Genomic DNA, 57,671 nt, shown 5'->3' with positions numbered 1-57,671 from the left:
GCTGCACTCGGTGTTCCAGAGCCTGTACTTCGCCTCGCTCGCGCTGATCCCGGTCGGGCTGGCCACACTCGTCAAGATCGGCAGCGTCCCGGTGTTCGTCGCCGCCGGAATCTGCCTGGCGTCACGGTCCCTGCCCGCACGCCGCCTGGTGGTGTCGGTCCTCCTCGCCGTCGCCGGGCTCGCGCTGCTCGCCGGGTTCCCCGCTACCGACGCGTCGCCCGCCCGCCTCGCCGCCGGCCTGGGCTGCGCACTCGGTGCGGGACTGGTGTTCTCCTTGATGACGCTGGTCAACCGGGTGCCCGTAACGGGACTGGACCCCTTGGTGAACGTGGGCCTGGGCCTGCTCGTCGGCGGGATCCTGCTGGCGCCCGCCGGTGCGGCGGCGGGAACGGCGGTGCCGACCGACGCCGGTTCGCTCAGCCTGCTGGCGTTCCTCGTGCTCGTCCCCACCGCGCTGGCCTATCTCGTGTTCTTCGGTGGGCTGCGCACCGCGTCGGACACGGCCGCCGCCGTGGGCGGCATCGCCGAGCCGCTGACGGCCGCGCTGCTGTCCATGGCGCTGCTCGGCGAGCAGATGACCGCCCTGGGCGTGGTCGGCTCCGTGCTGCTGGTGGCCGCGATGGGCTCCGACGCGGGCGCCCGCGCGATCGCGAGATGGCGGGACCGCCGGTGAAGGCCGGCCGGGGATACTCCGCGGGGAGTATCCCCGGCGCGGGCGGACCCTCCCCGCGGAGGACGCGCCACCACCACCGCGGCGGCGTAACGTCGGAGTGTGACGTCCCGCCCCTCCTTCCTGCCCACCCCCGGCGACGCCGCCGTGGCCGCGGTGGCCGCCGCGGTGGCCGCGGGCTCGTCGCTGTTCGCCGCATACGGGCCCGGCGCGGAGGCCGCACGCCCACTGCTGCCGTGGGGCCTGCTGGTGGTCGCGGTGGCGGTGCTCCCCCTGCTGTGGCGCGAGCGCTTCCCGGTGGCGGCCGCCGTGGTGAGCACCACCGCCTCGACGGTCTACTACCCGATGGCGTTCCCCGACGGCCTGATCCTGGCGGTCGGGGCCTACGCGCTGTTCCGGGCGTCCGTCGACGGCCACCGGTGGCAGGCGTGGCTCCTGGGCCTCACCCAGTTCCTGGTGATCGACGGATGGGAGTCCCTCGCCTACGGCCTGCCCCGGCTGGGGCCGACCCTCGGCATGCTCGCGTGGATGCTCGTGGTCCTCATCTCCGCCGAGGCCGTGCGCAGGCGCAACGAGTACCGCGAGGTCGAGCGCCAGCGGGTCGAGGAGGCCGCCCGCACGCGCGAGGAGGCGATCCGGCGGCACGCCGCCGACGAGCGCGTCCGGCTCGCGCGGGAGGTCCACGACACCGTCGCCCACAACATCTCGCTGATCAACGTGCAGGCCGGAAGCGCGCTGTACCTGATCGACTCCGAACCCGAACGGGCGGCCGAGGCGCTGGCGACCATCAAGCGGACCAGCAAGGAGACCCTGCGCGAGCTGCGTGCCGCGCTGAACGTGCTGCGCGCGGTCGACGAGCAGGCCCCCCGCTCACCCACCCCGGGCCTGGACCGCATCGGAGAGCTGGCCGAGGGGACCCGGGGAGCGGGGATCGCGGTCCGCGTCAGCGAGCAGGGCGACCGCCGCCGGCTGTCGGCCGGCGTCGAATCCGCCGCGTACCGGATCGTCCAGGAGTCGCTGACCAACGCCGTGCGGCACTCCGGCGCGGCGACCGTTACGGTCGACCTGGCGTTCACGGCCGCCGGGCTGTCCGTGGAGGTGCGCGACGACGGCACCGCGGCCTCCGAGGGCTTCGCCCCCGGCAACGGCATCGTGGGGATGCGGGAACGAGCCACGGCCCTGGGCGGCACCCTGGAGGCCGCCCCGCTCCCCGCCGGGGGCTTCGCGGTGCGGGCGGCCCTGCCCGACATCGGCGGCGACCCCCTCGCCGCCCGGCCGGAGCCCGCGGGCTCCCTGGAGAACGGACCGACTTGACGCTCCCCTCCCTGAAGGGAGGGGATTCTTACGGCTCGCGCCGTGAGACTTCCTGCTTCGTCGCCGACTGCCCGCCCGGAGTACTCCGTTGAGGTCTTACACCAGCTCCACAGGCCGACACCGCCCGTCCGGCGGCCAGCACGTTCTTCGCGGCGTTCACGTCCCGGTCGTGGGTCGTACCGCAGTCACACGTCCACTCGCGGACCCTCAGCGGCATCTCGTCCTGCAAGGTGCCACAGCAGGAGCACAGCTTGGACGAGGGGAACCATTGGTCGACGGCGATCACGTCCCGCCCGTACCAGGCTGCCTTGTACTCCAGCATGCACCGGAACTCCGACCACGCCGCGTCGCTGATGGCGCGGGCGAGACTCCGGTTCTTGACCATGGTGCACACGGTCAGGTCCTCGATCACGATCGTTTGGTTCTCACGAACGAGACGAGTGGTCAGCTTGTGCAGGTGGTCACGCCTGCGGTCGGCGATGCGTGCGTAGGTCTTGGCGACCTTCCGGCGTGCTTTCCTTCGGTTGGTGCCCTCGCCCTTGGCCTTTCTCGCCAAGACCCGCTGGGCCTTGGCAAGCCGGGCACGGTCCCTGCGCTCATGGCGGGGGTTGGCGATCTTCTCTCCGGTGGAGAGCGTCAGCAGGTGGTCCAGACCCACATCCACTCCGACCGCGTTCCCGTTCGCGGGGAGCGGCGTGACGGTCGGGTCATCGCACAGCATCGAGACGTACCAGCGTCCGGCCGCGTCCTGCGACACGGTCACCGTGGAGGGCGACGCCCCATCGGGCAGGGGCCTGGACCACACGATGTCCAGCGGCTCACGCATCTTCGCCAAGGTCGGCTTGCCGTCACGGAAACGGAACCCGCTGGTGGTGTACTCGGCGGACTTCCGCGACTTCTTCCGCGACTTGAAGCGCGGGTACCTGGCCCGCTTGCCGAAGAAGCCGGTGAACGCCGCCTGCAAGTGCCGGAGGCACTGCTGCAACGGTACCGACGATACCTCGGAGAGGTAGGCCAGTTCCTCGGTCTTCTTCCACGCCGTCAGCATCGCCGAGGTCTGGTTGTAATTCACCCGCTCCTGCCGCGTCCACGCTTCCGTGCGGGCGGCCAGCGCCAGGTTGTAGACCTTCCGCACGCAGCCGAACGTGCGCGACAGCTCGGCCGCCTGCGCATCGGTCGGATAGAAGCGGTACTTGAACGCCCGCTTCACGCACGTCGTGGTCACGCTCAAAACCAGCGTGGCCACGACTTAAAGATCGAACCTGCGGGTGAGAGCACGGTCTTTCGCCCTGGCGGCGAAACCCCGCTCCGCAGGAGCTGAGATTCCTCCCCGGGCTAAAGCCGGGGTATCCACTCAGGAGGACCTGATGATCCGCGTAGCCCTCGCCGACGACCAGGCCCTGGTCCGCGCCGGCTTCCGCGCGCTGCTCGACAGCGCGCCCGACATCACCGTGGTGGGCGAGGCGGGCGACGGCCAGGAGGCCGTGCGCCTGGCGGCGGCCGAACGGCCCGACGTCGTGCTGATGGACATCAGGATGCCCGTCCTGGACGGCCTGGCCGCCACGAAGCGGATCCTCGCCGACCCCGGTCTCGACGGGGTCCGCATCATCATCCTGACCACCTTCGACCTGGACGAGTACATCTTCGACGCGCTGAGCACCGGCGCCAGCGGGTTCCTCGTGAAGGACACCGAGCCCGAGGACCTGCTCCAAGGGGTGCGCGTGGTGGCGCGCGGCGACGCTCTGCTTTCGCCCAACGTCACCCGGCGGCTGATCGCCGACTACGCGCGCCGGCCGCGCCGGCCGGAGCAGGTGGTGCGGCTGGACGGCCTCACCGAGCGCGAGCGCGAGGTCCTCGCCCTGGTCGGCGCCGGCCTGTCCAACGCCGAGATCGCGGAGCGCCTGGTGGTCAGCCCCGCCACGGCCAAGACCCACGTCAGCCGCGCCATGGTCAAGCTGCGGGTGCGCGACCGCGCCCAGCTCGTGGTGATCGCCTACGAGAGCGGCCTGGTGACACCGGGGTGGGCCGACTGACGCCGGCCGCGGACGGCCCGGCCCCGGGGTGACCCCGGGGCACGGGTCGGGGAGACCCCCGTGGCGGCCCTTACTCCGGGGGGCGTAGGGCGGGGCGGGGGCCCGCCCCGCCGGGGGTAGCGGCGAAGCCTCCCGCTGGACGATGCCCGGGGCATACCGCGGCGGCCAGGATCGGGGCGTCCCCGCCCGCTCCGACCGACGAGGCCCCCATGTTCGACGATCCCCTGCTCTTGGCGCGGCTGCAGTTCGCGTTCACGGCGAGCATCCACTACCTGTTCGTGTCGCTCACCCTGGGGCTGGCCCCGTTCATCCTCGTCGGCCAGCTCCGCGCCGCCCTGCGACGCGACCCGGCGCGCATGCGCGCGGTCCGGTTCTGGGGCGGGCTCTACGTCGTGAACTACGGCATGGGGGTGCTCTCGGGCCTGGTGATGGAGTTGCAGCTCGCCACCAACTGGAGCGGGCTGAGCGACATGTTCGGCTACGCCTTCGGGGCGCCGCTGGCCGTGGAGACGATGGGCGCGTTCTTCGTCGAGTCGACGTTCCTGGGGCTGTGGATCTTCGGCTGGGACCGCATGGGGCGCTGGGCGCACCTGGCCTGCTTCGCCGTCGTGACGGCCACGGCCTACGCCTCCGCCTACTGGGTGCTGGTCGCCAACGGCTTCCTGAAGAACCCGGTCGGGTTCGAGATCAACGACGGGGTCGCCGAGCTGACCGACCCCGTCGCGCTGGCCGCCAACCCGAGCGCGCTGCTGGCGCTGGCCCACGTCGCCAACACCGCGCTGATCGTCGGCTCCCTGGTCGTCGCGGCCGTCAGCGCCTACCACCTGGCGCACCGCAACGATCCGGACGGCATGTTCGGCCGCGGGATCCGCAGCGCCACCTCGGTGTTCGCCGTGGCCGTCTTCCCGGCGGCGATGAGCGGCGGTTTCCAGTTCTCCCTCTTCGGGCAGGACCCGCCCACGAGCGGGCTGACCTACACCGCCGAGGAGATCGCGGCCATCGAGGGCGCCTATGAGCAGGCGGGCGGCATCGCCGGCGGCATCGGCGTCGCCGGCGAGGTCCTGATGCTGCTGAGCTGGCAGCTGATGATGGTGCTGGCCCTGGTCATGGTGGTCGTGCGGCTCTCCCGCGGGATCGACCGGTGGCGGTGGTTCCTGTGGCCGGTGGTGTTCACGCCGTTCCTGCCCTACCTGGCGAGCATCGGCGGCTGGGTCTTCCGCGAGACCGGCCGCCAGCCGTGGGCGGTCGTGCACCACCTGACCACCGCCGATGCGATGACCGACCTGACCCCGGGGATGGCCGCGGTGTCGTTCTCGATGTTCACCGCGGCCTTCACCGCCCTGGCTGCGGTCACCTTCTGGCTGCTGGTGCGCTTCGCCCGGCGCGGCCCCGACGGCGGCCCGCTCGCCCCGGCGCCCGATCCCGATGCCGCCCCCACCCCTCCCTGCCACACCTACTAGCCGGCTTCCCCCAAGGAGACGACCTCATGGAGACCCTCGCCGTACTCTTCCTCACCGGCCTGGTGGTGGGCTACTTCGTGCTCGCGGGGTGCGACATCGGGCTGGGGATGCTGATGCCCTACCTGGCCCGGACGCCCGCGGACCGGCAGCGGACCGTCTCGGCGATCGCCCCCTACTTCCTCGGCTCGGAGGTGTGGCTCGTCGGTGCCGTAGGGGTGCTCGCCGGGCTGTTCCCCGAGCTGAAGAGCGAGGTGATCGTGCAATTGTGGCCGGTGTTGACCGCTCTGCTCGCCGGTTGGCTGCTGCGCGACGCCGGGCTGTGGTTCCGCGGCCGGGTCGACGCCGCCGCCTGGCGCCACGTGTGGGACACCGCGATCACCGCCGGCAGCTGGCTGCTGGCGGTGTGCTGGGGGCTGGTGGTCGGCGGGCTGCTGGCTGGCGGTGCGCCGCGGGGCCCGTTCGCCCTGCTGTGCGCGGCGGTGGTGGTGTCGCTGTTCGCGCTGCGCGGCGCCGCGTTCGGAGCCGAGCGCCTGGTGCCGGCGCCCGGAACGGAGCCGCCGGGCCCGTGGGGGGCGCCGCCTGCGGTGGCCGTGCGCGGGGTCGCCGTGGCCCGGCGGTCCGGGCCGGCGGTGAACACGGCGGTGAACACGGCCGAGTGCGCTGATGTCGCGGGCCAGGTCACCCGCGTGCTCGCCCGGGTGGCGCTGGCGGGGACCGTCCTGGCCGCGGGCGCGGCACTGCTGCCGGGGGCGGCGGCGGTGGACCGCCCGCAGGCCGCGGTGGCCGCCGCGGTGGTCGTGGCCGCCGCCGCGGGGGCGACGGCGGGCCTCTCAGGGCCGCGGCTGTCGCGGCACACCTCGGCGGTGGCGATCGGGGTGCCGCCGCTGCTGGTCGCGACCGCGGTGGAGCTGCCGGTCGTGGCGGCCCCGGCGGGCACGCTCGCGCTGGTGGCGTTCGCGCTGGCTCCCATGGTGCCGGTGATGGTCGCGGGGCAGGTGTGGCTGTACCGGATGCTGCGCAGGCCCGCACCGGTGTCGGGCTTCTTCGCCTGAGCAACGCCGGAGCGGGTTGCGGGGCCGGCCACGGCGATTGGTGATCTTCCATCGCGGGAATCCCCACCTGAGTGCCGGGAACGCGCCCCGCGCGGTGCCCGTGCCGCGTGTCGCAATCGAGGAGGGACCATGACCCAGTCCGTGCCCGCTCCCCCCGCGCCCGGCGGCTGCAGCTGCGGCTCCGGCTGCGGATGCGGCTGCCAGAGTGGCGGTTCGTGCAGCTGCGGCGGAAGCTGCGGCTGACACCGTCGCAGATCCCCTCAGGTGACCGCCCCGGCGGTCTCCGGCTCCATCGCAAGGGCCGCCCCCGCGCCCCCGGGGCGGCCCTTGCCCGTGCTCCGGCCGCCGGCCGGACGGCGCCCGTCCGACCGGTGGCGCCGGCGGGCGGCCGAAGCATTCGGGGCCGAATTGCCGTCACCCGACTTCAACAATCAGTGACTTAACATATACTCTGAGTAGTCAGTGGTTGGAGTCGGAGCGGCCCCGTGCGGCGAGGGGGAATACCGATGTCGGTCTCGGACATGTTCGCGTCCTCGACGGGACGCCTCGACGACCACCAGCGCCTCCGCCTCTATGTCGAGGGCATCCGCGATCGCGCCGACAAGGCCGTGCCGTGGGCCCCCGACACCGTCGGCATCCCCCCGCAGGCCGGGGAGAACGCCCTGTTGCGCATCAACGACGTCGCGTTCTACGCCAACGCGCGCGACGAGGTCACCGCGTTCGCCGACTTCTGCCTCAGCCTGCTCGACCTGCACCACCCCCGCGACTGCGGCGGCGTGTCCAGCGGCGATGCCCCGTCGGCGCTGCGCTGCCACTCCTGCATGCTGCGCTGGCCGTGCCCGTCGGTACGCGAGATGGCGCGGCTGCTCACCTGAGGGGCGCGCCACTGCGTGGCTCCCCCGTACGGCACGGCCCGCGCGGCCGAACAAGCGATTGGACGCTGCGGCCATAATGGCGAGGGTGAGTACCAACAGCCACGACACCACCGCGGGCTCCGGCGGGGCGCCGGGCCCGGCCGGCGCGGGCGCCCCGCGCAAGCGCGGCCGCGCCCGGCAGGCGTCCGCCCTGGCCTCCGAGCGCCGCGGCAACCTGGTCCGGCTCGCCGCCGAGCTCTTCGCCCAGAAGGGCTTCCAGGCGACCACGGTCCGCGAGATCGCCGACGAGGCGGGCATCCTCTCCGGGAGCCTCTACCACCACTTCGACTCCAAGGAATCGATCGTCGACGAGGTGCTGTCCTCGTTCCTCGACGAACTCCTGCGCGACTACCAGGCGGCCGTCGCCGAGGGGGGCTCCCCCGACGACGTCCTGGCCCGGCTCATCCGGGCCGCCTACCGGTCGCTCAAGCCCCACCGCGCCGCGATCACCGTGGTCCAGAACGACTGGAACTACCTGCGGCAGTTCCCGCGGTTCGACTACCTCGGCACCGTCGAGGAGCAGATCCAGGGGATCTGGATCGACGTCATCACCCGGGGCCAGGCCGCCGGGGCCTTCCGCACCGACCTCGACGCCAAGCTCACCTACCGGATGATCCGCGACACCATCTGGGTGACGGTGCGCTGGTACCGCCCGGAAGGGGCGCTGACCACCGACGACCTCGCCGGGCACTTCATGCGGGTCCTGTTCGACGGGATCAGCCTGGGCGAACGCACCACCTCGCCCGCCGGGCGCTGACGGGGCCCGACGGCCGCCGCGCGCGTGGCGGCGCGCGCGCGGCACCGCGCAGGGCTAACCTGGCCACGCCCAGCACCCACGCCGTCACGGAGGGCGGTCATGGCCCAGCGCACCACCGACACCCCGGAAGACCCCCCGGCACCGGACGCCGCCGCGCCCGCCGCCGGTGACGTCCGCGCCGGTACGAGAGCCGCGGCCTCCGTTGACTTCCGCGCGACGGCCACCGGCCGGCGGCAGAGCTGGCTCGGCATGAAGAAGCACGTCAAGCGGGTGCTGGGCTGGCGGCTGCCGAACCTGGCGATGCGCGCGGCCGTGGGCGTGGCGGCACCGGGGCTGCGCGGCACCGGCCGGCTCCCGGTCCCGGCCGCGATCCGGGAGGTCACCGGGTACGTGGACGGCGCCGAATACGTCATGCTGCACCCCGCGCGGTGCGTGGTGGCCAAGGAGCTGTACTGGGGCCGGGGCCGCCGCCCGCAGGCCGCCGACGACTTCGCCCTGCGCGTGTTCGCCGCCGCGGCGCGCCGCGCGGACGTCGCGTTCGACATCGGCGCCTACACCGGGCTGTTCACCCTGGCCGGCACCGCCGTGAACCCGCGGCTGCGGGCGCACGCCTTCGAGATCGTGCCCGAGGTCTACGGCACGCTGTTCGACAACTGCGTCCGCAACCGGGTGCTGCACCGCACGACCCTGCACCACGTGGGGCTCGGCGACCCCGGCTCGTCCATCGCGCTGCCCGCGCGCTCCGGCGGCTCGGCCCTGCCGTGCTTCTACTCCACGCGGCTGGCCTTCGACGACGGCGTGCCCGTGGAGGTGGCCGCCCTGGACTCCTTCACCGGGCGGGTGCCCCCGGGGTCGGCGGTGGTGATGAAGGTCGACGTAGAGGGCACCGAGGCGGCGGTGTTCGGGCACGGGCGCGGCTTCCTCGCCGAGCACCGGCCCGACATCGTGTGCGAGGTCCTGCCCGGCGCCGACACCGGGGCACTGACCGCCCTGCTGGAACCCCTCGGCTACCGCTTCCACCTGATCGGCGACCACGCGCTCGCCCAGGCGGGCCCGCTCACCGCCCACGATCGGTTCCGCGACTGGTTCCTCACCCCGCGCTCGCGCGCCGGCGTCGAGGAGCTGGGCGTGCCGGTGGCCGGGGCGTCCCCGCTCACCCCGCCGTGAGGATCGCCGCGCTGCCGTAGGCCCCGCCGAACCCGGTGCACAGCGCCACGCCGGCCCCGGGGACCTGCACGGTGCCCTGGCCCCGCAACTGCCGCACGGCCTCGGCCACGTTGTTGAGGCCGTGCACGTACCCCTCGGACAGCAGCCCGCCGTGGGGGTTGACCGGCACGCCACCGCCGCCCGCCTCCACCGCGCCGCCGCGCAGGGCCGCGGACAGGTCCGCGGCCCGCAGCAGCCCGAAGTCGGTGAGCTGGCGCGGGACGAGGAACGAATAGGCGTCGTAGAGCAGCGCGACGTCGACGTCCGAGGGCCGCATCCCGGCGGCCCGGTAGACGAGCGGCCCGATGTGGCCGGAGAACACCGACGCGAGGTCGGGGCTGCGGTCGGGGCGGGCGTGGCCGGGCCGGCCGCCGCGCACCACCGCGCGCACCCGGGGAGCGCCCGCCGCCATGGGGCGGTCCGCCGAGGTGAGCACCAGGGCGCAGGCGCCATCGGTCTCCTGGCAGCAATCGGCCCGGCGCAGCGGATCGGCGACCATGGGGCTGTTCAGGTAGGACTCCGGGGTCAGCGGCTCGCGCCGCAGCGCGCGGGGGTTGGCGGCCGCGTGCCGCCGCGAGGCGGCGACGACGGCGCCCAGGTCGTCTTCGGTGAGCCCGGTGTCGTACAGGTAGCGGCGGGCGGCGAGGGCGAACCAGGGCACGGGCCCCACCACCCCGTAGGGCGCGGTGAACTGCTGCTCGACGCCGTCGCCGAGGCGGAGCGCGGACCGGTTCAGGCGCCGGCCCGACCGGCCGTTGAGGGCGCGGTGGACGAGCACGGTCTCGGCCTGCCCGGTGGCGATGAGCATGGCGGCGTCGCCGAGGATCGACGCGCACTGGCTGCCGCCGCCGTAGACGTCGTTGTGCCAGCCCAGACGGGTCATGCCGAGGACGCGCGCGAGGTCGGTCGCCGGCGCGGAATCGCCGAGGTGGTAGCCGAGGACGGCGTCGACGGCGTCGGGTCCGATGCCGGAGTCGGCCAGCGCCGCGGCGGCGGCGTCGGCGGCGAGGGCGAGTTCGGTGCGGCCGGAGGAGCGGGTGAGCGGGGTCATCCCGATGCCGGTGATGGCGGCGCGGTCGGCGATCCCGTCGCGGCGCATGGGGCTCCCGGGCGCGTGGGGACGCCGCCCACCGGAGGCGGGGCGCGATCCGCCTCCGGCAGGTGACGCGTTCTCCTGCCTGCCGCCCGGCGCGCCCGGGGAGACGTGGTCTCTCCGGGTGGTACCGCCGGGCTTGGGCTCTGCTCCAGACCGTAATACTGGAACGCGTTCTAAGACAAGACCTGCGACCGAATTGGATTCGGCCGTCGGTGCTCGGCGTGGATCACCCGCCTCCGCTGGGATGTCGACGGATCTCGCAGTCGGGCGGGGCGCGGTCGGGCCGCGCGGAACCGGACGAGAACACGATCCATCCGGCGGCCTCGGACCCCGGGCGCGCCCGGCTCAGATACGGACCTGGACGGCGGCGCGGTCGGCGAGCAGCGGGCGGATGACGGCGAGCACCTCCTGGTGCCGGGGGTGGTCGCGGTAGACGGCGTAGGCCGCCTCGTCGGCGACGTCGGCCACGACGGCGAAGTCGAAGTTCCCGGTGCCGAGCCCCAGGTCGGGGCCGAAGGCGTAGGCGTCCAGTTCGGGGATCGCCGCGGGCAGGGCGGCCAGCCCCTCCTGGACGGCCGCCACCTGCTCGGGGGTGATGCCGTCGATCCAGCGGAAGAGCGCGATGTGTCGGAGTGCCATACCCCGAACCTAGCGCCCGGCGGGCGGCACGTCCGCGCCGGACCGGCAGGTGGCCGGCGATTCCGCCCCGGCGACGACAGGGGGCGGCGCACCGGGCGGCGGGCGGCCTGGCGGGGGAGGTGGGAAGCTGTTACGCTACCAAGCGAGCGCTTGTTAATCGTCAGTTCCACCGCCTCTGCACTCGCCCGCGAGGAGCGGACGCCTCTGGACCTCCCCTTCCCATCGACAGGGGGATCCCCCTCGCGGGCGGGCCCTGGGTCCCGGGTCGCGGGTCCCGGGGCCGCGCGACCCGCGACCCGCGACCCGCGGAACCATGCCCCGCCCCGCGGCGGGCCGCCCGCCGCGCCGGCTCCCCCGCGGGGCGCCGCCTCCCCGGCCCGGCGGCGGGGCCACGTGAGGAGCCCGATGAAGTTCTCCACCTTCCACCTCTTCCACCGGTTCGAGGGCGAGACCGCCGCGGAGGTCTACGGACACCACGTGCGGCTGATCGAACTCGCCGAGGAGCTGGGGTTCGACGGGGTCCGCATCGCCGAGCACCACTTCCGCGACTACGGGGCGGTGCCGTCCTCGCTCGGCCTCCTCGCCCACCTAGCCGGCCGCACCGAGCGCCTGCGCCTGGGCACCGGGATCGTGGTGCTGCCCCTGCACCACCCCGTGCACGTCGCCGAGCAGGCGGCCCAGGTGGACGTGCTCTCGGGCGGCCGCCTCGACTTCGGCGTGGGGCGCGGCTACCAGGGCTATGAGTTCGACGGGTTCGGCGTCGACCTGGCCGAGGCCCGGGCCCGGTTCGACGAATCCCTCGACACCGTCCTGGCCCTGTGGAGCGGCAAGCCGGTCCACCGCGTCGGCGAGTTCGGCTCCGTCGCCCCGGGACTGGACGAGGGCGTGGAGCTGGTCCCCCGCCCGGTGCAGCTGCCGCACCCGCCCGTCCACGTGGCGGCCGTCAGCCCCGAGACCGTCGAGCGCTACGCCGCGCGCGGCCTGCCGATCCTCGCCGACCCCGCCGCGCCCTTCCGCAAGGTCGCCGCCGCGGCCGAGGCGTGGCGGGCGACCGCCGCGGCCCACGGCCACGACGCCGGCGCGGCCGAGCTGGTCGTCGCCCGCTCGGTGCACGTCGCCCCCACGGTGCGGCGCGCACGCGAGGACCTGGACCGCTTCGAGGCGGCCTTCGACCGGTCGCGGATCTTCAACGAGCGCAGCGCCCCCATCGACCGCGGCACCGGCGCCACCGCGCAGGGTTTCGAGTACTGGCAGCACCGCTACCTCAAGGGCGGCGACGTGGGCCCCGACTTCCGCTGGGAGCAGCTGGAGGTGGCCGGCGATCCGGAGCGCGTGATCGCCCAGATCCGGATGCTCCGGGAGATGGGGTTCGACCACCTGCTCTGCGATTTCGGCAGCACCCGCCGGATGGCCACCGACGAGGCCGCCGGGCTGCTGCGGCTGTTCGCCGAGGAGGTCATCCCCGCGTTCCGGTAGCGGCGGCGGGGCCGGCCCCGACCGACCGCCCGCCCGCCCGACCACGATCCGGCCATCGGAGGCCCCATGTCCGTGCACGGGCTCACCCTCGGCGACATCCTGCGCGAGCACCGGCGCAGCCGGCCCCGGGTCACCGCATCGGTCGACGGCGGTGTCCGGCTGACCTACGCCCGGCTCGACGACCGCGTCAACCGGCTGGCCGCCGTACTGGCCGCGGCGGGGGTGTCCGCCGGCGACCGGGTGCTGTACCTGGGGCGCAACTCCGTCCACCTCCAAGAGGGACTGTTGGCGGCGGCCAAGCTGGGGGCGGTCTTCGTGCCCGGCAACCGCCGGCAGAGCGCCGACGAGACCGCCTTCGTCCTCGACGACCTCGCGCCCGCCGCCGTGCTGTGGCAGCGCGGGCACGACGCCGGCGAGGACCGCGCCGCGGCCGACGCGCGCGCCGCGGCGGGCGCGCCGGGCCGCTGGCTGGACGGCGGCGGCCCCGGCTATGAACGGCTGCTCGACGCCGCCGACCCCGGCGACCCCGGACGGCCAGTGGACGGCGCGGCCCCCGCGGTCGGCCTCTACACCGCGGCGTTCGACGGCCGCCCGGCGTGCGCGCTGCTCAGCCATGACGCGCTCATCGCCCACAGCGCGGCGATCTCGCTGGTCCGGCGGATCGGGCCGGGCTTCACCTTCCTCAACAGCGGCCCGCTGTTCCACGTGGGCACGCTCATGTTCCACCTGGCGGCGTTCCAGGCGGGCGGCACCAACGTGTTCCTGCCGGCGTTCGACGCGGCGGAGGCCGCACGGCTGATCGAGGCCGAGCGCGTGCACCAGATGTTCGGCTTCGGGCCGATGCTGACCGCGGTCGCCGAGGCCAACCGCGGACCCGGCGGCGCCCCGCGCCACGACCTGTCGAGCCTGGCGTCGGTGGCCCACTCCCCGGAATGGGACGCGCAGGTGAGCGTGGGCACCGACCCCTGGAACGCGTCGGGCATGGGCGGCTACGGCCAGACCCAGGTGGGCGGCATGCTCACCTTCCTCGCCCTGGCACCGGACGGGGCGGGGGGCGCCGGACGCCCCTCCCCCTTCGTCCAGGTGCGCATCCTCGGCCCCGACGGCGCGGAGGTGGCGCCGGGCGCAACGGGCGAGATCGCCGTACGCGGGCGCACCGTGTTCAGCGGCTACCACCGCCGCCCCGGCCTCGACGCGCGGGCGTTCGCCGGCGGGTGGTACCGCACGGGCGACCTGGGCCGCCGCGAGGACGACGGCACCCTGGCGTTCATCGGGCCGCGGCTGCACATGATCAAGTCGGGGAACGAGAACATCTACCCCGCCGAGGTGGAGCGGGCGCTCAAGGAGCACCCGGGGGTCGCCGACGCCGCCGTGATCGGGGTCCCCGACCCCGTGTGGACGCAGAGCGTGCTGGCGGTCGTCTCCCGTACGCCGGGCGGGACGGCGACGGAGCGGGAGCTCATCGAGCACGTCGCCACCGTCATCGCGTCGTACAAGAAGCCCCGGAGGGTGGTGTTCACCGACACCGTCCCGCGCGCGGGCGCGGCACCGGACTACGCGGCCCTCGACGCCGCCCACGGGGGAGGCGGGTACCCGGGCGAGGAGCGCCGGGGAACGTGAAGCCGCGTGTTCGCCGGTGCGGCAGGGGCGGGCGCGTGGACGGCGCACCGGCCGGGACCCGGCGCACGCCCGGAGAAACACGTCGGCCCCAGGAGCGGGGGACAGCTCCTGGGACCGACAGCGGGGGATGCCCACCGCGGCGGATCTCGGGGGCGAAGCCCGCTGCGGTGGTGAGGTGAAGTACGGCGTCGGAACGAGTTAACGGTCGGTAGGTCACGCGTACGGTCACATCAGATAACCGAAATGTCTCGATTAGACGGCGACCCGGGGGTTTGACGCCGATCTGAGCTGCCAGAATAAACGGCACATAAGCAATCACACCAGACGCATTTCGTAATCGGACACTCACGATGCGCCTCTGCGGGCGCCCCGAAAGGGCCGGAGGCGCCCGCGGCTCACAGAACGGCGACGGGGTTGACGGGGCTGCCCGTCCCGCCCTGGACGGGCAGGGGGAGCGCGATGAAGAGGAAGTCGGGCCGTCCGCGGGCGGCGACCGCGCTGCTCAGGTCCTCCAGCCACAGCATCTCCGCGAGGTGGACGCCGTGCCGCCACAGGAGGGTCAGGTGCACGTCGTCGTCCAGGTCCTCCGTGGAGCGGCCGTCGCCGTCCAGCCCCTGGACGGCGGCGTTGTCGGCCGCGACCAGTGAGGGGTCGCGGGCGGCCAGCCAGCGCCCGGCGTCGGCCGCCAGGCCCGGCTGCGCGCCCTGGTAGCGGCCTGGGTCGCGCGGGTCCCACACGCGCGGCCATCCGGTGCGCACCACGGCGGCGTCGCCGGGACGCAGGGAGGACCCCTGGGAATCGGCGATGGCGGCGAGTTCGGCGGCACCGATGCGGTCCAGCGGGCCCAGGTGGTCGACCCCGCGGTGGGCGGCTACGTCGAAGAGCACCCCCCGGGCCACCACCCCCCGGGCTGCGGCGTGCTCGATCCCGAGCCGGCCGGCCCCGTAGCTGCGCACGCGATCGGCGGGGTGCCCGTTGTACAGGCGCTCCCCCGCCCACATGTGGCACAGCGCGTCCATGTGGGTGGTGGTGCCGTGCGGTGAGACGACGACGGCGTCGTCGGCGACTCGCAGCCCCGCGCCCACCGGCCGCGTGCCGGCCGCGTAATCGGCGCCGTCGATGGCCATGTAGTGCTGCGGCAGGGGCCGCCCGCGCACGTGCGGGACGGCGGCCGCGGCCCCGCCCGACGTCGCCCCCTTGATCGGCAGGGCGAGGCTGAGCACCCGCCCGTCACGCGCGGCGGCGAGGCCGGCGAGCACCTCCGATGGTCCGAGCAGGTTGAGCGTACCGACCTGGTCGCCCTCCCCCCACCGCCCCCAGTTGTCCGACGGTGCCGGCATGCGTCGCCTCCCAACGATCGTGGACATCGGCGGCCGAAGCCCCGGACGCACGGCCGGCGGCACGCGCTCCCAGCGGAGCCGCGCCCGCCGGCGGACCGCCACGGGCAACGGGCCCCCGCAAAGAACCCCTCCACCCGGCCACACCGAACGCCCCCGCCTGGTTACTCGCACCCCTGCGCCATCGGCCCTCGGATACCGCCGACCGCCACGGCCTCCTGCCCGCCCCCAACACCGGGGGCCGGGACACCGGGCCTCCGGCCGTGCGGCGAAGGGCGCGCGGGTGCCGCCGCGGTACGGGGGCGGCGGTGCGGCCCGGTAGGCCGCCCGCCGGACCGCCGCGCCGGCCGGCACCGGGCGGTGGTCGCGGCGCTACCCGTGGGGTCATCGCCTCTACCGCCCCGCCGCCCCCGGCGTGCCGCCGGGATCGGGCGGCCCCGTGATCGCGCGGCGCCCGGGAGTCTGAAAGCATCCGGGGAGACGGCCATGGGCCGGTCGCGGACCGGTCCGATGCGGGTAGGGGGCGAGCATGACCGCGCACTCCGAGGTCCACGGGGACTGCGCGCCCGGCTTCGAGCGCGTGCGCAGGGTCTTCGAGCACAACTTCACCCGCGGGCTGGAGACCGGGGCGGCGCTCGCCGTCTACATCGGCGACGAGCCGGTCGTGGACCTGTGGGGCGGTACCGCCGACCACACCACCGACCGCCCGTGGGAGCACGACACCCCCTGCTTCGCGTTCTCCTGCACCAAGGCGCTGACCGCGGCGTCGGCCCTGCGCGTGGCCGAGCGCGGCGGCCACGACCTCACCGCCCCGGTGGCGTCGTGGTGGCCGGAGTTCGCCGCCGCGGGCAAGGGCGCGGTCACCGGCGAGCACCTGCTCTCCCATCAGGCCGGGCTGCCCACGTTCGACCGCACGGTCGCCGCCGCCGAGGCCGCCGACCCCGCGGCCATGGCCGCGCTCCTCGCGGCGCAGCGCCCGCGGTGGGAGCCGGGGACCGGCCACGGCTACCACTCCTTCACCTTCGGCTGGCTGGCCGGGGAGATCGTGCGGCGGCTGGACGGCCGGACGGTGGGCGCGTACGTCGCCGACGAGATCGCGGGTCCGCTGGGCCTGGACCTGTGGGTCGGCGCCCCCGGAGACGTGCTCGACCGCACCGCCCGGCTGACGGCGGGCCCGGCCGGCGCACGCGCGCGCCGCACCGGCTCGGGAGCCCCGCCGACCGGCGACGACGCCGTCTCCCGGATGGCGCGCGCCGCCCAGGACCCCGACAGCCTGCTCTCCCGCACCTTCGCCAACCCCGACATGTCCGGCGTCCCGGGCCGGTTCAACAACCGGGACGTGCTGGCGGCGGGCTGGCCCGCAGCGGGCGTCGTCACCACCGCGCCGGCGCTGGCCGGCTTCTACCGCGACCTGCTCGCGGGCCGGATCATCGCCCCCGCGACCCTGCACGGCGCCCTGACCCCGCGCGTCACCGGCCCCGACCGGGTGCTGCTCCTGGACAGCTCCTTCGGCCTGGGGTTCATGCGCCCCTCCCTGGTCTTCGCGGTGCCGCGCGCGGCCTGGCGGAGCGCCTTCGGCCACACCGGGTCGGGCGGGTCCATCGGGCTGGCCGACGTCGAGCACGGCGTCTCCCTGGGCTACGTGATGAACAGGACGGGGACCGAACTGTCGGGCGGCCTCCGCTCGCTGCGGCTGCTCAAGGCGGTCTACGACTGCCTCGGCTAGCTCCCCGCCGCGGCGCGCGGTGCTCCGGGAGCGCGTTCACTGCATGGTGATCCCCCCGCTGACCGAGAGCGTCTGGCCGGTGATGTAGCCGGCGGCCGGGGTGCACAGGAATCCCACGGCGGCGGCGACGTCATCGGGGGTTCCGAGGCGGCGGGCGGGTATCCGCCGCGCGAGTTCCGCGACCAGGCCGGGGTGGGCGTCGGCGACGGCGCGCAGCATCGGGGTGTCGGTGGGGCCGGGACAGACCGCGTTGCTGGTGACGCCGGCCGCGGCGGTCTCGCGGGCGAGGGTCTTGGCCAGCCCCAGCAGGGCGGCCTTGGTCGCGGTGTAGGCGGCCTCGCCGGCGGACCCGGCGCGTGCGCCGTCGGAGGAGATGAACACCAGCCGGCCGAATCCGCTCTCCGTCATCGCGGGGAGCAGGGCCTGGGTGATGCGCATGGGGGCGCGCACGTTCACCCGCCACATGCGGTCCCAGTCGGCGGGATCGCTCGCGGCGAAGGGCGCGACGACGGCGATCCCCGCGCAGTGCACGAGGACGTCCACGCGGGGTGCGATCGCGCGCAGCCGCTCGATCCCGGCCTCCACGCCGCCGGGGTCGTCGAGGTCGACGGCCAGGAGCCGGCCGCCGGGCACCGCTTCGGCGGTTCGGGCGGAATCGGGGTCGCGGTCGGCGACGACGACCGCCGCGCCCTTGCCCGCCAGCTCCGCGCAGACGGCCCGGCCGATCCCCCCGGCCCCGCCGGTGACGAGGGCCGTGCGCCCCGCGAGCCCGCCGGATCGGTCCGGCAGGGGCCGGGGGTGGGAGCTATCGGCCATCCGCGCCGCCCCCCGGTACCGCGGCCGAGGGTACCGTCCTCCGTACGGCGGTCGCCATGGGCGCCACTCCGGGGACACCGCCGGCGCGCACGGCTGCCGGCGCACGGTCCGCGCTTCCGCTGGCGGTATGGTCCCCCGCCGTGGTCCCCCGGTCGCGGGCATGCCGTGACCGGCCCCGACCCCGGCCCCGGACCTGGTACCGGGCGGGGCCCGGGGACGGGCGGTCGTCGCGGATCGGGGCCTGCCGCCCCCGCCCCGCGCGCACGGTCGGCACGGGCGTGGCGCCGCACCGGTGGCGGCCGTGGCGGCTCGCCGACGAGCGCGGGCGGCGGGGCGCCCCGCCGCGAACCGGGCGGGTGACCATCCGCGCCCGGCCCGCACCTGTTGTCGAGGTCACTGTTCACCCCCTGTCGCCCGCGCGTCGGCGGTCGTCGCCGCGGGCGGCCGACGGATCCTTGTCCAATAACCAAGCATACGCTAGTTTGGCAAAAATACCGACGCCCATTCGAGGAGGTCGGGCGTATGGACGGCTCTGGAGACCGCCTTCTCCCGGTCCCCACTCCATTGACCGCGCCGTACTGGTCGGCGTGCAGGCAGGGCGTGCTCGCCATCCAGCGGTGCGCGGCGTGCCGGCGCTTCGTTCACTTCCCCGAGTCCGTCTGCCCGTTCTGCCGCGGGACCGTCCTCGGCTTCGAACCCGTCTCCGGTCGCGGGCACGTCGTCACCTACACGGTCGTGCACCGCCCGTTCGCCCCCGGGTTCGCCGACCAGGTCCCCTACGCCGCCGCCTGGGTGGAGTTGGCCGAGCAGCCCGGCCTGCGCGCCTTCGGCCGGGTCCGCGGCTGCCCGCCCGGCGAGGTCGCCATCGGCATGGCCGTCCGGACGACCTTCACCGACCTGCCGGGGTTCGGCCCCATTCCCGACTTCCGCCCCGAGGAGAGCGATGGCTGACGGCCCGCCCGGCATCACCGGAACCATCCGCGCGATCCTGTACCCCGGCCCCGATATCGCCGCCTGCCTGCCCTTCTACCGCGACGGGCTCGGGTTGCCGGTCCGCTTCACCGACGGCGACCGGTTCGCCGCCCTGGACGGCGGCGCCGTGACCCTGGCACTGGCCTCCGGCGACGAGGACGTCACGGGCGGGGTGCCCGCCATCGCGGTCGAGGTCGCCGACGTCGGGGCCGCGGTGGCGGACCTGGCCGCGCGCGGCGCGCGGGTGATCCGGCCGCCGGAGCGCGGCCCGCACGAGACGCGCGCCGCCGTCCTCGACCCGGCCGGCAACCCCGTGGTCCTCACCGCCCGCCGCCCCGCCGACCGAGACCGGCCCGGCGGCGCCCGATGACGACCTCGGCCGGTCCCCGGCCCCCGCCCCCGGAACGACCGCGCCCCGCCCGGCGCCGGGGCGCGCCACGGGCCTGCCACGGGAACGACCGCACCGCCCTACCCGCCTGCCGCGCCCCGCCGGCCGCTCACCGGGCCACCGCTCACCGGGCGACCGCTCGACCCGACCGACGCCACGCCCCCGCCACGGGCCGCCCACGAAGCGACCGCCCCGCCCTGAGCGGCGCCGTCCGCCGCCCCGAGACCAGGAAGGAAGGGATGCCCCGTGTCGACCGCCGCGGCCGCCGACCCGTTCCAGAACTACGGGTACGCGGTCCTCACCGCCAACGCCCTCGCCGCCCCCGGGCGGATCGCGCTGACGCACCAGGGCGGCCCCGGGCTCTCCTACGACGCCTTGAACCGGTCCGTGAACCGCCGCGCGCACGCGCTGACCGCGGCGGGCGTGCGGCCCGGCGAGCGCGTGGCCGCGCTGCTCGGCGGGACGCTCGCCGTCGCCGAGGTCTACCTCGCCCTGTTCAAGATCGGCGCCGTCACCGTCGCCCTCAACCCCTTCTGGGACGCCGGCGTCCTGGCCCACGCGGTCGGGCGCTCGCGCGCCACCACCCTCGTCCACGACGCCGGCACGGACGGCCTCGCCGCCGCGGTGCGGCCGCGGCTGCCCGGCGTCGGGCGGTGGGTGCGGGTGGGCGGCCCCGCTGAGGGGTCGGCCGACCTCGACGCCCTGGCCGCCGAGGCCCCCGACTCCGAACCGGAGGTCCACGGCAGCGGGGACGATCCGCTGGCCCTGTTCCCCACCTCGGGCTCCACCGGGCCGCCCAAGGCGGTCGTGCACAGCCACGCGAGCGCGCTGGCGACCGCCCGGCTCTGGGCCGACGTGCCCCGGGGCGAGGACGCGGTCTTCGGGACGGGCGCGATCATCTGGGGGATCGGCTTCCCCTCCATCGCCGGACCCGCGCTCCACGGCGGCCTGCGGCTCGTCCTGGAGCAGGAGTGGAGCCCGCGCACGCTCCTCACGGTGGTGCCCCGCGAGAAGGTCACCCACATCAGCGTGATCCCGAGCTTCTTCGCCGCGCTCCTGGCCGACGGCGCGCACGCCGACGCCGACCTGTCCTCGCTGCGCACCATCATCCTGGGCGGCGAGCCGATCGCGCCGGCCCTGCTCGCTCGCGTCCGCGAGCGCCTGCCGCAGGCCGCCGTCTACGGCTACTACGGGCAGACCGAAGCGCCCTACAGCGCCTTCGGCCGGATCGACGGGCCGGGGCGCGACCCCCGCTCCGCTGGCCGGGCGCGGACGGGCTGCGCGATCCGCGTCACGGACCCCGCGGGGACGCCCGTGGTGGACGAGGTCGGCGAGATCAACCTCGCCGGCCCGCACCGCATGCTCGGCTACGACGGGGCGCCGGAGCGGACGGCGGCGGTGCTGCGCGGCCCCTGGTTCGTCGGCGGGGACCTCGGCCGGATCGACGCCGGCGGCCGCCTGCGCGTTCTGGGGCGCCGCTCCGACACGATCCTCAAGCACGGCAGGTGGACGCCGCCTTCGGTGATCGAGGAGGCCGCCGCCGAACTGGACGCGGTGGCCGAGGCCGGCGCGGTGGGCTGGCCCGCCCACCCCGACGGCGCCGCACCGGCCGAGCAGCGGGTGCTCCTCGCGGTGGTCCCGAGGGCAGGAGCCGATCCGGCCCCCGCCCGGATCGCGGCCGCGCTCGCGGCCCGGCTCCCCGCCCATCAGCGCCCGGACCGCGTGGTGGTCACCGGCCGGCTCCCGCACGGCCGGGACGCGTCGGGCGGTCCCGGGAAACTGCTCCGCTCCGAGATCCGCGTGCTCCACGCGCCCGGAGAAGACCCGTAGCGCCACGGCCGCCCCCGCGGACCGTGGCACGGGCCGCCCCCCGGCCCGATCAGGACCGGAGGGCGACTTCCCGACCGATCGGGGAGGTCACGCCGCCGTGGGACGCGAAATCACACGGCGGCGTGTCTAATCGGTCGGACGCACCCGCGTCCAGCGCACATTCGTGGAGCGGGCACGAACGTACACGGGTGCCACACTCTGCGACCCCGGCTCCTGTCGACGCCGGTGTCGTCCCGCTCACCATGGATTCTTCCTTCTCGAAGCCGCCCGCGGCAGACCCAGGAGGGTCCTCAATCCGCAGCCGTACCGGTGGGCCCACGGACCCATGGACACCCGGCACGGTCCCTTCCGCCCCGACCGCCCCACCGAAAGGCCGCGCCCGTGCCCCTCACCGACGTCGTTCCGGAACCGCAGGTGAAGCGGCTGATCGCCGCCGCCGGGATCGCCGTGCCGCGCGGCCGGACCGCGCCCGGGGCCCAAGGACTGGCGCGGGCGGCGGCCGGGCTGTCCGCCCCGCTGGTCCTCAAGGCCCATGGGCCCGGCATCGCGCACAAGAGCGAGCACGGTGCCGTCGTGCTCGGCCTCGGCGGTCCCGACGCCGTGGTGCGGGCCGCCGAGCGGATGGGGGCGGCGCTGGCCGGGCGCGGGCTGCCGCCCGCCGGGTTCCTGGTGGAGGAGCAGGTCGACCCGGGGGTGGAGCTCATCGTCGGCGCCGTGCGCGACGCGTCCTTCGGGCCGCTGCTGCTCGCGGGGCTCGGCGGGATCTGGGCGGAGCTGATCGGCGACACCTCGCTGCGGCTGTGCCCGATCGGCCGCGGCGACGCCGAGGCGATGCTCGGCGAACTGCGGGGCGCGGCGCTGCTCGACGGCGCGCGCGGCGCGCCGCCGGTCGACCGGGCGGCGCTGGCCGACCTGCTCTTGGCGGTGGGCGGTCCCGGGGGGATCGCGGAGCGCCTGGGGCCGGTCCTGGGCGAGTTCGAGCTGAACCCCGTCATCGCCGGGCCCCGGGGCGCCGTCGCCGCCGATGCGCGGCTGATCCCGGCCGCGGGGACGCGGGCCCCGGCCGTCCTGCCCGCGCCCGGGCGAACGTTCCCGGGGCGAACGTTCCCGGGGCGGGCGGCGCCGGGGCGGGCGGCGCCGGGGCGGGCGGCGTCCGCCGAGCGGGCACCGGAGACGGACTTCGGTCCGCTGTTCGCCCCGCGCGGGGTGGCCGTCGCGGGCGCGTCGGCGCGCCGCCCGGGCTTCGGCAACATGCTCTTGGGCCAGTACCGGGCGGCGGGGTTCCCCGGGACACTGCTGGCGGTGCACCCGGAGGCCGCGGAGGTCGACGGCGTGCCCGCGGTGCCCTCGCTGCGCGACGCGGCGGGCCGAGTGGACTACGCGCTGGTGGCGCTGCCCGCCGCGGCCTGCGCCGACGCGGTGCGCGATGCCGCCGGCATCCCGTTCGTCCAGGTGGTCAGCGGCGGGTTCGCCGAGTCCGGCCCGGAGGGTGCCGAGCTGGAGCGCGGCCTGCTGGCGGCGGCGCGCGGCGTCGGCACCCGGCTGCTGGGGCCCAACTGCATGGGCGTCTACTCCCCCGCCGGCGGGCAGACCTTCCTCGGCGGCCCCGCCGCGGGCCCGGGGCGGATCGCCGTGGTGTCGCAGAGCGGCGGGCTGGCGGGCGAGGTGGTCCGGGTGGGCGAGAGCCGCGGGCTGCGCTTCTCCAAGGTCGCCACGCTCGGCAACAGCGCCGACGTCTCCCCCGCCGAGCTCGTCCGCCACCTCGGCGCCGACCCCGGAACCGGGGTCCTCGGCCTGTACCTGGAGGACCCCCGCGACGGGCGGGCGCTGTTCGAGGCGCTGCGGGAGGCGCGGGGGCGGCTGCCGGCCGTGCTGCTGGCGGGCGGGCGCAGCGCGCAGGGCCGCCGTGCGGCGGCGTCGCACACGGGGGGCATGGTGGGCGACGGCCGCGTCTGGCGGGCGCTGGCCCGGCAGTGCGGGGCCGGGCTGGTGCACGGCCAGGACGCGCTCATCGGGGCGCTGGACTTCCTGGACCTGCACGCCGGGCGCCGGATCCGCGCCGACGGCCCCGGGGTCCTGGTAGTGGGCCCCAGCGGCGGTGCGGGGGTGCTGGCCGCCGACGTGTTCGACGCGGCGGGGATGCGGATGGACCCGCCCGGCGACCGCGCCCGGGCCGCGCTGCGCGCTCTGGGGCTGGGCGCGGGCGCTCCGCTGGGCAACCCGCTGGAGGTACCGGTGGGGCCCAGGGGCGCCCCGGAGCTGCTCGCCCGCGCGGCGGAGGCCGTCGCCGCCGAGCACGGGGTGCCCGACGTGGTGGCGCACATCAACGTGCAGAGCTTCGCGGCCTACGCGGAGGCCGCCGCGCCGGCGGCGGCCCCGGACGGTCCCCGCGACGGGGCGGTCGACCCGGCCTACGCACGGCTCCCGGACCTCGTGTCGGCCCTGGCCGCACTCCAGGCGGCCCTTCCGGGCACGCGGGTCACGCTGGTCCTGCGCAACACCGAATGCGGCCCACCTGGGCTGACCGGCCGGCTGCGCGCAACGGCGCGCGCCGCCGGCATCCCGGTCTACACGTCGATGGAGGCCGCGGCCGCCGCCGTCGCCGCGGGCAAGGCGGCCCTCTCCCCGGACGGCCGGCCGGGGCCGGCGGAGCCGCCCGGAGAGCGGTAGCGCGCGGAGATCCGCGCACGGGCGGGCCGGGCGCGGGCGGGCGGTATGGAGGGTGTCGCCGCGGGGGCGGGCGGGGTCAGCTCACGCGGGTGGTGAGCAGGTACGCCTCAGGGGCGTCGGGGTCGATGATGTCGGTGACCTTCCACGTCTGGCCCGCGACCGTGAACGTGTCGCCGACGCGGACGTCGATCATGCCGGTCCGGCGCCACTCGCCCGGACCGCCGATCTTGGCGACGGGGCGTCCCTGTTCGTCCACCCAGAACCGCCCGCCACCCACCGGGCCGCCGGCGAACCGGTCATTGCGGCCGTAGGTGATCTTCTCCTGAGCACCGACTTCGTGAGCCACGTTCGACTCTTCTCCCGTCATTCGGGTTGGCCTCGGTCAACATAATGCCGCACCGAAAAGCATTACCGACCATGGATTCCGCATACGGATTCCCAGAATCTTACATCCCGACAATGCAATTGCATAAGGGGTTTCGTCACAGCCCGTCGTCGAATGCCCCTCCTGACAAGGATTATGCCGCCGCAGGCAAACGCCTCCGACGGCACATAAGGGTGAACGAGCCCGTTACGGGCCGATCAGCCGCCGAGGTCCACCACCGCCGCGACCGGCCCGCCGCCCGAAGGCCCCTGGTGCACCGCCGCGACCGAGACGAACACCGCGGGATCACCGGTCACCGCCGCGACGACACCGCCCACGGTCGCCTTGATCTGGCGGTGCCAGTGCACATCCGAATCGTCCAGCATGATGTTGCGCCTGCCGCGCACCCGGCCCGTGGGATCCGCCTCGCACTTGAGGAACACGTTCACCAGCCGTCCATCCAGGTCGTCGGGGCGCGGGCGCTCGGGCAGCGCCAGCCCCGCCGAGCGGATCGCCGACCACACGCCGTCGGCGTCCAGCGCGTCCGCCATCACGCCGTGCCCCACCCGGAACCGGCCGCCGACCCCGCGCGCATTGCCCACGACCACGATCTGGGCGCGGTCCAACTCGACGCCCGAGGAACACGAGGCCACCGACGAGTACAGCGAGAGGTCGGCGTGGATCTGCGCGGCCGACGGCTCCTCGATCTCCCCGAGCGCCGTGGCGATTCCCAATGCCGTCGTCGAATTGGAAACGTCCATGGATTTCAGGGTGTCCTCGGTGAACACGTCGTGCCCGCGCGCCTTCGCGTCGTTGATCGTTTCCAGGACCAGCAATGGGGTCTTGGTCTGCACATAATGGACATCGGCGGGATCGGAGATACCGGCACCGCGCATGGCGTCGCGCACACCGGCGGCGACCTTGCGCACCATCGCCGGCCGCCCGATGTCCTCGGGGAGGATGGCCTCGCTCATCGCGACGCCCACGGTCACCCGCGGCTCGTCACCGGGCGCATAGCGCCCCTCGGGCGCGTGCGCGAAGACCGTGGCGTGCGGTGCGAGGACGCCGTCGGTCCCGCCCGACCACACCAGCGGCACGCCGGCGATGCCGGCGGCGCTCCGGGTGCCCTTGGCCTCCAGCACCTCCCGGAAGGCGCGGTCGGCGAGGATCCGGGTGTAGTCGTTGACACCCCCGTTGCCCTCGGTCTTGCCGATCACCGCCAGGACGTCGTCGGCGGCGAACGCGCCGCCGTCGATCAGCCGGGCCAGCCCCGACGCGTCCGTCACGCTCTCGATCGCCACCTTGTGCACTTCGACCGGCCTCGTCATGCGCGGCCACCTCATCTCCTGGTCGTCCACTGGTGCGCCGCCCGGGCCCGGGCGGCCCTGGTCACAGCCGGTCCACCTCGGGGAAGGGGGCGCCGCCGGAGAGCACGGCATAGCCCGGCCCCCGGTCGAAGAACGGGGGGTCGGCCGGGCGCTCGCGGCGCATGCGGCCGCGCAGTGCGCCGACCGCCGCGGAGTCGGCGTAGGGCGCGTCGGCGGGCCCTTCGACGGGCACCCCGTAGTCGTCGCGGGCGGCCCGGCGCGACACCTTGCCGCACCGCACGTCGGCGACGACGGCGCCGACCGGCCGCTCCAGCGGGTCGCCCCATCCGCCGCCGCCGGTGGTGCGGATGCGGATGACCTCTCCGGCGCGGACGGGCTCGCCGTCGACCAGTCCGCCCATCTCGCGCTCCCGGGGGCCGCCGGGGTCGATGGTGACCTGGAAGGGCGCCCCCGCGCGCCCGCCCTTGACCCCCCAGCACGACAGGATGGACCGGTCGGCGATGGACATGAACGAGGCGTCGCGCAGCATCCGGATGTGCTTCTCGTAGCCCAGTCCGCCCCGGTGGTAGCCGGCGCCGCCGGAGTCGCGCGCCAGGCCCAGCCGCTCGACGATGAAGGGGAACCGCGACTCGGTGAACTCGGTGGGCAGGTTGCGGGAGTCCGGGACGACGTGGATGGTGTCCTCGCCGTCGGCGTAGTGGCGGCCGCCCGACCCGCCGCCCAGCACTTCGCGCATCAGGTAGGGGGCGCCGTCGGCGCCGGTCCCGTGGATCCCGGTGTAGCGGATGGTCTCCTGGTCGGCGGGCATCCGGCCGTCGACCGCCTTGGCCAGCACCCCCGAGAGGACCCCCAGCAGCCGCAGGATGACGAAGGTCCGGGCGTTGGTGGGGGCGGGGAAGACCGGGGTGAGCAGGGTGCCCTTCTCCGGGAACCGCATCTCGATGAGCGGCACGACGCCCTCGTTGACGTCCAGTTCGGCCATGCGCTCGGGCGAGTCGGCCAGGTTGCGCAGCACCGGCGCCAGCCACTTCTTGAGGAAGTTGCCGTCGGCGTAGTCGCCGGCGTGGTTGATGGGCCCCTTGGCCTGCGGAGAGGTCCCGGTGAAGTCGATGACGATCCGGTCGGGCACCTTGGTGAGGGTGATGCGCTGGCGGTGCAGCCGGGGCGCCTCGACCCCGTCGTGCTCGGCGTAGTCCTCCCAGACGTAGGTGCCGTCAGGGATCTTGGCGAGGATCTCGCGCCGGTAGGTCTCGGTGGTCGTGCCCAGGATCGACTCGAAGCAGGACTCGACCGCGCCGCGCCCGTAGCGGTCGAAGAGTTCCGCCAGCCGCCGGGCGCCCATGAGGCAGGCCGAGCACTCGGCGTCGAGGTCGGCCGCCAGGGACTCGGGCATGCGGGAGTTGCGCACCATGATCCGCAGGGCGGCGTCGTTGGGCACGCCCTGGTCCCACAGCTTGATGGGCGGCACCATGAGCCCCTCCTCGAAGACGGAGGTGGCGCCTGAGGGCATCGACCCGGGGCAGGCGCCGCCGATGTCGTCGTGGTGGCCGAACGCCTGGACGAACGCCACGACCTCGGGGCCGTTCCCGCTGTCGTGGAACACGGGCACGGTGACGCACAGGTCGGGCAGGTGGCCGATTCCGCCTTCGGACTCGTAGACGTCGTTGTGGAAGAAGACGTCGCCGGGTCGCATGGCGGCCACGGGGAAGTCCCGCGCGACGGGGTGCACGAGGGCGGAGTAGGAGCGGCCGGTGAGCTTGCGCAGCCGGCGGTCGTGGATGCCGGCGCGGAAGTCGTGGGCGTCGCGGATCATCGGGGACCGCGACGTTCGCGCGATGGCGGTCTCGACCTCCTTCTCCACCGATGCCAGCGTGCCTTCGACGATGGCCACGAGAACGGGGTCGGCGGGCTGCGGGCGGGCGGGGGTCGCGGTCACGGCCGGACCCCCTGAACGGCGCCGGCGCGATCGGCGGCCCGGGATGCGGGGGAGGCCGCGGCGCGGGCGCGGCCGGTGACGACGATGGTGCCGGTGGGGTCGACCTCCGCGGTGAACCCAGGGTGCAGCGGGAGGGTCGCGCCGAACTCCTCGATGACCGCGGGGCCGGTGATCCGGTCTCCGGGGGCGAGCAGGTCGCGCCGGTGGACCGGTGTGCGCAGGTAGCCGCCGGCGTCGAAGCGCACCGGGCGCTCCCCTGCGGGGGAGCGCCCGGGGCCGCCGCGCGGCGGCGGTTCCCAGGGCTCGGGACGGCGGATCAGGCCGGTGCCCGTTACCCGGAGGTTGACCCATTCGACCTGCTGGCGCGGGTCGCCGCGGAAGTCGTAGCCGTAGAGGCGGCGGTGGCCGTCGTGGAAGGCGCCGGCGACCTCCGCCGTCAGGCGGGCGCCGACGGGCCCTTCGGGCACCGGGACCCGGACCTCGTAGGCCTGGCCGAAGTAGCGGAGGTCGGCCGTGCGCTCGTGGCGCACCCGCTCGGGCCGCCCGCCGAACCCCTCGGCGCGCAGCGCCGCGGCGGCCTCGGCGTGCAGGTCGCCGAACACGGCCGCCGCGGCTGCGGGGTCGAGGTCGTCGTGGCGGCGGACGAAGGTGCGCACGTGGTCGTTCTTGACGTCGACGGCGAGCAGCCCGTAGGCGGAGACGTTGCCGGGGTCGGGCGGCACGACGGCCCCCGCCAGGCCGAGGACGTCGATGAGCGGGCACAGCAGCAGCGACCCGGACCCGCCGAAGGCGGCCATGTGGAAGTCGCGGACGTCGAGGCCGCGCTGCACGGTGACCCGGCGCAGGGCGTTGGCCTGGTTCCACGCCGAGACCTCCAGGATCCCGGCCGCTGCCTCCTCGGCCCCGATCCCCAGCCGGGCGGCGAGCGCGGCGATGCCCGCGCGGGCAGCGGCGGCGTCGAGGGGGATCTCGCCGCCGAGCAGGTGCGGGGGGATCCGGCCGAGCATGACGTGGGCGTCGGTGACGGTGGGCTCGGTGCCCCCCTTGCCGTAGCAGATGGGGCCGGGGTCGGCGCCCGCCGAGGCGGGGCCGACCTTGAGGGTGCCTTCGGGGGCGATCCAGGCGATCGACCCGCCGCCCGCTCCCACCGTGACGATGTCGATCATCGGGATCTTGGACGGGTAGGGGCCGATGGCGCCCTCGGTGGTCAGGCCGGGCTCGCCGCCGATGACCACGGAGACGTCGGTGGAGGTGCCGCCGCCGTCGAGGGTGAGGATGCGGTCGAAGCCGGCGCGCCCGGCCAGCACCGCGGCGCCCAGCGCCCCGGCCGCCGGGCCGGAGAGCACGGTGGTGATGGGCCGCTTGACGACTTCGGCGGCCGAGGTGACGCCCCCGTTGGACTTCATGACCAGGAACGGGGGGCGTGCGGCGCGGGCCGGCCCGCCGGGGGCGTCCGGGGAGCCGTCCGCGCCGGCCGCGGGGCCGGCGGAGTCGAGGCGCTCGCCGATACGGGCGATGTAGCGGGCGACCCCGGGCTTGACCGCGGCGTCGACCAGGGTGGTCATCGAGCGCTCGTACTCGCGGTACTCCCGCAGGACGTCGGAGGAGATGGAGACGGTCGCCGCAGGGTGCTCGGCGCGCAGGATGTCGCGGACCCTGCGCTCATGGGCGGGGTCGGCGTAGGAGTGCAGCAGGCACACCCCGATGGTGTCGATCCCGCGGTCGCGGAACCACCGGCCGGCGGCCGCGGCCTGCGCCTCGTCGAGCGGGCGCAGCTCGGCCCCGGTGTGGTCGAGCCGTCCGCCGACCGTGCGCACCAGGTCGGCGGGGACGATGCGGTCGGGTTTCACCCAGAAGTAGGAGTTCCCGTAGCCGTCGGGGACCGCCTGGCGGGCGATCTCCAGGACGGCCTCATAACCCTCGGTGGTGATGAACCCGAGGCCGCCGGTGCGCCCCTCCAGCAGCAGGTTGGTGGCGACCGTGGTGCCGTGCGACAGCGACGTGACGGCGGTGTCGCCGCCGAGGGCCGCGAGGACCTTGGCGACGGCGTCCATGAACCCCGCCGACGGGTCGCCGGGGGTCGAGGGTGTCTTGGTGGCGACCAGCTCCCCGGTGTCCTCGTCCAAGGCCACCGCGTCGGTGAAGGTGCCCCCGGTGTCGATCCCGATCCGGACCCGGCGCGTTCCCGCCATGCTGTCCCCTCCGTGCGGTGGCGTGGGCGGCCACTTCGGATGCCACCGAAATTCCAACCCACCGCACCGGGGCGGGGAATCAGCAAGACCTGACAATCACCCCGCCACCCGTTGGGCGATCGGCGTTCCCCGGACCGCCCCGGCGCCTGCCGGAAGATGATCGGACGGAGCCGGAGAGGATGCGCCATGGCCGGGCGGGGGGCGGAAGGCGCCGAACACACGACGAGCGCCCGACCCGCCGAGCCGGCGGCGCGACACGCGCCGCGCGCCGGGAGCGGCCCGCGCATGCCGGGCGCACCCCCGGTCCCGTGCCGCCGGCAACGGCGGCCGGTCCGGGCGATGCGGGGCGGCCCGCCGTCTCAGCCGTTCCGACAGCCCGGCAGGCGGCACGGGCGAGCCCACGGGCCGGGCCCGCACGCGCGGACCGGCCGACCGGAGGCGGAGCGCCCGACCGCAGGGGACGATGCCGGAGACGGCCCGATCGCACGGACCGCCTCGCGCCTCGGACGCCGGCCGCCTCCACTCTCCGGCGGAGGCCCGGCGCCCGGGGCGGGGCGGCACCTCGGCCGGCCGGACGCCGAGCGGGCGAGCGGGGCGTGCTCGCGGGCGCGCCCGCGAACCAGGGCGGGCGGATGGTGGCGGGCGGCCGGGCGAGGGGGTCGCGGGTGCCCTCCACCGGGCGGCCGACGGCGGCAGGGGGTCAGCCGCCGCCTCGGAGGTAGGTGAGGACCGCCAGGACGCGGCGGTTGACGTCGTCGTCGGGCGGGAGGTCGAGTTTGGCCAGGATGTTGCCGATGTGCTTGCCGACCGCGGCCTCGCTCACGTGCAGGCGGCGGGCGATGGCGTTGTTGGAGTGGCCCTCGGCGATCTCCCCCAGGACCTCGCGCTCGCGCTCCGACAGCCGCGACAGCGGGTCGCGCCGGCGGCGCAGCAGCTGGCGGACCACCTGCGGGTCCACCACCGTTCCGCCGCCCGCCACCCGGCGCAGCGTCGCCACGAAGTCCGCGACGTCGGCCACGCGCTCCTTCAGCAGGTAGCCCACCCCGCGTCCGTCGTCGGAGTCGAGCAGGTCGGCGGCGTAGCTCTGCTCCACGTACTGGCTCAGCGCGACCACGGCCAGCGCGGGGTGCTCGCGTCGCAGCCGCACGGCCGCCCGCAGGCCCTCGTCGGTGAACCCGGGAGGCATCCGGATGTCGGTCACCACCAGGTCCGGGCCGTGCTCGCGGACCGCCGCGACCAGCGCGTCGGCGTCGCCCACCGCCGCGCAGACGGTGCAGCCGAAGCGTTCGAGCAGGCCCGACAGGCCCTCGCGGAGTAGGACGCCGTCCTCGGCCAGGACGATGCGCAGCGGGGTCAGATCTGCCGGCACGGGAGCTCCACTCTCAGTCGGGTCGGTCCGCCCTCGGGGCTGGACAGCAGCATTCTTCCGTCCATGACGGCGACGCGGTCGGCCAGGCCGGTCAGCCCGGTCCCGCGCCGCGGGTCGGCCCCGCCGCGCCCGTCGTCGCCGATCTCCAGGACGAGGCGGTCGCCGTCCTGGCGCGCGTCGACCCATGCCGATCGCGCCCCGCCGTGCTTGACCGCGTTGGCCAGGCCCTCCGCAGCCACGAAGTAGGCGCTGCCCTCGACGTGGGCGGGCAGCCGCACCGGCACGTCGGCGCCGACCCGTACCGGCAGCGGGCAGCGGTCGGCGAGTTCGGCCAGGGCCGCGGGCAGGCCCCGGTCGGTGAGGACCCGCGGGTGGATGTTGTGGATCAGCTCGCGCAGATCGGCGATCACCTCCTTGGCCTGGTCGTGCGCCGCGGCGACCGCCTGCCCGGCCGGGGAGTCGCCGGGCAGGTCCAGGCGGGCCAGCCCGAGCTGCATGGTCAGGGCGACCAGGCGCTGCTGGGCGCCGTCGTGCAGGTCGCGCTCGATGCGCCGCCGCTCGGCCTCGAAGGCGTCGACCAGGCGCGCCCGCGACCGGGTGACCTCGATGAGTTCCACCCGCAGCTCCTCGGCGCCGCGCCCCTGGAGCAGGGCGCGGGCCAGTGCGCCCTGCGCCGCGGCGACCAGGGTCAGCAGGTAGGGCGTCGCCGCCAGCAGCACCAGCCCGACGGCCACCGCCGGCCAGGTCTCCGCCGACCGGGTGGCCACGATCGGGCCGAGGTTGACCGGCCCTTCGGCGACCAGCAGCGGGGTCGCGAGCAGCATGGCGGTCAGCAGCGGCAGCCCCCACAGCAGCGCCCACGCGGGCAGCAGGAGGCAGCCGAGCGCCAGGTAGGCCAGCTCCCGCCAGGTGGCCGGCTCGGTATAGCGCAGCCGCAGCCACGCCCACAGCCCCGGCGCCTCGGGCGTCCGGTGCCCGTCGGCGGCCGGGCGGCGGTCGATCAGCCGCAGCCGCAGCCGCTCGGCCGCTGCGGCCGGGAGGGTCGCCAGCGGGCCCAGCCCGCCGACGAGGACGCCCCCGCCGACCAGCAGCGCCACCGACGTCGTCACGTCGGGCAGGCCGTGGGTACCGGTCTCGAGGAGGCGGATGGCCAGGATGATCCAGGGCAGGGCCATGACCAGCAGCGGGAACGTCAGCAGGGACAGGACCGGCGCGGTCGAGAGCGTGTAGAACGCCGACCGCCACGGCCACGCCGTGCGGAGGAACCCGGGTCGCGGCAGCGCCTGCAACGCGGTCCGGGGCGGGGTGTCGGGCACGGCTCCACGCTATGCGCGCGGCACGGGCCGCGCGATCGCCCGGGGCGGAGTCCCGGGGGTAGGGCGGGCCCTACCCCCGGGCGCCGTGGCGGTGGGTCAGCCCTGCGCGCCCGAGGGGCGCTTGAGCTTGCCGACGAAGTTCTCCAGCTGGGAGGAGAAGGGGTGGTCGTGCACCATGTAGGTCCACGTCATCGACGGCCGCTTGACCCCGAGCTCGGCGACGTCGATCGTGCCGTCGGCGGCCTCGGCCTCGCCGAAGGACTCCGCGGCCCGCGTCCTGGCGCCGTCGAGGAAGCCCTTGAACTCCGGAACGGCGTCGCGGTTGAACTCGTCGAGCGGGTCGCGGCGGCCCAGGAACCGCAGGTGGATGCCCTCGCGCAGTTCCGCGAGGAACGCGTTGTGGTCGGTCCAGCCGCGGTCGAGGTGGTAGAGCGTGATCAGCCGGGCCGCGCGGGCGACTTCGTCGGCCCCGGCGTCGTCGACGAGGTCGGCGTGGTGGGCCGCGCAGTCGACCGCGAGCTGGCGGTCGCCGAGGTCGTCGGTCAGGACGGCCTCGCGGTGCTCCAGCACCACGCTGCGCTGGACGTCGATCAGCTTGTTGTAGCGCCAGGTGTTGCGGTGGATGTCCAGCAACTGGCCCTCGGAGACCCGCTGGGCGTGGTCGACCATCCGCAGCCAGCTGGGGTCGGTGATCTCGCCGTCGCCGGCGGCCTCGTAGCCGCGGGTCTCGGGGGCGTTGTTGGCGACCAGGTCGTCCTCGACGGAGACGAAGAAGGTCGAGGTGCCGGGGTCGCCCTGGCGCCCGGCGCGGCCGCGCAGTTGGTCGTCGAGGCGGCTGCTGGGGTAACGGCCGTAGCCCATGACGTGGACCCCGCCGGCCTCCACGACGCGGTCGCGGTCGGACATGTCGCTGCCGCCCAGGCGGATGTCGGTGCCGCGCCCCGCCATCTGGGTGGAGACGGTGATGGCGCCGTGCGTGCCGGCCTCGGCGATGATCGCGGCCTCGTCGGAGTCGTTCTTGGCGTTGAGGACCACGCACTCCAGGCCGGCGTCGGCCAGCCGCTTGGCGAGGAGTTCGGACTCGGCGACGTCCTGGGTGCCGATGAGGATCGGCCGCCCGGTGGCGTGCACCTCGGTGGCCTCCTCGATGAGGGCGTCCTCCTTCTCCTCACGCGTGGCGTAGAGGCGGTCGGGCTGGTCGGTGCGCACACACGGCTTGTTCGGCGGGATGACGGCGACTTCGAGCTCGTAGAACTCGCGGAGCTGGTCGGCGACCGCCATGGCGGTACCGGTCATGCCGCAGCGGGTCGGGTAGCGCAGCACCAGCGCCTGGACCGTGATGGAGTCGAGGACCTCGCCGGTCTCGGAGACGTCGACCTTCTCCTTGGCCTCGACCGCGGCCTGGAGGCCGTCGGGCCAGCGCTGGAGCAGGGCGATGCGCCCGCGGGACTCGTTGATGATCCGGACCTCGCCGTCGCGGACCACGTAGTGGACGTCGCGCTGGAGCAGCACGTGGGCGTGGAGGGCGAGGTTGACCCGGGGCAGGACGGAGGTGTCGTCCTCGTCGTAGAGGTCGATGCCGCCCAGGGCACGTTCGACGTTGTCGATGCCGGTGTCGGTGAGCTGGACGTTGCGGCCTTCGTTGTCGATCTCGTAGTCGATGCCCGGCTTGAGCGTGCGGACGAGCTCGGCCATTTCGAGGTCGGCGTCGGAGTGCTCGGCGGCACCGGCCAGGACCAGGGGCACGCGGGCTTCGTCGACCAGCACAGAGTCGGCTTCGTCGATCAGCGCGATCCCGGTGTCGGGCACGACGCGGTCGGCGGTGTCGGTGACCATGCGGTCGCGCAGGACGTCGAAGCCGAGTTCGCTCACCGACGCGTAGGTGATGTCGGCGGAGTAGGCGGTGCGGCGCTCCGCGGGGGTGGACTCCTCGCCGATCCAGGCGACGGCCACGCCGAGCAGGTCGTAGAGGGGCCGCATCCATTCGGCGTCGCGCCGGGCGAGGTAGTCGTTGACGCTCAGCACATGCACGCGCTGGCCGCGCAGGGCGAACCCGGCGGCCGCCAGAGCTCCGGCGAGGGTCTTGCCCTCGCCGGTGGCCATCTCGGCGATGTGGCCGTCGAGGAGCGCCATCACCCCGAGCAGCTGCACGTCGAAGGGGCGCTCGCCGAGCGCGCGGCGCGCGGCCTCGCGGCCCACGGCGCACAGCTCGACGAGGTCGTCGCGCTCGTAGGGGAGCTCGGCGTTGCCCAGCTCCGCGGCCTTCTCCGTGAGCTGGGCGTCGTCGAGATCGCGCAGCTCGGGCTCGCGGGCCTCGATGGATTCCAGAAGCTTGGTATAAGGCCGCAGATCCACCGCGCCGGGCTTGCCCAGAAGGCGGCGGACGCTCTCTGCCATTCGTCCGAACACCACGCAAGGGTAACGCCGCGAGCGCCGCAGCGGTTCCCCCGCGGGAGATGGATTTCACGTGAAATCCCCTGCGGCAATGCCGCACTTCGAGCGGTCGGATGCCGTGGCCGACGCGTCTCACTCCGCGCGCCGCCGGGTGAACGCACCCGCGATCAGGAAGGGGATCCACCGGGGCGTTCACCCCGTCGATCCCACCCGCCGAGCATTGGCGGCGCGTTCGACATTGTCGTACGATGGTCGACATAGGAACAGGCGACCGATCGAGGCCCCAGCACCGGCCGGCACCGGTGGCCCGGGCCCCGGACGCACGGCGGCCCCGACGGGGCGGAACCGCCGCCGCGGCGCCCCCGCCCGACACCGCCCCACCGCCGCCCACGCCCGACCCACCGGCCAGCAGAGGAAGCCGACATGCCCACCACATCGACACCCCGGCACCTGCCCGGCACCCGGGGCGCCACCCGCGCGGAGATCACCCGCGGAACCTTCGACCTCCTCGTCATCGGCGGCGGCATCCTCGGCACGTCCGTGGCGTGGATGGCCACCCAGGCCGGCCTGCGGGTGGCCATGGTCGACGCCGGCGACTTCGCGGGCGCCACCTCCAGCGCCTCGTCCAAGCTCGTCCACGGCGGGCTGCGCTACCTGCAGACCGGCAACGTCCGGCTGGTCGCCGAGAACCACCGGGAGCGCCGCGCGCTCTCCGGCGACGTCGCCCCGCACCTGGTCACCCCGATGCCCTTCCTCGTCCCCGTGTACAAGGGCGGCCCGCACAGCGCCGCCAAGATGGCCGCCGGGGCCTTCCTCTACTCCGCCCTGTCGGCCTTCGGCGACGGGGTCGGCCGCGTCATGTCGCCCGCGCAGGCGCGCCGCCTCGCCCCTGCTCTCAGAACCGACGGCCTCAAGGCCGTGGCCGCCTACCACGACCACCAGATGAACGACAGCCGCATGGCGATCATGACCGTGCGCGCCGCCGCCGAGGCCGGCGCCGTCGTCCTCAACCACGCGCGCGTCGTGGGCCTGCGCACCACGCACGGCCGGGTCACCGGCGCCGACCTGCGCGACGGGGTGGACGGCACGGAGTTCGGCGTGGACGCACGGCTCGTGCTCAACGCGACCGGCCCCTGGGTCGACCACCTGCGCCGGATGGAGGACCCCGCCGCCGCGCCGAGCGTGCGGCTGTCCAAGGGCGCCCACCTGGTCCTGCGGACCGACCGGCCCTGGCGCGCGGTGCTGACGATCCCGGTGGACAAGTACCGGGTCTCCTTCGCCATCCCCTGGGAGGACCACCTGCTCCTGGGCACGACCGATGAGTCCTACGCCGGCGACCCCGCCGATGTGGGCGTGGTCGCCGCCGACACCGACCAGATCCTCGGCGAGGCGGCCGCGGCCGTGGAGGCGGACACCCTCGACCCGGACCGGATCACGTACTCCTTCGCCGGTCTGCGCGTGCTCCCCGGCGGCCCCGGCTCCACCAGTTCGGCCAAGCGCGAGACCGTGGTGACGCTCGGCCGCGGCGGCATGCTGTCGGTGGCGGGCGGCAAGTGGACCACCTACCGGCACATCGGCCGCACCGTGATCGAGCGCCTGCGCAGGGTCCGGGCGGTGCCGCTGGCCGAGGACATGAGCCCCACCCTCAAGACCGTGCCGCTTCCCGGGATCGGCCGCCCCGAGGCGGTGGCGCACCGGCTGATGGCGGACCGCGAGCCGCCGGCGCGGATGGACCCGCTGGTGGCGCGGCACCTGGCCACGCACTACGGCAGCGTGTCGCTGGACATCGCCGACCTGGTCCGCGCCGACCCCGCGCTCGGCGAGCGGATCCACCCCGGCGGGCCCGACATCTGGGCCCAGGCGGTGTTCGCCCGCAACAACGAGTGGGCGGTGACGGTCGACGACGTGCTGCGCCGCCGCACGACGGTCACCGTGCGCGGCCTGGACGACGCCGCCGTGCGCGACAGGGTGGCCGCGCTCCTGGCCGCCGCGCCGGCCTGACCGCTCCCGCGGCCCGGGCCGCGGCCGCAGGGCGGCCGGGCCGGCCCGGGCCCGGGATCAGTGCACGAGCTGGCCGCGCTGCCGGGCCTCGACCGCCATCGCGTGCTTCACCAGGGTGACCAGGGTGGCGACGACGGAGTTGCGGTCGCGCGCGTCGCAGTTGGCGATCGGTACGTCCGGAGCGAGGTCGAGGGCGTCGCGCAGCTGATCGGCGGTGTAGCCGTGCTCGCCGGCGAAGGAGTTCACGGCGATCATGAAAGGCAGCCGCTGCTGCTTCTCGAAGTAGTCCAGCGCCTGGAAGCAGTCCTCCAGCCGCCGCGGGTCGGCCAGGATCACCGCGCCAAGAGCGCCGCGCGCGAGGTCGTCCCACATGAACCAGAACCGCTGCTGGCCGGGCGTGCCGAACAGGTACAGCGTGAGGTCGGTGTCGAGCGAGATGCGCCCGAAGTCCATGGCGACGGTCGTGGTGGTCTTGTCCGGGGTCGCGGAAAGGTCGTCGATACCGGCGCTGGCGGCGGTGACCGCCGCCTCCGTGCGCACCGGAGGGATCTCGGAGACCGCACCCACGAACGTCGTCTTGCCGGCACCGAACCCACCGGCGACGATGATCTTCGTAGAGAGCTTCGGTGAATCGTTCACTGGGTTCTCTGGTTCCTCACAGACTGGCTCCAAAGCAGGGTGTCCCTCGGGGATCCCCTGCCGCTAAGGGGATGCGGGCCCTGGCACGGACCGTTCACGCCACGGCTCGAACCTAGCATCGCGGGATCGCGCGGTGACCGCGCCGGGGCGCACTCGCGGCCGCGCGGGTCGCGGCGGGCGGCGTTGCCACAGGGGGAGGTGTCCGTGCTTCGGGGCGTGGCCGGATCCTTGGTCGTCGGTTCGAACGTGCGCGGGTCCGCAGCGCGGTGCCGGCGGGACCGGCTGTGACCGGCGGACGCGCACCGGAGGTGCCGTGGCGGCCGGGCGGGGGGCGTGGGCCCGGACCCGGCTCCCGCTACCGGGTCGTGTCCGGCAATGCGGGTGGAAGCGATCGTACCGCCACCCGCCGCCCGTGTCCGGAACTTCACCGGGTTGCGGACGGGTCGTATCCCCGCCGCCGCCCGAGGGCGGCGCCGACGAGGACGCCGGCCAGTGCGATGGCCGCCCCCGCGAACGCCCCGGCGACCGCGTCGGACAGCGGTCCGCCCGGCCGGCGCGCGGCGCGGCCCGGGCGGTCCGCCGCCGCTGCGGCGGGTGCCGGGGCGTCCGCGGGGGCGGCGCCGTCGGGGACCGCCTCGCACGGCGCCCCGCCGCCGAGTTCGCGGTCGAGGCGGGCGAAGAACTCCCCCGCCATCTTCCGCGCGACGCCGGTGAGCAGCCGCTGGCCGACCCCGCCCACCATCCCGCCCACGACGGCGTCGGCGTCGTAGCGCAGCTCGGTGCGGCCGTCGCCGGTGCCGGCCAGCTCCACGCGGACGTCGGCCTTGACGGTGCCGGGCGCGCCCGCCCCCGACGCGCGCATGACCAGCGACGCCGGCCGGCGCAGGTCGGTGAGTTCGACCTCGCCCTCGACGACCCCCTTGATCGATCCCACCCCCGCCCGGACGGTGCCGCGGTAGCGGTCGGGCCCCGTCCGCTCCAGCGCCTCGCAGCCCGGGATGGCGCGCGCGAGCACCGCCGGGTCGAGCATGGTCGCCCATACCTCTTCGACGGTGGCGTGCAGGGTCGCGGTACCGGTGACCTTCATCGGCTCAGTACTCCTTCGCGCTGGCGCGGGCGGGACGCGGCGGCACCGCGGGGACCTCGCCCGCGGCATGCCGTTCGCGCAGGTGGAAGAGTTCGCAGGGCGAGATCGGCATGCTGTCGATACGGAAGCCCTCGGCGTCCTCGACCGCTGCCGCCAGCACCGCCGACCCGGGGATCACCCCGGCCTCCCCCGCGCCCTTCACGCCGAGCGGGTTGAGCGGGCTCGGGGTCTCCAGGTGGCCGATCTCGACTCCGGGGACCTCGCTTGCGTAGGGCATCAGGAAGTCCATGAAAGAGGCGTTGAGGAGCTGGCCGGCGCCGTCGTAGACCATGCGCTCGAACAGCGCGCCCGCCACGCCCTGGGCCACACCGCCGTGCACCTGCCCCTCGACGATCATCGGGTTGACGAGGTTCCCGCAGTCGTGCACGACGCAGTAGCGCAGGACGCGGATCTCGGCGGTGTCGGGGTCGGTCTCCACGATGGCCGCGTGCGCCCCGTTGGCGAACGTGGAGCGCAGGGGCGAGTGGAACGCGGTGCCCTCCAGGCCGGGCGCGTCGCCGTCGGCCACCGGGGGGCGGTCGTGGCCGGCGGCGGCGGAGAACTGGGTGGCGGCCGCCGAGGCGGTGTCGAAGGCGTAGCGCAACGGGTTGGACAGCACGGCGACCGTGCCCAGGTCCATCCCCGCCGACGGGGCGCCCCGGACCCGGATCCGGCCGTCGGAGAGCTCCAGGTCGGCGGGATCGGCCCCCAGGGCCCCGGCGGCGATGCGCAGGGCCTTCTCGCGCACCTTGCGGGCGGCCAGGGCGACGGCGCTGCCGCTGGTCACCGCGCCGCGCGAGGCGAAGGTGCCCACGGAGTAGGACATGCGGCGGGTGTCGCCGGTGGTGACCTCGATGTCGGACATGGGCACCCCCAGTTCGTCGGCGACGATCTGGGCCAGCATCGTCCGGTGGCCCTGGCCCTGCGTGGTCAGCCCGGTGGCCACGTACACCCTGCCGCTGGTCTCCACCTGCACGTGCCCGCCCTCGTAGGGGCCGGGGCCGGTGCCTTCGACGTAGCAGGCCAGGCCGATGCCCACGCGGCGGCCCTCGGCGCGGGCCCGCTCGCGGTAGGCGGCGAAGTCGTCCCAGCCGACCAGGTCGGTGATCGCCTTGAGCGTGGCGGGGAAGTCGCCGGAGTCGTAGACCAGCGGCCGCCCGTCCTGGAACAGCAGGCCCTGGTCGTAGGGCATCTCCCGGGGGCCGATGAGGTTGGCCGCACGCACCTGGGCCCGGTCGCGGCCCAGGCGGTCGGCGATGGCGTCCATGGTCCGCTCCATCGCGAACACACCCTGGGGCCGGCCGGCGCCCCGATACGGGGTGACGATGACCGTCGTGGTGTAGAGGCTGTGGAACTCCACCCGGTAGGCGCCCGGCTTGTACGGGCCGAGGAGCTGGGTGGAGGTGACCAGGGGGACGATGACCCCGTACGGCAGGTAGGCGCCGTTGTCGTGCAGGATGCGCACGTCCAGGCCGAGGATCCGGCCGTCGTCGTCGAAGCCCACCCGCACCCGCTGCCTCTGGGCGCGCTCGTGGGCGGCGGAGACGAAGTGCTCGCGCCGGTCCTCGGTCCAGGCGACCTCGCGGCCCAGCCGCCGCGCCGCCCAGGGGACCATCAGCTCCTCAGGCCAGGGGTGCACGATCTTCACGCCGAACCCGCCGCCGACGTCGGGCACGACCACCTCGACCCGGCCCAGGGGCAGCTCCAGTTTGGCCGCCACCGCCGCGCGCACGCCCGTCGCGGTCTGGGTGGAGGTGTAGAGCCGCAGACCGCCGCCCGTTCCGGGGTCCCAGCGGGCGTGCACGCCGCGCCCCTCCAGCGGGCTGCACGCGGACCGCTCGATGGCGAGGTCGAGGTCGAGGGTGTGCGGCGCCCGGGCGATGGCGGCGGGGGCGTCGCCGACCTCCTGGACCAGGTGCGCCGCCACGTTGTCGGCCATGTCCTCGTGAACGGTGCGGCCGGCGCGGAAGGCGTCGTCCGGGCCGACCACGGGGTCGCGCACCTCGTAGTCGACCCGGACGCGCTCGGCGGCGTCCTCGGCGGCGTAGCGGTCGCGGGCCACGACCATGGCGACGGCCTCGCCGACGTGGTGCACGTACTCGCGGGCCAGCGCGTAGGGAGTGCGGGCTGCGACGATGGAGGGGTGCGGGAGGAGCATCGGCAGCGGCTCGGCCATGGCGCCGGACAGGTCCTCGTAGGTGTAGACGGCGATCAGGCCGTCGACGTCCAGCGCCCCGGTGGCGTCGATGTCGAGCACGCGGGCGTGGGCGTGCGGGCTGCGGACGAAGGCGGCCGCGGCCGCGCCGCGGCAGAGGTCGTCGAGGAAGGACCCGCGCCCGGTGACCAGCCGCTCGTCCTCGGTGCGCCGGATGGGGGCGCCCACCATGCGGTCGCTCATGCCGGGCCTCCCGCGTCGCCCGGAACGCCCCCGGCCGCACGCCGCTCACCGGCGGGTGGGGCCTCCCGGCGGAGCTCGGCCGCGCGCAGGACCGCGGCGACGATGTTCTGGTAGCCGGTACATCGGCACAGGTTGCCCGAGATGGCATCGCGGGCCTCGGCCTCGGTGGGGTCGGGGTTGTCCTCCAGGTGGCTCGCGACCAGGGTGAGGAAGCCCGGTGTGCAGAAGCCGCACTGGAGGGCGTGGCATTCACCGAACGCGCGCTGGACCGGGTGCAGGGAGCCGTCGGGGCCGGCCAGTCCCTCGACCGTGGTGATATCGGAATGGCGAGCCGCGCCCACCGCGAGCATCAGGCAGGAGCGGACCGGGAGGCCGTCGAGGAGCACCGTGCAGGCGCCGCACACGCCGTGCTCGCAGCCCACGTGGGTGCCGGTGAGGCCGAGGTCGTGGCGCAGGCAGTCCGACAGCAGCCGGCGGGCGGGGACCCGCAGGGTGTGCGGGACGCCGTTGACGCGCAGCCGGATCTCGTGCGGGTGCTCGGTCATCTACTCGCTCCCGATCGCGGTGGGGTGCGGGGCGGCGCCCGCCGGATCGCCCGCGGCGGCCAGGGCGGCATCGCGGAGCGCGCGCTCGGTGAGGACGCGGGCCAGGTGGGCGCGGTAGGCGGCGGTGGCGTGGATGTCGTCCTCGGGCCGGATCCGGGCCGCGGCCAGGGCCGCCGCCGCGGCGGTGCCGGGGTCGCCGGGCGGCCGCCCGGCGACGGCCTCGGTGAGGTCGACGGCCAAGGGGACCGGGGCGACCGATATGTAGCAGGCGCGGGCCGCGGCGATCCGGTGGTCGGCGCCGAGGGTGACGGCCGCCGCGACCCCGCACAGCGCGAAGTCGCCCTGTCTCCGGGCGACCTCGGTGAACGCCGTGCCCGTGCCCGGTGCCGGGCGGAGGAAGCGGACGGCCACCGCGATCTCGTCGCCGGCCAGCGCCGTCTCCATCGGCCCGGTGAAGAAGTCGGCCGCCGCCACCGTCCGCGTCCCCGAGGGACCGCGGGCCTCCACCTCCCCGCCGAGCAGGGCGAGCACGGCGGGCATCTCGGCCGAGGGGTCGGCGTGCACGATGCTGCCCACGGTGGTGCCCCGGTTGCGGATCACCGGGTGGGCGACCAGGCGCAGCCCCTGCCGCAGCAGGGGGATCGCCGCCGCGGCTTGGGCGTGGCCTTCGAGGGCCGAGTGCCGCACCAGCGCCCCGACGCGCACGCCGCCGCTGTCGACCCGGACCGTGTCCAGGCCGGGGAGGGCGTTGATGTCGATGAGGTGGGCCGGGGCCGCCAGGCGCATGTTCAGCAGGGGGATCAGGCTCTGCCCGCCCGCGAGCACCTTCCCCGTGCCGCCCGCTCGGGCGAGCAGGCGCACCGCGTCGTCGAGGTCGGCGGGTGCGTGGTAGGTGAACGGGGGTGGCTTCACGTGTCTCCCTTCGGCGGCCCGGCCCGCGGTCAGCGTGGTTCGGCGCCTTCGTCGTCGGTGTCCCGCGCCGCCACCGGCCCGCCGGCCCCGGGTCCGTCCTGAGGGGGCTCCGGCGGGCGCGGGTGCCCCGGTGAGAAGCGGTGCAGCACGTGGTAGCCGGCGAGCGTGACGACGGTGCCCAGGGCGATGCCCTCGATCACGAAGGCGTCGCCGATGGCCAGCCGCAGCCCGCCGATGCCCGCGATCAGGCCCGCCGCGATCGGGACCAGAACCGCGGGATCGCCGAAGTCGACCCTGTTCTCGGCCCAGATCTTGGCCCCGAGCAGGCCGATCATGCCGTAGAGGACGACCGTGACCCCGCCCAGCACGCCGTTGGGGGTGGCGGCGACCAGCGCCCCGAACTTCGGGCACAGGCCGACGAGCACCGCGGCGGCCGCGGCCACGTAGTAGGCGGCGGTCGAGTAGACGCGGGTGGCCGCCATGACGCCGATGTTCTCGGCGTAGGTGGTGGTGGGCGAGCCCCCGACCGCGGCGCCCAGCGAGGTCGCCAGTCCGTCGGCGAAGATCGCCCGGCCCATGTAGGGGTCGAGGTCGTCGCCGGTCATCTCCTGGACGGCCTTCACGTGCCCGGCGTTCTCGGCGATGAGCGCGATGACGGCGGGCAGCGCCACCAGGATCGCGGACACCTCGAACTCGGGGGTGTGGAAGGAGGGCAGCCCGAACCACGCGGCCTCCTGCACCCCGGAGAGGTCCACGCGCGGGGCGCTGCCGCCGTCGGGCAGCGCCGCCGGGCCGAACGCGCGATCGGACACCCACGACACGGCGAAGCCGAACACCAGGCCGAGCAGGATGGCGATGCGGCCGAGGAAGCCGGGCAGCAGCACCGTGGCCGCGATCACGAAGACCATCGTGAGCAGGGCGGTCCACTGGTCCAACGGCCAGTAGTTCTGGGCCACGACCGGGGCCAGGTTGAACCCGATGAGCATGACGACCGCGCCGGTGACGGCGGGCGGGAAGGCCGCGAGGACCACGCGGGGACCGAGCAGGTGCACGACCGCGCCCGACAGCGCCAGCACGATCCCGGCGACGCAGACGGCGCCGGTGAGGACCGCCGGGTTCGCGCCGCCCGGCGAGATCACCGCGGCCGCGCCCACGAAGGACGCGCTGGTGCCCAGGTAACTGGGGACCTTCCCCTTGACGATCAGCAGGAACAGGATGGTGGCCAGCCCCGAGAGCATGATGGCGAGGTTGGGGTCGAGGCCCATGATCACCGGGAAGACGAACGTGGCTCCGAACATCGCGACCACGTGCTGGGCGCCCAGGCCCACCGTGCGCCCCCATGACAGCCGCTCCTCCGGCCTGACGACCTCGCCGGGGGGCGGGGCGCTGCCGTCCCCGTAGAGCTTCCAGCGCGAGCCGAGGTTCACTGCGGCCTCCAGTACAACGTGTCCGGTGCGGCGGGGTCCGGCTCACCTCGCCCGGCGCCCCACCGGCGGACACGCTGACGTGATCCACTTCACGGTGAGGCAACTCTAAGGAGGCCCACGGAGGCGCATCACCGGCGACACCTGCCAAAGGAACACCGGGCGGTTGGCAACCACCGGACCCGGCCGCGTGTACCTCCTCAGTCCGGCACACCCGTGTGTCGCCACCGTCGCCGCCGGGTTGCACGTCGGTAACCCCCCGCACCACCGGCCGCTTCGGGCAGGGCACACCGCGGGGGCGGGCCGTGGCGGGGACACGCCGCGGCTGGCCGGGGGCGGCCAGCAGGCGGGCGCGTGCATCGTTTCGTCACAACGGGCGGCTATGGTGACAAATGGCGTTCAATCCCCCCTTTCCCCGCCACGGCATGGAGGAGGCGTTCCGATGCCCGAGCTCCCGGCCTCCGTGCGCTGGGTCCGCATCCTGCTCTACGTCTCCGGCGGGCTCACCCTCGCGGTCGCCGCGGCGATGCTGGTCCGCACCGGGGTCAACGCCTACGAACTCGGCTACAACGCCATGGCCAGCCTGCCCGGCGTCGCCCAGATCCTGCTGGCCGCCTTCATCCGCCGCAACGGGCGCGTGATCTTCTGGTCGGTCCTGGCCCTGGAGACCCTGATCGGCCTCTACAGCCTGCTCACCCTCGGCGGCGACGGGCGCGTCACCCAGCTCATCCTGCCCGTGGCCACGCTCTTCCTCCTCCTGCGCCCTGCCTCCCGCGCCTTCTTCCTCCGCTGACACCCGCCACCCCTCACGGGGCAGGACCGAGGTACCCCCCATGCTCCGACGCATCCACGACCCCGAACGCGGCGCCGGCTTCACCGAATACGGCGCCGTCATCCTCCTCGTCGCCGCCATAACCGCCGCCGTCATCGCCGGCGGTACCTCCGGCCGCGTCCAGGAGTTCATCGCCTCCGCCGTCGACTCCGTCGGGGACGGCACCGCGGGAGGCGGCGACGGTGAAGGGACGGGGGACGGGGACGGCGGCGACCCGGGCGAGCGCGTCGTCCCGGCCTCCGAAGAGGGCGACGGCGGCGGTACCGAAGGCGGCCCGCCCGCTGAGGAGCCCGAGGGCGACGAAGGCGACGGGGACGACGAGGCGGCCGGCGGCGACGAAGGCGACGGCGGCGGAACCGAAGGCGACGACGGCGACGACGGTGGCGGCGGTTTCTGGGGCTCGGTGGGCGACACCTTCTCCGACATCGGCTCCGGTATCGCCAACGCCGGCACCGACGCCTGGGACGGCGCCGTCGACGGTTGGAACGGCCTGGTCGACAACGCCGAACGCCTCTGGGACGACCCCGGTCAGTGGGCCTCCGACACCTGGGGCAGCTTCACCGATGGCCTCTCGGGCACCTGGGACCAGGTCACCTCGGACCCCGTCGGCTGGGTCGGCGACGTCCTGTTCAGCGAGACCGTGCAGGAGAACTGGGCCAACGGCAACTACTGGGAGGCCGGCTCCCAGGCGGTCGTGGAGAACGCGGTCGCCTTCATTCCTTTCGTGGGCTGGGTGAAGAAGGGCGAGCGCATCGCCGACATCGCCGACGGAAACGGCGACGACCGCGGCGGCGACGACGGCGACGGTGACGGTGACCGCAACGAGCAGGACGAGAACGAGACCGACGCTCCCGATCGCACAACGGAGAACGAGAACTCCGACCCCGATGACTTCGCCGACGCGTGCCCGGTCGGCTCCAACTTCGTCCGGGGCGCCGAGATCCGGCCGGCCTTCGAGGGCGCCGGCACCGCCGGCGGGCTGGAGCCCGCGTCCGACGGAGAGACCCGGGAGAGCAGCTGCCCCGAGTGGCTGCGGGAACTCCGTGACGCGGGGAACCAGTTCAACAGCGACCGGGAGCCCTACTACACCGCGCGCGGTGGGGCCAACGAGGTCCACGTGGGCGAGCGCACAGCGGGCAATCAGTACCAGCGCGTCGACTCCTACATCCCTGGTGAGGAGATCGTCTCCAGGAAGTACACTCAGCTCTCCGAGGTGCAGGAGGGCACGGCCATCGGCTATCTGCGCGAACTCTCCAACCACTACGGCCCCGGCACGGAGATCGCGGACACCCCGAGCAACCGGCGCGATCTCGGCGACGACGCGGTCGGGGAAGGGCTGGAAGGCCAGATGTACTTGGAGGTCCCGGCGCAGACCAACGCGGTGCCGGACTCCGTTCTGCGCGAGGCCGAACGCCTGAACATCATCATCCGCGACGAGAACGGCCGGGTCTGGGACCCCCCGGAACCCGAGGACGGCGACTGAAGCAAGGAGGCGGGAACGCAATGGCGTCCGCTGAGGTCACCTACTGCCACCGGTGGAACTCCCGCCGGGCCAGGCCGGGCAGTCCGATCACCGAGGACGAGGCCCGGGAGAGCGATGCCGCCGGCGAGGAGTACACCGCGATCGTGCCTCTTCCCGACCGCACCTACCCTGCCTTGGTGACGGTCGTTGGCAAGAAGTCCTACTGGAGCACGACCTTCTTGGACGCATACGGCCGCGAAACCGCGAAGTACATATTCGACGAGCGCGAGGGCCGGCTCTTCCTCCACCGTGTCTTCCTGCGGACCTATGCCGACGACACGCCCGGGCTGCTGTTGTCCGACGCCGCGCGGGTTGAGGAGGTCAGGATCCGCCCCGACGGCTATATGAAGCGGATCCTGATCGACAAGCCGAAGAACGAGAAGATCACCGAGGAGTATTCCGACGTTCCCGTCGACTCCAATTGGGAGCCCCGGCCCGAGTTCGGTGCCTGGTCCTCGATCACACGGTTCGAGCGCCGCTGAGCCCGGCCGGGACGGCGGCGGATACCCGTTCGTCCTCACCGCATCCCCCGCATGCGGATGACCCTCAGGGCGACCATCAGGTCCAGGCGCAGGTGGGGGTCTGTGGTGAAGGGGCCCAGGAGGCGTTCGAGCTTGCCGATCCGGTAGCGCAGGGTGTTGTAGTGGAAGTGCAGGATCCGGGCGGTCTCGGCGACGTTGAGGTTGTTGTCGAGCAGGGCCTCCAGCGTGGCGCGGAGGTCGTCGGTGTCGGGGTCGCCGGTGACCGCCAGCGGGCCCAGGGTCTCGTCCGTGAACGAGCGTAGCTCCGAGCTGTCGGGGATCTGGCTGAGCAGCCGGTAGACACCCAGGTCGTCGAACTCCGCCACCGACCCGGTGCCGTGCATCCGCCGGCCCACGCGTGCCGCCTGGCGCGCCTGGTCGTAGGCCGCGGGGATGTCCTCCGGCCGGGTGACCACACGGCTCACCCCTGTGGCGAAGGAGCGGCGCCCGCCCCCGCCGTCCCCGGAGACCTGGGCGATGAGGTGGCGCACCATGCGGCCCGGGCGCGCCCCGGTCCGCCCGGCACCGCTCGCCGCGGGCGGACCCGGCGCTGCCCCGGAGGCACCCGCGCCGGCCGGCCGGGAACCGGCCCCGTCGGCGCCGGCCGGGGTGCCCTCGGCACCCATCACGACCACCACCTCCTGGCTGTAGCCGGCGACGGCGGCCTGGGGGTCGCGCTCGCGCACCACCAGGTTCCAGGCGCCGGCGAAGCGCTCGTGGGCGGGCCGCAGCTCGCCGGCCGCGGGCGGGACGGTCCCGGAGTCGGGGTCCATCTCGGCGACGATCACCACCAGCGGGCGATCGAAATCCCAGCCCAGCGTGGCGCAGTGGCGGGCCACGTGCTGGGGGTCGCCGGCCTTCCCGGCGAGCACGTCGCGGAGGAAGTCGCCCTGGTACTTGCCTTCGACCGCGGCGACGGCCAGGTCCCTGGTGATGACCAGGGCCGCGGTGGCCGCGGCCCGCTCCAGCAGGTGGACGTCGGTGGGGTGGACCGGGCGGTCTCGGGTGATCAGCACGACCCTGCCGTGGTCGAGGGTGCCGGCGAGGATCGGCACCTGCACGACACGGGCGCCCTCGTCGTCGAGCGCGCGGATGCCGTGCTTGAAGTTCTCCACGTGGAACCGGCCGCCCGCGACGTCGAAGAAGCGGGGATCCTTCAGGACGGCGGCGTCCATCCCGGAGCGGGCGAGTACACGGCCGTCGGGCGTGGTCACCATGACGCTGCCGTCGAGCAGGTCGGGGAGCTTGCCGGTGATGGCCGCCAGCCCGCCGCCCGCCAGGATGACGCCCACGAGGACCCGGTGCACCTCTTCGGCGCGCGCCAGGGTGGCGGTCTGCCGGTTGAGGATGTCGGTGAGCAACCGGTTGAGGATGTCGTCGAAGGCCACGGCGCGGCCGAGCCGCACCAGGGGCAGCCCCAGCTCGTCCGCTGCCCGCAGCGCCTCGCCGGGCAGGGCGTCGGCGTGGCGGCCCGGCGCGATGGCGACCGCCGCGAGGCCGCGGTCGTCCAGGTCGCGGACCAGGCGCACCAGGTCATCGGGGCCGGCGCTGAGCGGGCGGTCGCTGGTCAGCAGCAGCTCGTGCGGTTTGACCCACGGCAGGACGTCGAGGACCTCCATGACGTTGAGCCGCCGGATGACGCGGTCGAGGCCGTCTGCTCCGGCGAGGACGTCGGCGCCGTGCAGGCTCGACAGGCTCAGGGCGTCGGCGACGGTGAGCCCCCGCGCCAACGTGCTGGCCGAGCGCACCCGCCCGGGGCTCGGCAGATCCTGTCCAGTTCCGGCCGGATCGTTGGCAACGTTACCCATGGGTCGACGATAGCGGGCTCGCATAACTTCTACCCGCGGGCCGGGGATGGCCCCACACGGGGCGGGCACGCGTGCCGGCGGATGCGCCCGCATCAGCGCGTTCGCCCCGGTGGGAGGCGCGGCGGCCCCCTCGGGCCGCGGTCCCGCGGCCGGCCGGCCCCGCCCCCCGTCCGGGCGGCCGAGACGCGGACGCATGTGGCACGCCGCCGCACCCGCCGCGCTTTACGACATTGTGAGCGGCCCATTTCGGCCGCCGGGAATACTGGGCGTGTCCCGTCCGGCGGTTTACCTTGAAGTCGGGGACCCTAACGCCGTTGCCGTGATCGCGCTCCTGGCACGAGTCGCGGTCGGCGGCACGGTGCGCCGGTCCCCGCAGGCACGCAGAGCGTGGGGCCGCTCGCCGACGTGGCCAGCCATGGCAACGCCGGTTCGCATCGGTCGATGCTCCGCAGTGCTCGACGGCCCCACCGGCCCGCGTACCGTCCACGTGGGCCGGTGGTGGCGTCCACGTCCGCGGCGCCCGCCGGAGGCGCCTCCCCGGATCGCGGTCGGGGCCGCCCGGCTCGCCGACCGCCTGCCAAGGCAGCCGGCGGGCTCGCCCGGAGGCCCGGGACGCCGCCGCTCTCTCCCGGCTCCCCTGGGGTGGCCGGTTCCGGCCATGCCGACCGCGGCCCCTCCCCCCGCTCCGGCCCCGGGCCGCGCCCCGCGGCGGCGGCGCACTCCGCCGGCCGGCGGCCTCCACGTCGTTCCAGGCCCGGCCGCCCGAGGGCCTACCATTGAGCTGCATCCAGCGAATTCGCAGCGGCCGTAAGGAGCCTGCCGAACCCATGTCCGATCAGCGCGTGGTCCGCCCCACACCCATCAGCGGCTTCCCCGAATGGCTGCCGGAGATCCGGTCCGTGGAGCTGCGCTGGCTGGACCATATCCGCGCGGGCTTCGAACGCTACGGTTTCGCGTCGGTCGAGACCCCGTCGGTCGAGAACCTCGACGTGCTGATGGCCAAGGGCGAGACCTCCCAGGAGGTCTACACGCTGCACCGGTTGCAGGCCGACGCCGCCGACGACTCCGACGCCCGGCTCGGGCTGCACTTCGACCTCACGGTCCCGTTCGCGCGCTACGTGGCGCAGCACTTCAACGACCTCACGTTCCCGTTCAAGCGCTACCAGATCCAGCGCGTGTGGCGGGGCGAGCGCCCGCAGGAGGGCCGGTTCCGCGAGTTCACCCAGTGCGACATCGACGTCATCAACGTCGACCAGGTGCCGCTGCACTTCGACGCCGAACTGCCGCGGATCGTGCACGAGGTGCTGTCGGGCCTGCCCCTGCCCGCGTGGACGATCAACATCAACAACCGCAAGGTCCTCCAGGGCTTCTACGAGGGCCTGGGCATCGCCGACCCGCTCGCCGTGATCCGCGCCGTCGACAAGCTGCACAAGATCGGCGACGACGGCGTGCGCGAGATCCTGACCGGTCCGGCCGGGCTGACCGGCGACCAGGCCGCGGCGTGCCTGGAGCTGGCGCGCGTCAAGGGCACCGACACCTCGGTGGTCGACGACGTCAAGCGGCTCGGGGTGTCCTCCGCGCTGCTCGACGAAGGGCTCGACGAGCTCGGCTTCGTCCTCGGCTCCCTGGCCGACCTGCCGCGCGGCAGCGTGGTGGCCGACCTGTCGATCGCCCGCGGCCTCGACTACTACACCGGCACGGTCTACGAGGCGACCTTCGACGACGACCCCGGCTACGGCAGCATCTGCGCGGGCGGGCGGTACGAGAACCTGGCCGGCCAGTTCATCCGGCGCAGCCTGCCGGGGGTGGGCATCTCCATCGGGTTGACCCGGATCTTCGCCAAGCTCGTGGCCGAGGGCCGGATCGGCGCGGGGCGCACCTGCCCCACCGACGTCATGGTCGTGGTCCCGGCCGCCGACCGGCGCGACGAAGCGCTGCGCACCGCGGCGCGGCTGCGCGGGCGCGGATTCAACACCGAGGTCTTCCACCAGGCCGCCAAGGTCGGCAAGCAGATCCAGTACGCGTCGCGCAAGGGCATCCCCTTCGTGTGGTTCCCGCCTTTCGAGGACGGCCGCCCGCACGAGGTGAAGGACCTCGCCACCGGCGAGCAGACCGAGGCCGACCCCGCGTCCTGGGCCCGCCCCTGAGCCCTGCGGCACGGAGCCGCGGCCCCGTGCCGCCCCCCGGCCGGTTCCGGGCGGCGGCCCGCCGGGCCGCGGCCGATGCCGCCGGCGATTCCCGCGGCCGTGCTCGGCGTCCGCGGGGGTCGTCGCAGGTCGGTGCCCGCGGTTAGCCGGGACCGGCCATTTCGAAGACACGGCCCGTCCCACGTGGAACACTTCTTGCAGGGCTCACGTCCGTGCCGACACGCCCCCGTCGGCGCGTCCGAGCGGCTCCCGACGCGGTTGCCCAGTGAACGAGGCCATGCCAGATCCTCGCCAGAATCCGCCCCTGCCCGCTGACGACTTCATCGGCCGTGAACGCGACGTCATCGACCTCTGCCGGATCGTCGGCGGCACCCGCATGGTGACGCTGACCGGAACGGGCGGCATGGGCAAGACCCGGCTGGCCCTCCGCGTCGCCGAGCGCGTCCTCCCGGACTTCCCCGACGGCCTCCGGTTCGTCGACCTCAGCGAGGCGTCCTCCCCCGACCAGGTCGTGCGCGCCGTGGCGCGTGCGCTGAGGGTTCTGGAGCACGGCGAGAAGCCCCCGGCCGAGGCCGTCGTCGCGGCGCTGCGCCCCCAGCAGGTCCTGCTGCTGCTCGACACGTGCGAGCGCGCGGTGGGGCCGCTGGCCGATCTGTGCCGGAGTCTGCTGACCTCGTGCCCCGGCGTGCGGATCCTGGCGACCAGCCGGCAGCCGCTGCGGGTCCCCGGTGAGACCGTGTGGCGGATCCCCCCGCTCTCCCTTCCGCCGCCCCCGGGCGGCGGCCGCTCCTCCGCCGCGACGCTCTACCCGGTCACCCCCGAGCAGGCGCTGCGCTTCGAGGCGGTGCGGCTGTTCACGGTGCGGGCGCAGGCGGCCCGGCCGGGCCTGGAGATCACCGCCGAGAACGCGGCCGACATCGCGGAGATCTGCCGCATGCTCGACGGCGTCCCCCTGGCCATCGAGCTCGCCGCGGCCCGCGCGCGGGTGCTGTCGGTACAGCAGATCCTGCGCAGGCTCGACGACCGGTTCCTGCTGCTGGTGACGGCCGGCAACGAGCTGCCGCCGCGCCAGCGCACCCTGCGGGCCGTGCTGGAGTGGAGCCACGACCTGCTCACCCACCCCGAGCAGGTGCTGCTGCGCCGGCTCACCGTCTTCGGCACGTGGAACCTGGAGCAGGCCGAGACCGTATGCGGGCACGACGGCATCCGTCCGGGAGAGGTGCTGGAGCTGGTCTCCTCCCTGCTGGACAAGTCGCTGATCGTGCTCGACACCGAGGTCGACGGCACCGCCCACTACCGGCTGCCCGACTCCGTGCGCGCCTTCGCCGCCGAGCGGCTGTCGGCGGCGGGCGAGGAGGAGACCGCCTGGCGGCGCTGCCTGGACGCCCTCGTGGCGTCCGCCGAGGACATGGCCGCGGCGGCGGGGACGCTGCCGTGGGAGGAGCGGCTGCGCTACCTGCGCCGGCTGGACCACCAGCGCGAGGACACCGCCCGCCTGCTGGATTGGGCGCTGGAGCAGGGCCGCGCCGAGGAGGGGCTGCGCCTGTGCGTGGCGCTGCGGCCCTACTGGTTCGTCCGCGGGCTGTTCACCGACGGCAGCAGCTATCTGCGGCGGCTGCTGGCCATGGCGCCGCCGTCCTCGCTCGACCCGGTCCGGGCCCGCGCGCTGGCCGTCCACGCCGAACTGTGCCTGGACATCGAGGGGGCTGGCACGGCGGCGGCGCTGGCCCGCTCGGCCCTGGCCATGGCGCGGGCCTGCGGTGACTCCGCGGCGGAGGCGATCGCGCTGAGCGCCCTGGCCGCCGCCGCGCTGCGCGCCGGCGAAGGGGCCGACTGCGAGGAGCACGCGCGCCGCGCCCTCGTCGCCGCCGGCGCCGCACGCGACCACCTCTCCGCGGTGGGCGCCCTGGGCACGCTGGGCCGGCTGGCCGGCCGGCGCGGCGACACCGCCGCGGCGGCGGCGTACCTGACCCGCAGCGCCGAGGTGGCCGAGGAGGTGGGCGACCGCTGGTGCGTGGCGCGCTGCCTGAACGGCCTGGGACGGCTCGCCACACAGCTCGGCGACCTCGAAGGCGCCGGGCGCCGGCTGGACGAGGCGCTGCGCATCTTCGCCGAGATGGGCGTCGCCCCCGAGACCGCCCGGTGCACCGCCGCCCTCGGCTACCTGGACCTCGCGCGCGGCGACATCTCCGGCGCCCGCCGCCGCTTCTCCGGCTGCCTGCGCGCCGGCGTGACGTCGGGGCGCCGGGGGGCGGTCGCCCGGTCGATGGAGGCCCTGGCCGAGCTGGCGCTGGCCGAAGAGCAGCCCGAACGCGCCGCCTCGCTCGCCGGTGTCGCCGCGCAGCTCTACACCGCCCTGGGCCAGCCCGCGCCGCACGCCACCCGCCTCTACGACGCCGCCCGCCAGGACCTCACGAGCGACGCCGCGGAGAAGTCGTGGCGGGCGTGGCGGATGATCGCGCCGGAGCAGGCCGTGGAACGGGCGCTGGACTTCCCCACGCCGCGCCGCGCGCTGCCGTCGTTGCTCACCCCGCGCGAGAAGGAGATCGCCGCGCTCGTGGGCGAGGGCATGTCCAACCGGCAGATCGCCGAGCACCTCACGATCAGCCAGGCCACCGCCGCACGGCACATCGCCAACATCTTCCGCAAGCTCCTGATCACCTCGCGCACCCAGCTCGCGGAATGGGCGGGCCGGCACGGGATCGGCGGCTAGGCTCGTGCCCGACGCGCCTCCGGGCGGCGGACGCCGCCCCCGCGCCTCACCCGCGCGCCGCCCGCTCCCCGCCCACCGGACCGGCCCCGCCACGCCCGCCGCCGGGTTTCCGACATAGCGGGGAGATTCCCTGGTATCGCTTGCGCACGGCCGGTGCAGCTACTAAGACAGAAGCTCTAGGCACCCGCACGCACCGTACCTCCGACCGCCGCCGAACGCTCTTACCCCCAGGCAAGGTGAGAGCGGCCCCCTACTGCCTACTCGCGTGAAGGCCATGGCACCTCAGACCGCGCCCGCGCGGCAGAACCTCCCTGCGGACTCCGACAGCTTCATTGGCCGCGAACGCGATCTCAGCGATCTGCTCCGGCTGCTCGACACCGACCGCGTGGTCACCCTGTGCGGTCCGGGCGGGATCGGCAAGACCCGGCTCGCGCTGCGCTTGGCGGCGCAGGCCACCGCCTCGTTCCCCGACGGTGTGTGGCTGGCGGCCCTCGCCGACGCCTCGACCCAATGGGAGGTCGCCTCCCGGATCGCCGCGGCCCTCGCCGTCGCGGAGGAGCCCGGCCGCGGCCTCATCGAGACGCTGTGCGATGCCCTCAGCAGCCGCAGGCTGCTGCTGGTGCTCGACTCCTGCGACCGCGCCGCCGGGCACGTGGCCGAGGTGGGGCGGACGCTGACCCGGCGCTGTCCGGAGATCTCGCTGCTGCTCACGGCCGCCGATCCGGTGGGCGCCGATGGGGAGTCCGTCCGGCGGGTCCCGCCGTTGCCGCCGCCCCGTTCCGACGACGGCACCGACCCCGCGCGCAACGAGGCGGTACGGCTGTTCCTCGACCGCGCCGGGAGAGCCTCGCCCGCCGGCCCCGTCGATGCCGATCAGCCCGCGGTCGCCGAGATCTGCCGCCTCGTCGACGGCAACCCCCTCGCCATCGAGCTGGTCGCCGCCTGGACCGGGCACCTCTCGCCGACCCTGATCGCCGAGGGGCTCGCCGGCCTGTTGGCACCGGATTGCGGCAACGGGTCCCGGCCGCCCGTGGTGGACGCGGTGCTGGACTGGAGCCACGCCCTGCTCAGTGAGGCCGAGCGCGTCCTGCTGCGCCGGCTGGCGGTGTTCCCCGACTGGGATCTCGAACTGGCCGAACGCGTGTGCTCCGGCGGCCGCCTGGGCGAGACCGCCGTGCTCGACCTGCTGTCGGCCCTGGTCGACCGGTCGCTGGTCGGCCTCACCGGCGAGCACCGCGGCCGGGTCCGCTACCGGCTCCCCGGGCCGGTGCGCCGCTACGCCGCCGCGCGGCTGGCCGACGCCGGCGAGGAGGACGCCGTGCGCGAGCGCCACTGCGAGCGGATGGCGCTGATCGTCGAGGAGCTGGGCCGCGCCTCGGTCATCGGCCGCGCCCTGCCCTGGCCCGAGCGCTTCGGCAACTGGCAGCGGGTCATCGCCGAATACGACAACATCCGCGCCGCCCTGCACTGGGCCGTGTCCAGCCGCCGCGTGCGCGAGGGCCTGCGCCTGTGCGTCGGGCTGCGGCCCTTCTGGGTGACCGGCTACCGCTTCTCCGAAGGGGACCGCTGGAGCGGGCTGTTCCTGGACATGCCGGGCGGCCCCGCCCTGCTGCGCGGCCGGGCCCTGGTCGGCCGCGGCGAACTGGCCTGGGCACGCCACGACCTCGGCCCGGCGGTGCGCCTGGCCGAGGAGGGCATGCGCATCGGCCGCGAGAACGGCGACACCGAGCCGGTGGTGCGGGCGCTCAACGTGCTGTCGATGATCGACCTGCGCGTCGGCGCGTACGACCGCGCCGAGGAGCGGCTCGCCGAGACCCTGAAGATGGCCCGCGACTCCGGCGACCTGTGGAACGAGGCCATGGCGCTGGGCTCCCAGGGCACGCTGGCGGCGCGCCAGGGCGACCTGTCGGCCGCCGATACCCGCTACAACACCGCGCTCATGATCCTGCGGGGCATGGACCACCGGTGGGGCGTCGGCATCACCCTGATCGGCCGCGGCACCATCGCGGAGGCGCAGGGCGACCTCTTCGCCGCGGACCGCTCCTACCGCCAGGCGATGGACATCCAGCGCGACATCGGCGCGGCGCCGGAACTGGCGCGCTGCCTGGCGGGCGTGGGCCGCATCGCCTACGGTCTGGGCGCCACCGGCCAGGCGTTCGACTACCTGAGCGAAGCGCTGACCCTCAGCCACTCCACGGGGCAGCTGATCGGCGTGGCCGACGCGCTGCTGTCCATCGCCCGGGTGGCCGCCGCCCAAGGGCTGGAGTGCGACGCCTTCCGGCTCGCGGGGGCGGCGGCCGTGTTCCGCGAAGGCACCGGCCTGCCGGAGTCCAGGCGCCCGTGGCCGCTGCACGAGGGGGTCGACGACCCCGATCCGGAGCTGGTCGCGTGCTGGAACGAGGGCCGCGACCTGGGGTTCGACGCCGCGGTGTCACTGGCACTGGCCGTGGCCGACGCCGCCCGGTCGCCCCGTCCGCGCCCGCCGGCCGCGGGCACGGCCGAGCCGCCGAGGAAGGCGCTGACCCCCCGCGAACACGAGATCGCCGGGCTCGTCGGCGAGCAGCTGTCCAACCGCGCGATCTCCGAACGGCTCTTCGTTGCGCCCGCCACCGTGGCCCGGCACATCGCCAACATCAACCGGAAAATGGGGTTCAACTCACGCAAGCAGATCGCCGCTTGGGTGAGTCAGCACGACGGCGCCGCGTGACCCCTCCCTGACCTGGCGCATCGCAGGTCTACATAGAGACGCGCAATATTTACATATGCAGCTGCACACGTGGATGCATGTGCAGAAGCCCAGGAAAACGCTAGTGTCATCCGCATGGGACCGCACGCGGATTCCGACGTCGATCCGACGGCGGAATCGGTGCGTCCCTGACGTCCGGAGGGCGACCTCCGGGCGGTCGAGGACACGGCAGGAACCGGTCAGGGCCATCCGCGGTCCGGTATGCCCGCTTCGCGTTCCACGGGGGCGGCGGAGCGGACGTCCCTGCCGCGTCCACGGCACCGCTGGAAATCCGCATGGCCCCGGGTGCGCTTTGAGGGGAGGCATCCGGGATCCCGCGGAATGGCGCCACCGGGCTCGCCACGTGGAGGGGGCGTGACGAGCCCGGCCGGCGATCACGCCGATGCGACCTGGGGGCTTCATGACGGTCGGCCGACGATCCCGAGTCTCGGAGCCGCGGTGGGTCCCCGGCGACGGCGGCCTCCCGGTCGGCTCGCTGACCGGCGGGCTCCTCGACCGGCTGCGCCGCCGAGGCGGGCACGCGACCGTCACCGACCACCGCGGTCGCGGCACCGACGCGGTGACGTTCGCCGGCACCGTCGAACGCGCCGCAGCGGGGCTGAGCCGCCGCGGCATGTGCCCGGACGACGTCGTGGGCGTACTGGCGCCGGTGTCCCGCGAACGGCTGACCGCCGTCTACACGGTCCTGGCCGTGGGGGGTGTGGCGCTGCCCCTGGAGTTGACCTCCGACCTGGAGACCCTCATCTCGCTGCTCACCACGGTCGACGTGCGGATGATCCTGGTGACCGCCCCGCTCGCGGGGATCGCCCTGGAGCTGGCCGAGCGCTCCCGGGTCCGCCAGGTGATCGCCTTCGGCCAGGCGCCCGAGACCACCCCGTTCGGCGAGCTCCTGCTGCCCAGCCCCGACGGCAGCGGCTACGACCCCGCGCGGGGGCTCTTCGACAACGGCGTGATGACCTACGAGTCGGGCTCCGGCGACGTCTTCACCACCCTGCACACCCACGCCGACCTGCTGGCGCGGTTCCGGCGGATGTCGGATGAGCTGGAGCCGGCCGCCGATGACACTGTGGCCGTCGACGCCGGCATGTCCGAGCCGGACCGGGCGGCGCTGGCCGCCGCCGCCCTGTGGCACGGAGCGTCGGTGGTCACCGCACCAGGCGAAACCGAGGCCGACACCCGCCGCGACCTCGCCGCATTCCACATCACGATGCACCGAGCGAGCCGGAGGGGCGCCGGCGGTGGCTGGACTGAGGAGGCGGGTGCGACCGAGGAACGAGGGAGCGCCCGGCGACGAGGGAAGCCGCCGCCTCAAGGGCGCCCCGCAGGCTGAGCGGGAAACACCGAGCGAGCCGGAGGGGCGCCGGCGGTGGCTGGACTGAGGAGGCGGGTGCGACCGAGGAACGAGGGAGCGCCCGGCGACGAGGGAAGCCGCCGCCTCAAGGGCGCCCCACAGGCTGAGCGG

The 57,671-nt window shown here is 74.7% G+C and carries 41 protein-coding genes and 1 pseudogene (1 of these 42 running past the window's edge); 23 read left to right on the top strand and 19 right to left on the bottom strand.

Translation table 11 applies throughout. The features are described from left to right. Positions 1-673, top strand: partial view of a DMT family transporter gene (locus ACFO4E_RS22865; protein WP_378578077.1) — the 3' portion only. Its footprint begins 275 nt before the window's first position; the window shows 673 of its 948 coding nt (coding positions 276-948); its start codon lies beyond the left edge, outside the window; the stop codon is at positions 671-673. Between the two features lie 99 nt (positions 674-772). Then, entirely contained in the window at positions 773-1,984 is a 1,212-nt protein-coding gene (locus ACFO4E_RS22860) for a sensor histidine kinase (protein WP_378578075.1), read from the top strand. 12 nt (positions 1,985-1,996) lie between these two features. Here the strand turns inward: ACFO4E_RS22860 and ACFO4E_RS22855 are convergent. Next, positions 1,997-3,194, bottom strand: a pseudogene (locus tag ACFO4E_RS22855) (RNA-guided endonuclease InsQ/TnpB family protein); the annotation flags it as partial. A 157-nt stretch (positions 3,195-3,351) separates the two neighbouring features. Between ACFO4E_RS22855 and ACFO4E_RS22850 the strand changes: the two are divergent. From ACFO4E_RS22850 to ACFO4E_RS22825, 6 genes are all read left to right on the top strand, one after another. Further along, complete coding sequence (locus ACFO4E_RS22850; protein ID WP_378578073.1) at positions 3,352-4,017, top strand: response regulator; 666 nt, start codon at positions 3,352-3,354, stop codon at positions 4,015-4,017. 209 nt (positions 4,018-4,226) lie between these two features. Beyond that, positions 4,227-5,477, top strand: coding sequence for a cytochrome ubiquinol oxidase subunit I (locus ACFO4E_RS22845; RefSeq protein WP_378578071.1), 1,251 nt, complete (start codon positions 4,227-4,229; stop codon positions 5,475-5,477). A 26-nt stretch (positions 5,478-5,503) separates the two neighbouring features. Then, positions 5,504-6,529, top strand: a complete 1,026-nt coding sequence (locus ACFO4E_RS22840) for a cytochrome d ubiquinol oxidase subunit II (protein ID WP_378578069.1) — start codon at positions 5,504-5,506, stop codon at positions 6,527-6,529. Positions 6,530-7,035: 506 nt separating this feature from the next. After that, positions 7,036-7,404 carry a hypothetical protein gene (locus ACFO4E_RS22835; RefSeq protein WP_378578068.1) on the top strand — a complete coding sequence of 123 codons (369 nt, stop codon included), beginning with the start codon at positions 7,036-7,038 and terminating at the stop codon, positions 7,402-7,404. Between the two features lie 85 nt (positions 7,405-7,489). Then, entirely contained in the window at positions 7,490-8,200 is a 711-nt protein-coding gene (locus ACFO4E_RS22830; protein WP_378578066.1) for a TetR/AcrR family transcriptional regulator, read from the top strand. Positions 8,201-8,299: 99 nt separating this feature from the next. Beyond that, a complete protein-coding gene (locus ACFO4E_RS22825; RefSeq protein WP_378578064.1) occupies positions 8,300-9,367 on the top strand; it encodes an FkbM family methyltransferase in 1,068 nt (355 codons plus the stop codon). Here ACFO4E_RS22825 and ACFO4E_RS22820 read toward each other — a convergent pair. Further along, positions 9,354-10,505: a thiolase C-terminal domain-containing protein gene (locus ACFO4E_RS22820; RefSeq protein ID WP_378578062.1), complete on the bottom strand. Its 1,152-nt coding sequence runs from the start codon at positions 10,503-10,505 to the stop codon at positions 9,354-9,356. The genes ACFO4E_RS22825 and ACFO4E_RS22820 overlap by 14 nt on opposite strands. Before the next feature lie 342 nt (positions 10,506-10,847). Continuing rightward, entirely contained in the window at positions 10,848-11,141 is a 294-nt protein-coding gene (locus ACFO4E_RS22815) for a Dabb family protein (RefSeq protein ID WP_378578059.1), read from the bottom strand. 405 nt (positions 11,142-11,546) lie between these two features. Between ACFO4E_RS22815 and ACFO4E_RS22810 the strand changes: the two genes are divergently transcribed. Continuing rightward, a complete protein-coding gene (locus ACFO4E_RS22810; RefSeq protein WP_378578057.1) occupies positions 11,547-12,617 on the top strand; it encodes an LLM class flavin-dependent oxidoreductase in 1,071 nt (356 codons plus the stop codon). 66 nt (positions 12,618-12,683) lie between these two features. Beyond that, the gene (locus ACFO4E_RS22805; RefSeq protein WP_378578055.1) at positions 12,684-14,237 is read left to right on the top strand and encodes an AMP-binding protein; all 1,554 of its coding nucleotides are present in this window, start codon (positions 12,684-12,686) and stop codon (positions 14,235-14,237) included. A gap of 395 nt (positions 14,238-14,632) precedes the next feature. Here ACFO4E_RS22805 and ACFO4E_RS22800 read toward each other — a convergent pair whose 3' ends face one another. Beyond that, positions 14,633-15,577: a cyclase family protein gene (locus tag ACFO4E_RS22800; protein ID WP_378578053.1), complete on the bottom strand. Its 945-nt coding sequence runs from the start codon at positions 15,575-15,577 to the stop codon at positions 14,633-14,635. Between the two features lie 526 nt (positions 15,578-16,103). On the opposite strand from ACFO4E_RS22800, the gene ACFO4E_RS22795 reads away from it, so the two are divergent. Beyond that, positions 16,104-17,300 (top strand): serine hydrolase domain-containing protein, encoded by a 1,197-nt coding sequence (locus ACFO4E_RS22795; RefSeq protein WP_378578050.1) that lies wholly within the window; start codon positions 16,104-16,106, stop codon positions 17,298-17,300. Positions 17,301-17,336: 36 nt separating this feature from the next. Here ACFO4E_RS22795 and ACFO4E_RS22790 read toward each other — a convergent pair whose 3' ends face one another. Beyond that, positions 17,337-18,116: an SDR family NAD(P)-dependent oxidoreductase gene (locus ACFO4E_RS22790; protein ID WP_378578048.1), complete on the bottom strand. Its 780-nt coding sequence runs from the start codon at positions 18,114-18,116 to the stop codon at positions 17,337-17,339. 522 nt (positions 18,117-18,638) lie between these two features. On the opposite strand from ACFO4E_RS22790, the gene ACFO4E_RS22785 reads away from it, so the two are divergent. From ACFO4E_RS22785 to ACFO4E_RS22770, 4 genes are all read left to right on the top strand, one after another. Then, positions 18,639-19,067, top strand: a complete 429-nt coding sequence (locus tag ACFO4E_RS22785) for a Zn-ribbon domain-containing OB-fold protein (protein ID WP_378578046.1) — start codon at positions 18,639-18,641, stop codon at positions 19,065-19,067. Beyond that, positions 19,060-19,458, top strand: coding sequence for a VOC family protein (locus ACFO4E_RS22780; protein ID WP_378578044.1), 399 nt, complete (start codon positions 19,060-19,062; stop codon positions 19,456-19,458). The genes ACFO4E_RS22785 and ACFO4E_RS22780 overlap by 8 nt, the downstream gene beginning before the upstream one ends. A 264-nt stretch (positions 19,459-19,722) precedes the next feature. Then, on the top strand, positions 19,723-21,306 hold the full coding sequence (locus tag ACFO4E_RS22775) for a class I adenylate-forming enzyme family protein (RefSeq protein WP_378578042.1): 1,584 nt from the start codon (positions 19,723-19,725) through the stop codon (positions 21,304-21,306). A 381-nt stretch (positions 21,307-21,687) separates the two neighbouring features. Continuing rightward, positions 21,688-23,976, top strand: coding sequence for an acetate--CoA ligase family protein (locus ACFO4E_RS22770; RefSeq protein ID WP_378578040.1), 2,289 nt, complete (start codon positions 21,688-21,690; stop codon positions 23,974-23,976). A 76-nt stretch (positions 23,977-24,052) separates the two neighbouring features. Here the strand turns inward: ACFO4E_RS22770 and ACFO4E_RS22765 are convergent, their stop codons facing one another. The 7 genes from ACFO4E_RS22765 to secA2 form a co-directional block, all read right to left on the bottom strand. Next, positions 24,053-24,322: a DUF6406 domain-containing protein gene (locus ACFO4E_RS22765; RefSeq protein ID WP_378578038.1), complete on the bottom strand. Its 270-nt coding sequence runs from the start codon at positions 24,320-24,322 to the stop codon at positions 24,053-24,055. A gap of 236 nt (positions 24,323-24,558) precedes the next feature. Then, a complete protein-coding gene (gene bar / locus ACFO4E_RS22760; protein ID WP_378578036.1) occupies positions 24,559-25,668 on the bottom strand; it encodes a barbiturase in 1,110 nt (369 codons plus the stop codon). A 61-nt stretch (positions 25,669-25,729) separates the two neighbouring features. Then, positions 25,730-27,604: a hydantoinase B/oxoprolinase family protein gene (locus ACFO4E_RS22755; protein WP_378578034.1), complete on the bottom strand. Its 1,875-nt coding sequence runs from the start codon at positions 27,602-27,604 to the stop codon at positions 25,730-25,732. Beyond that, positions 27,601-29,796, bottom strand: a complete 2,196-nt coding sequence (locus tag ACFO4E_RS22750; protein ID WP_378578031.1) for a hydantoinase/oxoprolinase family protein — start codon at positions 29,794-29,796, stop codon at positions 27,601-27,603. Before ACFO4E_RS22750 ends, ACFO4E_RS22755 begins: the two co-directional genes overlap by 4 nt. Before the next feature lie 700 nt (positions 29,797-30,496). Then, positions 30,497-31,165 (bottom strand): response regulator transcription factor, encoded by a 669-nt coding sequence (locus tag ACFO4E_RS22745; protein WP_378578029.1) that lies wholly within the window; start codon positions 31,163-31,165, stop codon positions 30,497-30,499. Beyond that, the gene (locus ACFO4E_RS22740) at positions 31,150-32,481 is read right to left on the bottom strand and encodes a sensor histidine kinase (RefSeq protein ID WP_378578027.1); all 1,332 of its coding nucleotides are present in this window, start codon (positions 32,479-32,481) and stop codon (positions 31,150-31,152) included. Before ACFO4E_RS22740 ends, ACFO4E_RS22745 begins: the two co-directional genes overlap by 16 nt. A 96-nt stretch (positions 32,482-32,577) precedes the next feature. Next, complete coding sequence (gene secA2 / locus ACFO4E_RS22735) at positions 32,578-34,878, bottom strand: accessory Sec system translocase SecA2 (RefSeq protein ID WP_378578025.1); 2,301 nt, start codon at positions 34,876-34,878, stop codon at positions 32,578-32,580. A gap of 420 nt (positions 34,879-35,298) precedes the next feature. On the opposite strand from secA2, the gene ACFO4E_RS22730 reads away from it, so the two are divergent. Continuing rightward, positions 35,299-36,876, top strand: coding sequence for a glycerol-3-phosphate dehydrogenase/oxidase (locus tag ACFO4E_RS22730; RefSeq protein WP_378578022.1), 1,578 nt, complete (start codon positions 35,299-35,301; stop codon positions 36,874-36,876). Positions 36,877-36,933: 57 nt separating this feature from the next. Here ACFO4E_RS22730 and ACFO4E_RS22725 read toward each other — a convergent pair whose 3' ends face one another. The 6 genes from ACFO4E_RS22725 to ACFO4E_RS22700 form a co-directional block, all read right to left on the bottom strand. Further along, the gene (locus ACFO4E_RS22725; RefSeq protein ID WP_378578020.1) at positions 36,934-37,515 is read right to left on the bottom strand and encodes a GTP-binding protein; all 582 of its coding nucleotides are present in this window, start codon (positions 37,513-37,515) and stop codon (positions 36,934-36,936) included. 424 nt (positions 37,516-37,939) lie between these two features. Further along, a complete protein-coding gene (locus ACFO4E_RS22720; RefSeq protein WP_378578018.1) occupies positions 37,940-38,602 on the bottom strand; it encodes an SRPBCC family protein in 663 nt (220 codons plus the stop codon). A gap of 4 nt (positions 38,603-38,606) precedes the next feature. After that, entirely contained in the window at positions 38,607-41,039 is a 2,433-nt protein-coding gene (cutA, locus tag ACFO4E_RS22715) for an aerobic carbon-monoxide dehydrogenase large subunit (RefSeq protein ID WP_378578016.1), read from the bottom strand. Next, positions 41,036-41,584 carry a (2Fe-2S)-binding protein gene (locus ACFO4E_RS22710; protein ID WP_378578014.1) on the bottom strand — a complete coding sequence of 183 codons (549 nt, stop codon included), beginning with the start codon at positions 41,582-41,584 and terminating at the stop codon, positions 41,036-41,038. Before ACFO4E_RS22710 ends, cutA begins: the two co-directional genes overlap by 4 nt. After that, positions 41,585-42,496: an FAD binding domain-containing protein gene (locus ACFO4E_RS22705; protein WP_378578012.1), complete on the bottom strand. Its 912-nt coding sequence runs from the start codon at positions 42,494-42,496 to the stop codon at positions 41,585-41,587. Positions 42,497-42,525: 29 nt separating this feature from the next. Beyond that, entirely contained in the window at positions 42,526-43,923 is a 1,398-nt protein-coding gene (locus tag ACFO4E_RS22700; RefSeq protein WP_378578010.1) for a uracil-xanthine permease family protein, read from the bottom strand. Positions 43,924-44,362: 439 nt separating this feature from the next. Between ACFO4E_RS22700 and ACFO4E_RS22695 the strand changes: the two genes are divergently transcribed. The 3 genes from ACFO4E_RS22695 to ACFO4E_RS22685 are packed head-to-tail and all read left to right on the top strand — an operon-like array spanning position 44,363 to position 46,756. Beyond that, the gene (locus ACFO4E_RS22695; protein WP_378578008.1) at positions 44,363-44,713 is read left to right on the top strand and encodes a hypothetical protein; all 351 of its coding nucleotides are present in this window, start codon (positions 44,363-44,365) and stop codon (positions 44,711-44,713) included. 40 nt (positions 44,714-44,753) lie between these two features. Next, entirely contained in the window at positions 44,754-46,235 is a 1,482-nt protein-coding gene (locus ACFO4E_RS22690) for a hypothetical protein (RefSeq protein WP_378578006.1), read from the top strand. Positions 46,236-46,255: 20 nt separating this feature from the next. Next, entirely contained in the window at positions 46,256-46,756 is a 501-nt protein-coding gene (locus ACFO4E_RS22685; protein WP_378578004.1) for a hypothetical protein, read from the top strand. 35 nt (positions 46,757-46,791) lie between these two features. On the opposite strand, the gene ACFO4E_RS22680 is transcribed toward ACFO4E_RS22685, so the two are convergent. Beyond that, positions 46,792-48,603 (bottom strand): PucR family transcriptional regulator, encoded by a 1,812-nt coding sequence (locus ACFO4E_RS22680; protein ID WP_378578002.1) that lies wholly within the window; start codon positions 48,601-48,603, stop codon positions 46,792-46,794. Between the two features lie 827 nt (positions 48,604-49,430). On the opposite strand from ACFO4E_RS22680, the gene hisS reads away from it, so the two are divergent. The 4 genes from hisS to ACFO4E_RS22660 all read left to right on the top strand — a co-directional run bounded on the left by hisS (position 49,431) and on the right by ACFO4E_RS22660 (position 57,539). After that, entirely contained in the window at positions 49,431-50,750 is a 1,320-nt protein-coding gene (gene hisS / locus ACFO4E_RS22675; RefSeq protein ID WP_378578000.1) for a histidine--tRNA ligase, read from the top strand. A gap of 277 nt (positions 50,751-51,027) precedes the next feature. Then, positions 51,028-53,463 (top strand): ATP-binding protein, encoded by a 2,436-nt coding sequence (locus ACFO4E_RS22670; protein ID WP_378577998.1) that lies wholly within the window; start codon positions 51,028-51,030, stop codon positions 53,461-53,463. 274 nt (positions 53,464-53,737) lie between these two features. Then, the gene (locus tag ACFO4E_RS22665; protein ID WP_378577996.1) at positions 53,738-56,170 is read left to right on the top strand and encodes an ATP-binding protein; all 2,433 of its coding nucleotides are present in this window, start codon (positions 53,738-53,740) and stop codon (positions 56,168-56,170) included. 439 nt (positions 56,171-56,609) lie between these two features. Then, complete coding sequence (locus tag ACFO4E_RS22660; protein WP_378577995.1) at positions 56,610-57,539, top strand: AMP-binding protein; 930 nt, start codon at positions 56,610-56,612, stop codon at positions 57,537-57,539. The last annotated feature ends 132 nt before the right edge of the window (positions 57,540-57,671 follow it).

Origin of the sequence: Nocardiopsis mangrovi (assembly GCF_042653925.1) — a bacterium.
GTDB lineage: Bacteria > Actinomycetota > Actinomycetes > Streptosporangiales > Streptosporangiaceae > Nocardiopsis_B > Nocardiopsis_B mangrovi.
The sequence above is the reverse complement of the archived record's forward strand: the minus strand, read 5'-3'. Positions and strand labels throughout refer to the sequence as shown.

Bases quoted from the DNA above. Each gene is read 5' to 3' on its own strand.
- ACFO4E_RS22835 (WP_378578068.1), top strand. From the start codon at position 7,036: ATGTCGGTCTCGGACATGTTCGCGTCCTCGACGGGACGCCTCGACGAC.
- ACFO4E_RS22825 (WP_378578064.1), top strand. From the start codon at position 8,300: ATGGCCCAGCGCACCACCGACACCCCGGAAGACCCCCCGGCACCGGAC.
- ACFO4E_RS22810 (WP_378578057.1), top strand. From the start codon at position 11,547: ATGAAGTTCTCCACCTTCCACCTCTTCCACCGGTTCGAGGGCGAGACC.
- ACFO4E_RS22800 (WP_378578053.1), bottom strand. From the start codon at position 15,577: ATGCCGGCACCGTCGGACAACTGGGGGCGGTGGGGGGAGGGCGACCAG.
- cutA (WP_378578016.1), bottom strand. From the start codon at position 41,039: ATGAGCGACCGCATGGTGGGCGCCCCCATCCGGCGCACCGAGGACGAG.
- ACFO4E_RS22665 (WP_378577996.1), top strand. From the start codon at position 53,738: ATGGCACCTCAGACCGCGCCCGCGCGGCAGAACCTCCCTGCGGACTCC.
- hisS (WP_378578000.1), top strand. From the start codon at position 49,431: ATGTCCGATCAGCGCGTGGTCCGCCCCACACCCATCAGCGGCTTCCCC.
- ACFO4E_RS22820 (WP_378578062.1), bottom strand. From the start codon at position 10,505: ATGCGCCGCGACGGGATCGCCGACCGCGCCGCCATCACCGGCATCGGG.
- ACFO4E_RS22670 (WP_378577998.1), top strand. From the start codon at position 51,028: ATGCCAGATCCTCGCCAGAATCCGCCCCTGCCCGCTGACGACTTCATC.
- ACFO4E_RS22780 (WP_378578044.1), top strand. From the start codon at position 19,060: ATGGCTGACGGCCCGCCCGGCATCACCGGAACCATCCGCGCGATCCTG.
- secA2 (WP_378578025.1), bottom strand. From the start codon at position 34,878: ATGGCAGAGAGCGTCCGCCGCCTTCTGGGCAAGCCCGGCGCGGTGGAT.
- ACFO4E_RS22695 (WP_378578008.1), top strand. From the start codon at position 44,363: ATGCCCGAGCTCCCGGCCTCCGTGCGCTGGGTCCGCATCCTGCTCTAC.
- ACFO4E_RS22750 (WP_378578031.1), bottom strand. From the start codon at position 29,796: ATGGCGGGAACGCGCCGGGTCCGGATCGGGATCGACACCGGGGGCACC.
- ACFO4E_RS22685 (WP_378578004.1), top strand. From the start codon at position 46,256: ATGGCGTCCGCTGAGGTCACCTACTGCCACCGGTGGAACTCCCGCCGG.
- ACFO4E_RS22710 (WP_378578014.1), bottom strand. From the start codon at position 41,584: ATGACCGAGCACCCGCACGAGATCCGGCTGCGCGTCAACGGCGTCCCG.
- ACFO4E_RS22850 (WP_378578073.1), top strand. From the start codon at position 3,352: ATGATCCGCGTAGCCCTCGCCGACGACCAGGCCCTGGTCCGCGCCGGC.
- ACFO4E_RS22815 (WP_378578059.1), bottom strand. From the start codon at position 11,141: ATGGCACTCCGACACATCGCGCTCTTCCGCTGGATCGACGGCATCACC.
- ACFO4E_RS22795 (WP_378578050.1), top strand. From the start codon at position 16,104: ATGACCGCGCACTCCGAGGTCCACGGGGACTGCGCGCCCGGCTTCGAG.
- ACFO4E_RS22730 (WP_378578022.1), top strand. From the start codon at position 35,299: ATGCCCACCACATCGACACCCCGGCACCTGCCCGGCACCCGGGGCGCC.
- ACFO4E_RS22845 (WP_378578071.1), top strand. From the start codon at position 4,227: ATGTTCGACGATCCCCTGCTCTTGGCGCGGCTGCAGTTCGCGTTCACG.
- ACFO4E_RS22805 (WP_378578055.1), top strand. From the start codon at position 12,684: ATGTCCGTGCACGGGCTCACCCTCGGCGACATCCTGCGCGAGCACCGG.
- ACFO4E_RS22720 (WP_378578018.1), bottom strand. From the start codon at position 38,602: ATGAAGGTCACCGGTACCGCGACCCTGCACGCCACCGTCGAAGAGGTA.
- ACFO4E_RS22680 (WP_378578002.1), bottom strand. From the start codon at position 48,603: ATGGGTAACGTTGCCAACGATCCGGCCGGAACTGGACAGGATCTGCCG.
- ACFO4E_RS22785 (WP_378578046.1), top strand. From the start codon at position 18,639: ATGGACGGCTCTGGAGACCGCCTTCTCCCGGTCCCCACTCCATTGACC.
- ACFO4E_RS22790 (WP_378578048.1), bottom strand. From the start codon at position 18,116: ATGGCCGATAGCTCCCACCCCCGGCCCCTGCCGGACCGATCCGGCGGG.
- ACFO4E_RS22840 (WP_378578069.1), top strand. From the start codon at position 5,504: ATGGAGACCCTCGCCGTACTCTTCCTCACCGGCCTGGTGGTGGGCTAC.
- ACFO4E_RS22660 (WP_378577995.1), top strand. From the start codon at position 56,610: ATGACGGTCGGCCGACGATCCCGAGTCTCGGAGCCGCGGTGGGTCCCC.
- bar (WP_378578036.1), bottom strand. From the start codon at position 25,668: ATGACGAGGCCGGTCGAAGTGCACAAGGTGGCGATCGAGAGCGTGACG.
- ACFO4E_RS22690 (WP_378578006.1), top strand. From the start codon at position 44,754: ATGCTCCGACGCATCCACGACCCCGAACGCGGCGCCGGCTTCACCGAA.